The following is a 56,582-nucleotide window of genomic DNA, read 5'->3' on the forward strand; positions in this document are numbered from 1 at the left end:
GGGCATCACGGAGTTGTGGGCGCCGGCTGAGTGACCTGGGCGGGGACGGAGTCCTGCGGCTCCTCGTCCCCGTCCTGCGGTCCGTCGGCACCGCCGTGCGACCGCGCCGCGCCGGCCGGGTCCGCGGCCGGCTCGGCGTCCGCCCGCGGCTCTCCGCCCTGGTCCCCGGCGCCGCCGCCGGGGGCCTGCGGCTCGCGGCCGCCGTCGCGGTCGTACGTCATCAGGAGCAGCACGACGAGGCCGAGCACGACCACCATGAACACGAAGGCGGTCCAGCCCACCAGGCCCCAGGCGAAGGCGCCCAGCAGGCCGTGCACGACCGCGACGCTGATCAGCAGGATGCGGCCGAAGCCGGCGGGCGGCCGGTTGCGTATCGCGACGAGCACGGCCACGAGGGCACACAGCGCGAAGTACAGGCCGAAGACGAGACCGCCGATCTTCGACGACGTCGACATGACGTCCGGGTCGAGTCCGGCCAGGGACATCTTCTGGCGGTCCACGACCACTCCGAGGAACCAGTTCAGTGCGGCGATCACGAACGCCTCCGTCAGGAGCACGACCGCCACGACCCACGCCACCGGTCTGCGCACCACCGGTCCCCACCCACCTTCGACCGCAGCTCGAGCGAGCTGCTGTTACCTGAAGTACGTTCGAGTCATCGCGAACGCTACTAACGGGTAAACCTGGGGACAAGGGTTCGGTCGGCGGCAAAGAATCATTGGGCCATTCGTAGGGACTCGACAAAGAAACGGAGTGGCCCGCGGCACGCTCTCACAGAGACCTTGACCACACGACGGGGCTAGGGTTTTCCGCAGGAGTCCTGCGTACCGAGCCGGCACAAGGGATTTCGCGGGTCGGGCGAGCCCCGCATCACGCTCCGTGTGGGGAAGCTCACCATTGGGGACGGGTCGTAGTGCCGTGTCGGCAGTCCCTAAACTCGGCTTGTTTCAAGGAGGGAGCCTCAATCGTGCGCAAGGTGCTCATCGCCAACCGTGGCGAAATCGCTGTCCGCGTGGCCCGGGCCTGCCGGGACGCCGGGATCGCGAGCGTGGCCGTCTACGCCGACCCGGACCGGGACGCTCTGCATGTCCGCGCCGCGGATGAGGCGTTCGCCCTGGGCGGTGACACCCCGGCGACCAGCTATCTGGACATCGAGAAGGTGCTCAACGCCGCCCGCGAGTCGGGCGCGGACGCCATCCACCCGGGCTACGGCTTCCTCTCGGAGAACGCCGACTTCGCCCAGGCGGTCCTGGACGCGGGCCTGAACTGGATCGGCCCGCCGCCGCAGGCCATCCGCGACCTGGGTGACAAGGTCGCCGCCCGGCACATCGCGCAGCGGGCCGGCGCCCCGCTGGTGGCGGGTACGCCCGACCCGGTGAGCGGTGCCGAGGAGGTCGTCGCCTTCGCCGAGGAGCACGGCCTGCCGATCGCCATCAAGGCCGCCTTCGGTGGCGGTGGCCGCGGCCTGAAGGTCGCCCGGACCCTCGAAGAGGTCCCGGAGCTGTACGACTCCGCGGTGCGCGAGGCGGTCGCCGCCTTCGGCCGCGGCGAGTGCTTCGTCGAGCGCTACCTGGACCGTCCGCGTCACGTGGAGACCCAGTGCCTCGCCGACAAGCACGGCAACGTGGTCGTGGTCTCCACCCGTGACTGCTCGCTGCAGCGCCGCCATCAGAAGCTGGTCGAGGAGGCCCCCGCGCCGTTCCTCTCGGACGAGCAGGTGGCCGAGCTGTACCGCGCCTCCAAGGCCATCCTCAAGGAGGCCCGCTACGAGGGCGCCGGGACCTGTGAGTTCCTGGTCGGCCAGGACGGCACGATCTCCTTCCTGGAGGTGAACACCCGCCTCCAGGTGGAGCACCCGGTGACCGAGGAGGTCGCCGGCATCGACCTGGTCCGCGAGATGTTCCGCATCGCCGACGGCGAGGAACTGGGTTACGACGACCCGGAGCTGCGCGGACACTCGTTCGAGTTCCGGATCAACGGCGAGGACCCGGGTCGTAACTTCCTCCCGGCTCCCGGCACGGTCACGACCTTCGCCCCGCCGTCGGGTCCGGGGGTCCGGCTGGACGCGGGTGTGGAGTCCGGCAGCGTCATCGGCCCCGCCTGGGACTCGCTGCTCGCCAAGCTCGTCGTCACCGGCCGCACCCGCAAGGAGGCCCTGGAGCGGGCCTCCCGCGCCCTGGAGGAGTTCCAGGTCGAGGGCATGGCCACCGCGATCCCGTTCCACCGCGTGGTGGTCAGGGACCCGGCGTTCGCCCCGGAGCTGACCGGCTCCACCGAGCCGTTCAAGGTCCACACCCGGTGGATCGAGACCGAGTTCGTCAACGAGATCAAGCCCTTCGCCGCCCCGGCCGACGCCGAGGCGGAGGAGGAGACGGGCCGCGAGACGGTCGTCGTCGAGGTCGGCGGCAAACGCCTGGAGGTCTCCCTCCCGTCCTCGCTCGGCATGTCCCTGGCCCGTACCGGCCTCGCCGCGGGCGCCAAGCCGAAGCGGCGCGCGGCCAAGAAGTCCGGTCCGGTGGCCTCCGGTGACACCCTGGCGTCCCCGATGCAGGGCACCATCGTGAAGGTCGCCGTGGAGGAGGGCCAGGAGGTCAAGGAGGGCGACCTGGTCGTCGTCCTGGAGGCCATGAAGATGGAGCAGCCCCTCAACGCCCACAAGGCGGGCACCATCAAGGGCCTCAACTTCGAGGTCGGCGCGTCGGTCACGTCGGGCGCGGCGATCTGCGAGATCAAGGACTGACCGCGAGACACTCCCGCGACGCCCGGTGGACGCATCGTCTGCCGGGCGTTCGCCTTGTCCGGCCCGGCGCGGCAGCCGTCCCGGCTAACGCCGCCGCAGATCGGCGACGCGCCCCCGCTCTACCCCGGCCGGCTGCTCGCCCAGCATCCCGCGCAGTCCGCCCTGACCCCGTCGCGGCCCCGGCAGCGGACGCCGTGCCGGGACCTGCTCACCCCCCGGAGGGCTGCTCGCCCCGGCCACGGCGATCTGCACCCCCTGGTCCGCGAGCGCCTGGAGCTCGGTGCCGGCGCGGTCGTCGTGCGGGGGCGGCTCGTCGGTGACCAGCCGGGTGATGACGTCGGTCGGCACGGTCTGGAACATCGTGTCCGTGCCCAGCTTGGTGTGGTCGGCGAGGACCACCACCTCGGCGGCGGCCTGCACCAGGGCGCGGTCGACGGACGCCGAGAGCATGTTGGACGTGGACAGGCCCCGCTCCGCGGTCAGACCGCTGCCCGAGAGGAAGGCCTTGGACACTCTCAGCCCCTGCAGGGACTGCTCGGCGCCGGAGCCGACCAGCGCGTAGTTGGAGCCGCGCAGGGTGCCGCCGGTCATCACGACCTCCACCCGGTTGGCATGGGCCAGCGCCTGGGCCACCAGCAGGGAGTTGGTGACGACGGTCAGCCCGGGCACCCGCGCGAGCCGGCGTGCCAGCTCCTGCGTGGTGGTACCCGCCCCGACCACGATGGCCTCGCCTTCTTCGACGAGGCCCGCGGCGAGGTCGGCGATGGCCGTCTTCTCGGCGGTCGCGAGATGGGATTTCTGCGGAAAGCCGGACTCCCGCGTGAACCCGCCCGGCAGTACCGCACCGCCGTGCCGGCGGTCGAGGAGTCCTTCTGCCTCCAGTGCGCGCACGTCCCGCCGTACGGTCACTTCGGAGGTCTGGACGACGCGGGCGAGTTCACGGAGCGACACGGCCCCGTTCGCTCGCACCATTTCGAGGATCAATTGGCGACGTTCTGCAGCGAACACGAAACTGACAGTAACCCCAACGACCGTCTGGTTTCAGCAGTTTGCGCCGAATAACAGAAGTTGTTCGCAGGGCAGGGCGGGGAGTGGTATAAGGCCTAGTCTCCCCGCCTATGCCGCACGCATGCTCGACAACTCCCTGTGACCAGCGGGAAGTCGGGCTCCCGGGGTCAGGCCTCGACGCCGGCCTTACGCGTGTGCAACTGCCGTGCCACCTCGGCGATCGACCCCGACAGGGACGGGTACACCGTGAAGGCGTTCGCGATCTGCTCGACCGTCAGATTGTTGTCGACGGCGATCGAGATCGGGTGGATGAGTTCCGAGGCGCGCGGCGCGACCACCACACCGCCCACGACGATGCCCGTGCCCGGCCGGCAGAAGATCTTCACGAAGCCGTCCCGGATGCCCTGCATCTTGGCGCGCGGGTTGCGGAGCAGGGGCAGCTTCACCACCCGGGCGTCGATCTTGCCCGCGTCGACGTCCGCCTGGCTGTAGCCGACGGTGGCGATCTCGGGGTCGGTGAAGACGTTGGAGGAGACGGTCTTCAGGTTCAGCGGGGCCACCGCGTCGCCGAGGAAGTGGTACATGGCGATACGTCCCTGCATCGCCGCCACCGAGGCGAGGGCGAAGACGCCGGTGACGTCGCCGGCCGCGTACACGCCCGGGGCGGTCGTCCGGGACACCTTGTCGGTCCAGATGTGCCCGGACTCGCGCACCTTGACGCCGGCCTCCTCCAGGCCGAGCCCGGCGCTGTTCGGGATGGCGCCGACGGCCATGAGGCAGTGCGAGCCGGTGATGACGCGCCCGTCGGCCAGCGTCACCTCGACCCGGTCGCCGACGCGCTTGGCGGACTGCGCCCGGGAGCGGGCCATGACGTTCATGCCGCGGCGCCGGAAGACGTCCTCCAGCACGGCGGCGGCGTCCGGGTCCTCGCCCGGCAGCACCCGGTCGCGGGAGGAGACGAGGGTGACCTTGGAGCCCAGCGCCTGGTAGGCGCCGGCGAACTCGGCGCCGGTGACGCCGGAGCCGACCACGATCAGCTCTTCCGGCAGCTCGGTGAGGTCGTAGACCTGGGTCCAGTTGAGGATGCGCTCGCCGTCGGGCTGGGCGTCGGGCAGCTCGCGCGGGTGGCCGCCGGTGGCGAGGAGGACGGCGTCGGCGGTGAGGGTCTCCTCGCTGCCGTCGGCCGAGGTGACGACGACCTTGCGGGAGCCGTCGAGGGCCTGCATGCCGTCCAGCCGGCCGCGGCCGCGCATGACCCGGGCGCCCGCGCGGGTGACCGAGGCGGTGATGTCGTGCGACTGCGCGAGCGCGAGCCGCTTCACCCGTCGGTTGACCTTGCCCAGGTCCACGCCGACCACCCGGGCCGCCTGCTCCAGCGGCGGGGTGTCGTCCGCGACGATGATCCCCAGCTCCTCGTAGGAGGAGTCGAAGGTGGTCATCACCTCGGCCGTAGCGATAAGGGTCTTCGACGGCACGCAGTCGGTCAGCACCGACGCTCCGCCCAGACCGTCGCAGTCGACGACGGTCACCTCCGCGCCGAGCTGGGCGGCCACCAGGGCCGCCTCGTATCCGCCGGGTCCGCCACCGATGATCACGATCCGAGTCACGTACCCCATTGTCCCGCACGCTTCAAGGTGCTACTGCCCGGGGGGCGGCGGGCGGGCGGGCGCCGGGACCCGGAGGGCGCCCGCCGCCGCTGCCGTACCCTCTCCCCATGTCGCTCTATGCCGCCTACGCCGGCAACCTCGACGCGCGCCTGATGTCCCGCCGCGCCCCGCACTCGCCGCTGCGCGCCATCGGCTGGCTGAACGGCTGGCGGCTGACCTTCGGCGGCGAGCAGCTCGGCTGGGAGGGCGCGCTGGCGACGATCGTCGAGGCGCCCGGGGAGCAGGTCTTCGTCGGCCTGTACGACATCGCGCCCATGGACGAGGAGTCCCTGGACCGGTGGGAGGGCGTCGGCCTCGGCATCTACCGGCGCGCGCGGGTGCGGGTGCACACCCTGGAGGGCGAGGAGCCGGCCTGGACGTACGTCCTCAACGCCTACGAGGGCGGCCTGCCCTCGGCCCGCTACCTGGGCGAGGTCGCGGACGCCGCCGAGTCCGCCGGGGCACCCCACGACTACGTGATGGAGCTGCGCAAGCGGCCCTGCTGAGGGGCGCCGGGCGGGGCGGTCGTCGGAAACGACAAGACAACGATCGCCAACCCGTGCACTCTGGGGTCTACGCGCGTAGGCGAAGACCGGCTACCCTCGTCGGCGTGAACGCATCTCTTCTTCCGGACGACATCCAGGGCGACCCCTACGCCGCCGCCGACGCCGCCGCCGCGCGCCTGCGCGAACTGACCGGCGCCGAGACCCACGACGTCGCCCTCGTGATGGGCTCCGGCTGGGCTCCGGCCGTCGACGCCCTGGGCGCACCCGACGCCGAGTTCCAGGTCACCGAGCTGCCCGGCTTCCCGCCGCCGGTGGTCGAGGGACACGGCGGCAAGGTCCGCTCGTACTCCTTCGGTGACAAGCGCGCCCTGGTCTTCCTGGGCCGCACGCACTACTACGAGGGCCGCGGCGTCGCCGCCGTCGCGCACGGCGTCCGGACCGCCGTGGCGGCCGGCTGCAAGACGGTCGTGCTGACCAACGGCTGCGGCGGCCTGCGCCAGGGCATGCGCCCCGGCCAGCCGGTGCTGATCAGCGACCACATCAACCTGACGGCGACCTCCCCGATCGTCGGCGCCAACTTCGTCGACCTGACGGACCTGTACTCGCCGCGCCTGCGCGCCCTGTGCAAGGAGATCGACCCCTCCCTGGAGGAGGGCGTCTACGCGCAGTTCCCCGGCCCGCACTACGAGACCCCGGCCGAGATCCGCATGGCCCGTGTCATCGGCGCCGACCTGGTCGGCATGTCCACGGTGCTGGAGGCGATCGCCGCCCGCGAGGCCGGCGCCGAGGTGCTGGGCATCTCCCTGGTGACCAACCTCGCGGCGGGCATGACCGGCGAGCCCCTCAACCACGAGGAGGTCCTCCAGGCGGGCCGCGACTCGGCGGCGCGCATGGGCGAGCTGCTGGGCCAGGTGCTGGGCAAGCTGTAGGCGGCCCGGTGCGCCCGCCCGTCTCGTGGACCGGCGGGCCGAACGGGGGTCTGGGGGCGTGGCCCTCAGCGGAGACTAGGAGAGGTTGATCCCAAGGTGCACGACGATCTCATCAGCAGGGCCGAGACCTGGCTCGCCGAGGACCCTGACCCGGAGACCCGCGAGGAACTGGCCAAGCTGATCTCCGCCGGTGACACGGCGGAGCTGTCCGCCCGGTTCGGCGGCACGCTCCAGTTCGGCACCGCCGGCCTGCGGGGCGAGCTCGGCGCGGGCCCGATGCGCATGAACCGGGGCGTCGTCATCCGCGCCGCCGCCGGTCTGGCCGCGTACCTGAAGAAGAACGGCACCCCGCACGGGGGCGCGGACGCCGGGCTCGTCGTCATCGGCTACGACGCCCGTCACAAGTCCGCCGACTTCGCCCGGGACACCGCCGCCGTCATGACCGGCGCCGGCCTGCGTGCCGCCGTGCTCCCCCGCCCGCTCCCGACCCCCGTCCTGGCCTTCGCCGTCCGGCACCTGGGCGCGGTGGCCGGCGTCGAGGTCACCGCCAGCCACAACCCGCCCCGGGACAACGGCTACAAGGTGTACCTCGGCGACGGCTCCCAGATCGTCCCGCCGGCGGACGCGGGGATCGCGGCCGAGATCGACGCGATCGCCTCGCTGCACGACGTGCCCCGGCCCGAGTCCGGCTGGGAGACCCTGGACGACGCGGTCCTCGACGCCTATCTGGCCCGTACCGACGCCGTCCTGGCCGCCGGTTCCCCGCGCACCGCCCGCACGGTCTACACGGCCATGCACGGCGTCGGCCGGGACGTCCTGGTGGCGGCCTTCGCCCGGGCCGGTTTCCCCGAGCCGGTGCTGGTCGCCGAGCAGGCCGAGCCGGACCCGGACTTCCCCACGGTCGCCTTCCCGAACCCGGAGGAGCCGGGCGCGATGGACCTGGCGTTCGCGCGGGCCCGCGCCGCCGACCCGGACCTCGTCATCGCCAACGACCCCGACGCCGACCGCTGCGCGGTGGCCGTCAGGGACGGCGGCGACTGGCGCATGCTGCGCGGCGACGAGGTCGGCGCGCTCCTCGCCGCCCACCTGGTCCGGCGCGGCGCCACCGGCACCTTCGCCGAGTCGATCGTCTCCTCCTCGCTGCTCGGCCGGATCGCCGACAAGGCGGGGCTGCCGTACGAGGAGACCCTGACCGGCTTCAAGTGGATCGCCCGCGTGGACGGCCTGCGCTACGGCTACGAGGAGGCCCTCGGCTACTGCGTGGACCCCGAGGGCGTCCGGGACAAGGACGGCATCACCGCGGCGCTGCTGATCACCGAGCTGGCCTCGGTGCTCAAGGAGCAGGGCCGCACCCTGCTCGACCTCCTCGACGACCTGGCGGTGGAGCACGGCCTGCACGCCACCGACCAGCTCTCGGTGCGCGTCGAGGACCTCTCCGTCATCTCGGACGCGATGCGCCGTCTGCGCGAGCAGCCGCCGACCGAGCTGGCGGGCATGGCGATCACCCGGGCCGAGGACCTCACCCGGGGCACGGACAGCCTGCCGCCCACCGACGGCCTGCGCTACACCCTGGACGGCGCCCGGGTCATCGTCCGCCCGAGCGGCACCGAGCCCAAGCTGAAGTGCTACCTGGAGGTCGTCGTCCCGGTCGCCACCCACGCCGACCTCCCGGCCGCGCACACCCGCGCGACCGACCTCCTCACGGCGGTCAAGCGCGACCTGTCGTCAGCGGCCGGCATCTGAGCCACCCGCGCGAAGGGGGCGCCCCGGCTTCCCGGGACGCCCCCTTCGCGCGTTCCTGCGACAGGCGCACGGTTCACGGGGCCGGCGCCGGGCCGGACCAGTTGCGCGCCACCGGGACGGAGGCTCAGCCCGTCGCCAGGAGGACCAGCAGCAGGACCGCTCCGGCGATCGTGGGGGCGATCACCTCGTACGCCCAGCGGACGCTGACCTCGCCCTGGGCCGTGCGGGCCTTGCCGCGTCGTTCCAGGGTGGCGCGGAGGTCCTCGACGATCCGGTCGGACTCGGCGCGGGTCGGGCCGTCGTGGTCGTCGGCGCCGAGGCCGCCGAACAGCCCGAAACCGCCGGACCGGCCCGGCCGGTCCGCCTTGCTCTGCCGGCGTGCCGCCTTCTTGCGGTCGCGCAGCGAGACGGGGATGGCCCAGAGCTGGTACTTGGTGCCGGAGTTGGCGATGACCTCGTTGGTGTAGCCGGAGCGCACGGAGGCGACCTCGCCCCAGGGCAGGCTGACCGACCGGAACGGGTTGCGCACCCGCAGGCGGTCCTCGCCGGCGAAGACGGCGGGGCGCAGCGTGAAGGCGGTCACGAGCGGCACGAGGAGGATCAGCCCGGCGAGCGCGAACCAGGGGGTGCGCCCGTGCCCGCCGATCAGCGCGTCGATGCCCAGCCAGCCGATGAGCACGAGCAGCAGCACACCGGCCACCAGCGCCAGGGGTGAGCGGTAGATCAGGTCCCTCGCGGTGGACGCCGGGGGCTGCGGCGCGGGTGACTGGTGGTCCGGGGTCGTCATGCTCCCGATTCTGCCCCACCCCCCGGACCACGGCCGACCCGCCCGGGCGTGTGGGCCGGAGCGCCCCGCGCGCCGCCCGGAACCTTCTTTCCGGTTCCCCGGGGTATACATCCGCTACGCGCGTAGATATGCTCGTCTGGTGACCATGCCCACCTCTGCACCCACAGCTCATGCTCTCGCTGACGTCACCGCGTCCGACAGCACGCTGCGCCGCTTCCTCCACGGGCTGCCCGGCGTCGACGCGGTCGGCCTGGAGGCGCGCGCCGCGTCTCTCGGCACCCGTTCCATCAAGACCACCGCGAAGGCGTACGCCATCGACCTCGCCATCTCGATGGTCGACCTGACGACGCTGGAAGGCGCGGACACCCCGGGCAAGGTCCGGGCGCTCGGCGCCAAGGCGGTCCACCCCGACCCGACGGACCGGACGACCCCGGCCACGGCGGCCGTCTGTGTGTACCCCGACATGGTGGCCACCGCCAAGGAGGCCGTCGCCGGCTCGGGCGTGAAGGTCGCCTCGGTCGCCACCGCCTTCCCGGCCGGCCGTGCCGCCCTCGACGTGAAGCTGGCCGACGTGCGCGACGCCGTCGCCGCGGGCGCCGACGAGATCGACATGGTCATCGACCGCGGCGCGTTCCTCGCGGGCAAGTACCTGAAGGTGTACGACGAGATCGTCGCCGTGAAGGAGGCCTGCGGGACGGACGCCCGGCTGAAGGTCATCTTCGAGACCGGCGAGCTGTCGACGTACGACAACATCCGCCGGGCGAGCTGGCTGGGCATGCTGGCGGGCGCGGACTTCATCAAGACCTCCACCGGCAAGGTCGCGGTCAACGCCACCCCCGCCAACACCCTGCTGATGCTGGAGGCGGTGCGCGACTACCGCGCGCAGACCGGCGTCCAGGTCGGCGTCAAGCCCGCCGGCGGCATCCGCACCACCAAGGACGCGGTCAAGTTCCTGGTCCTGGTCAACGAGACCGCGGGCGAGGACTGGCTGGACAACCACTGGTTCCGCTTCGGCGCCTCCTCGCTGCTGAACGACCTGCTCATGCAGCGTCAGAAGCTGGCCACCGGCCGCTACTCCGGCCCCGACTACGTGACGGTGGACTGAGACCCCATGAACATGGACATGCATACATCCGCATTCGAGTACGCACCGGCACCCGAGTCCCGCTCGGTCGTCGACATCGCCCCCTCCTACGGCCTGTTCATCGACGGCGAGTTCACGGAGGCGGCCGACGGCAAGGTCTTCAAGACCGTCTCGCCGAGCACCGAGGAGGTGCTGTCGGAGGTCGCGCAGGCCGGCGCCGAGGACGTGGACCGCGCCGTCCGGGCCGCCCGCAAGGCGTTCGAGAAGTGGTCGGCGCTGCCGGGCTCCGAGCGCGCGAAGTACCTGTTCCGCATCGCCCGCATCGTCCAGGAGCGCAGCCGTGAGCTGGCGGTCCTGGAGACGCTGGACAACGGCAAGCCGATCAAGGAGACCCGCGACGCGGACCTCCCGCTGGTCGCCGCGCACTTCTTCTACTACGCGGGCTGGGCCGACAAGCTGGACCACGCCGGCTTCGGCGCGAACCCGCGGCCGCTCGGCGTGGCCGGCCAGGTCATCCCGTGGAACTTCCCGCTGCTGATGCTGGCGTGGAAGATCGCCCCGGCCCTCGCGACCGGTAACACGGTCGTGCTCAAGCCCGCCGAGACCACCCCGCTGTCCGCGCTGTTCTTCGCGGACATCTGCCGCCAGGCCGGCCTGCCCAAGGGTGTCGTCAACATCCTCCCGGGCTACGGCGACGCGGGTGCCGCGCTCGTCGCGCACCCGGACGTGAACAAGGTCGCCTTCACCGGCTCCACGGCCGTCGGCAAGGAGATCGCCCGCACGGTCGCGGGCACGAGCAAGAAGCTCACCCTGGAGCTGGGCGGCAAGGGCGCCAACATCGTCTTCGACGACGCGCCGATCGACCAGGCCGTCGAGGGCATCGTGACCGGCATCTTCTTCAACCAGGGCCAGGTCTGCTGCGCGGGCAGCCGCCTGCTGGTCCAGGAGTCGATCCAGGACGAGCTGCTGGACGCCCTCAAGCGCCGGCTGTCCACGCTGCGCCTCGGCGACCCGCTGGACAAGAACACCGACATCGGCGCGATCAACTCCGCCGAGCAGCTGGCCCGGATCACCACGCTCGCCGAGCGCGGCGAGGCCGAGGGCGCCGAGCGCTGGTCGCCCGCGTGCGAACTCCCGACGTCCGGCTACTGGTTCGCCCCGACGCTGTTCACCAACGTCACCCAGGCGCACACCATCGCCCGCGACGAGATCTTCGGCCCGGTGCTCTCGGTCCTCACCTTCCGCACCCCGGACGAGGCCGTCGCCAAGGCGAACAACACGCAGTACGGCCTGTCGGCGGGCATCTGGACCGAGAAGGGCTCCCGGATCCTGGCCGTCGCGAACAAGCTGCGCGCCGGTGTCGTCTGGTCCAACACGTTCAACAAGTTCGACCCGACCTCGCCGTTCGGCGGTTACAAGGAATCGGGCTTCGGCCGCGAGGGCGGCCGCCACGGCCTGGAGGCGTACCTCGATGTCTGAGCGACTTTCTGTCTTCAAGACCTACAAGCTGTACGTCGGCGGGAAGTTCCCGCGTTCCGAGAGCGGCCGGGTGTACGAGGTGACCGACTCGAAGGGCAAGTGGCTGGCCAACGCCCCCCAGTCGTCCCGCAAGGACGCCCGTGACGCGGTCGTGGCCGCGCGCAAGGCGTTCGGCGGCTGGTCCGGCGCGACCGCCTACAACCGGGGCCAGGTCCTGTACCGCGTCGCGGAGATGCTGGAGGGCCGCCGGGACCAGTTCGTCCGCGAGGTCGCGGACGCCGAGGGCCTGTCGAAGTCGAAGGCGGCCGCGGTCGTGGACGCCACGGTCGACCGCTGGATCTGGTACGCGGGCTGGACGGACAAGATCGCCCAGGTGGTCGGCGGCGCCAACCCGGTCGCGGGCCCGTACTTCAACCTGTCCTCCCCGGAGCCGACCGGCGTGGTCGCCGTGCTCGCCCCGCAGGAGTCGTCCTTCCTCGGCCTGGTCTCGGTGCTCGCCCCGGTGATCGCCACCGGCAACACGGCGGTCGTCGTCGCCTCCGAGAAGGCCCCGCTGCCCGCCCTGTCGCTGGCCGAGGTGCTGGCCACCTCGGACGTCCCCGGCGGTGTCGTCAACGTCCTGTCCGGCCGCACGGCGGAGATCGCGGCCCCGCTCGCCGCGCACCAGGACGTCAACGCGATCGACCTCGCGGGCGCCGACGAGGTGCTGGCGAAGGAGCTGGAGATCGCGGCGGCCGACAACCTCAAGCGCGTCCTTCGTCCACAGCCTGTGGACTACTTCGAGACGCCCGGCACCGACCGCCTCACGGCGTTCCTGGAGACCAAGACGGTCTGGCACCCCACGGGGTCCCTGGGCGCCTCCGGTTCCTCCTACTGAGCCGCGGTCTCCACGGACGAGAGCCGCGCCACCCCTCCGTCCGGGGGCGGCGCGGCTCTCTCGTACGTCTGTCCCGTACCTCTCTCCCGTCCGGCTCTTGCGTACGGGAGTCGCCGGTCAGCCGAGCGGCGCGCCCGCGCCGCCGCCGAGCAGCCCGGTCAGCTGTCCCGCCACCGGCAGCGTGCCGAGCGACTCGGCCTCGGCCACCGGCCGGGTCAGGGCCTGCGAGGAGAGCGGCTTGAAGTCGGCGATCCGGGTGCCGACCCCGTTGTCCAGCGGGTCGACTCCGGTGCCGGCGAGCGGGTTGGGCTTGAGTCCCGTGACCGGCCCGGTGACGTAGCCGACCGTGCCGGTGAGCGCCGACAGTCCCGCCTGCGGGTCGATGTGACCGAGCGAGGTGGGCCGCCAGGGCACCTCCAGGGGCTGACCGGCCGCGTCCGCGTGCGCCGTGGCCGCGCCCGCCCCCAGGGCCGCCGTGGCGGTGGCCAGGGCGATCAGGGCGCGCTGCGCCACGGGGTGCGGGGAGGAAGAGTGTCGGGCCATCTCTGGTGCCACCTTCTGGTGCGCAGGGTAAGGATGTCGACACGAAGGGTAGTTGAGGTGAGACTCACGCTCAAAAGCCGACCCGCGGGGTCGGCAGGGCGCTCACCATGCCTCAAACTGGTGTTCCGTGAGCATCCATCTCCCGGCCCCCGCCCGTGTCGTGCTGCTGTGCGGCCCCTCGGGCTCGGGCAAGTCCCTCGTCGCCGCCCGTTCCGGGCTCCCCGTGCTGCGCCTGGACGATTTCTACAAGGAAGCCGACGACCCGACTCTGCCCCTGGTGCAGGGGAGTTCGGACATCGACTGGGACCACCCGGAGTCGTGGGACGCCGAGGTCGCGGTCGAGGCCATCGCCCGGCTGTGCGCCACGGGTTCGACACCGGTCCCGGTGTACGACATCTCGCGCAGCGCCCGTACCGGCGAGGACACGCTGCACATCGGGCGCACCCCGCTGTTCATCGCGGAGGGCATCTTCGCCGCGGAGATCGTGGAGCGCTGCCGTGAACGGGGCCTGCTGGCCGACGCGCTGTGCCTGAGCCGCGGCCCGTTCACCACGTTCCGCCGGCGTTTCCTGCGCGATCTGCGGGAGGGCCGCAAGTCGGTGCCGTTCCTGCTGCGGCGCGGCTGGCGGCTGATGCGCACCGAGCGGTCGATCGTGGCCCGCCAGGTCTCCCTGGGCGCCCACCCCTGCGACCGCGACGAGGCCCTGGGCCGGCTGGCGGCGGCAGCGGCGGGCCGGCAGACCCCGCAGCGGACCGTGGCCTGACCCGACGTGAGGGAGCCGGCCGGGGCGGACCGGCCGGGGAACGCGAAACGGGACTGGACGGACCCCCCGGTCCACCAGTCCCGCTCCCTGTGCTCCCCCTTGCTTCCCCCGTGTTCCCCTTGCTCCCCCGTGCTCGCCCCGCGGGCCCACCCCCCAGTGGTCCCGCGGGACCCACCCCCCGGTGGTCCCCCGTGTCTCCCCCGTCGTCCCCCCGAACCTTCAGGCGACCAACTCGCCGAAGGCGTCCTCCTCGTCACGGCCGAAGCTGAGGACCTCGTCGTCGCGCAGCCGGCGGAGCGACCGCCAGATGCTGGACTTGACCGTGCCGACACTGATGTCGAGGATCTCCGCGATCTCCGGGTCCGTGCGGCCCTCGTAGTAGCGCAGGACCAGCATGGTGCGCTGGAGTTCGGGCAGCCGGGCCAGCGCCTGCCACAGGACCGCGCGCAGCTCGGTGCCGCGCATCGCGTCCGTGTCGCCGGGCGTCTCCGGCAGTTCCTCGGTCGGGTACTCGTTGAGCTTGCGGCGCCGCCAGGCGCTGATGTGCAGGTTGGTCATGGTGCGGCGCAGATAGCCGCCGACCGCCGCCTTGTCGCTGATCCGCTCCCACGCCCGGTAGGTCGAGAACAGCGCGCTCTGCAGCAGGTCCTCGGCCTCGAAGCGGTCGCCGGTCAGGTGGTAGGCGGTGGCGTACAGGGAGGCGCGGCGCTCCTGGACGTAGGCGGTGAACTCCGCCTCCGTCAGCGAACGGCGCTCCCCCGAGTCCTCCCTGTACGCGGATCCCCCGTGCGTCTCCCCCGTGTGGGCGTCGACCACCGTCATGTAACCGGTGTGCTGACGCCCGGTGCCGCGAGCGCACCCCCGCCCGCTCACGGCACCGGACTTCTCGGAACCCCGGTGCACGTCGTGCAGACGCGTGACCACTGCGCTGGTGCTCATCCCGTGCAGCGTGTTCATCTCGCGCTCCCCCGTCGTGGACTTCCGGTGTCCGGCTTGCTGGTGTTGCTTCCTTGCCTGTGCCGAAAAGCTTGCCGAGCGACCTTCATGGACGTGTCAGCCGACTGTCACAGACCTGTCACAGGGGCCCCTCACAGAACCGTCACAGAGCGCGCACAGCCGGTGGCGCTGGGGACGCCATGATGCCGGCAGGTCGTACGAGAGCCCGTCCATGGGCCAGAATGAGCCCGTGCCTTCCCTGTTGCTGATCGAGGACGACGACGCCATCCGTACGGCCCTGGAGCTCTCCCTGACGCGCCAGGGACACCGGGTGGCCACCGCTGCCAGCGGTGAGGACGGTCTGAAACTGCTGCGTGAGCAGCGGCCGGACCTGATCGTGCTGGACGTGATGCTGCCCGGCATCGACGGGTTCGAGGTGTGCCGGCGCATCCGGCGCACCGACCAGTTGCCGATCATCCTGCTGACCGCGCGGAGTGACGACATCGACGTGGTCGTCGGGCTGGAGTCCGGCGCCGACGACTACGTGGTGAAGCCCGTGCAGGGCCGGGTGTTGGACGCCCGTATCCGGGCGGTGCTGCGGCGCGGGGAGCGCGAGTCCAGTGACTCGGCCACGTTCGGCAGCGTCGTGATCGACCGGTCGGCGATGACCGTGACCAAGAACGGCGAGGACCTCCAGCTCACGCCGACCGAGCTGCGGCTGCTGCTGGAGCTGAGCCGGCGGCCCGGCCAGGCCCTGTCCCGGCAGCAGTTGCTGCGTCTGGTGTGGGAACACGACTACCTGGGTGACTCGCGCCTGGTGGACGCGTGCGTGCAGCGGCTGCGCGCCAAGGTGGAGGACGTGCCCTCGTCCCCGACGCTGATCCGTACCGTCCGTGGTGTCGGCTACCGCCTGGACGTCCCTCAGTGACCGACACGCAAGGGGGGCTGCGCGGCTGGGCCGCGCGGCGTGGGGGAAGTCTGTCGCACCTGCGGTTCACGAGCCTGCGGCTGCGGCTGGTCGTGGTGTTCGGCCTGGTCGCGCTCACCGCCGCGGTGTCGGCGTCGGGTATCGCCTACTGGCTGAACCGGGAGGCCGTGCTCACCCGGGCGCAGGACGCGGTGCTGCGCGACTTCCAGCAGGAGATGCAGAACCGCACCGGCGCGCTGCCGGTGCGCCCGACCCAGGACGAACTGCAGCGGGCGGCGGGCCAGATGGCCGGCAGCAGCCAGCGGTTCAGTGTGCTGCTGGTCGCCCAGGACACCGACGGCAAGACGGTGTACGGCAACTCGGGCGGCATCAACGGGTTCTCGCTGGAGGACGTGCCCCGGTCGCTGCGGGCCGCGGTGAACAAGCGGCAGAAGGTGGCGGACGGCAACAAGTCGCCGTACCACCTGTACTGGCAGCGGGTGGACCAGCACGGCACGCCGTACCTGGTGGCCGGCACGAAGCTGGTCGGTGGCGGGCCGACGGGCTACATGGCGAAGTCGCTGGAGCCGGAGGCCAAGGACCTCAACTCGCTGGCCTGGTCGCTGGGGATCGCCACCGGGCTGGCGCTGATCGGCTCGGCCCTGCTCGCGCAGGCCGCCGCCACGACGGTGCTCAAGCCGGTGCACCGGCTCGGGGTGGCCGCCCGGCGACTCGGCGAGGGCCGGCTCGACACCCGCCTGAGGGTGTCGGGCACGGACGAACTCGCCGACCTGTCACGGACGTTCAACAACGCGGCGGAGGCGCTGGAGAAACGGGTGGCGGACATGGCCGCCCGGGACGAGGCCTCGCGCCGGTTCGTGGCCGACATGTCGCACGAGCTGCGCACCCCGCTGACCGCCATCACCGCCGTCACGGAGGTGCTGGAGGAGGAGCTGGAGTCCGAGGCCGGCGGCATCGACCCGATGGTCGAGCCCGCCGTGCGGCTGGTGGTCAGTGAGACGCGGCGGCTGAACGACCTGGTGGAGAACCTGATGGAGGTGACCCGCTTCGACGCGGGCACCGCCCGGCTGGTCCTGGACGACGTCGACATCGCCGACCAGATCACCGCCTGCATCGACGCGCGTGCCTGGCTGGACGCCGTCGAACTGGACGCCGAGCGCGGCGCCCACGCCCGGCTCGACCCGCGCCGCCTGGACGTCATACTGGCGAACCTGATCGGCAACGCGCTCAAGCACGGCGGTTCGCCGGTGCGGGTGTCGGTGCGGATCGACGGGGAGGACCTGGTCATCGCGGTGCGCGACCACGGGCCCGGCATCCCCGAGGACGTCCTGCCGCACGTCTTCGACCGCTTCTACAAGGCCAGCGCCTCCCGGCCGCGTTCGGAGGGCAGCGGTCTCGGCCTGTCCATCGCCCTGGAGAACGCCCACATCCACGGCGGTGAGATCACCGCCGCGAACTCCCCCGACGGCGGCGCGGTGTTCACCCTGCGGCTGCCGCGGGACGCGTCGCGGCTGACGGAGGAGAACGGCGAGAACGGCGACGCGGTCGTGAACGGCGGTGCCCACGGGCCGGCGGACCACGGGAAGGAGGGGGCATGAGAACGGGGACCGCACGACTCCTGCTGGCCGCTTCCTTGCTGGCCGCGCTGCTCGCCGGGTGCGGGATCCGTCCCACCGAGGTGCCGACGGACTTCGGCGCCGCGCCCTCCCGGGTGCCGTGCTCGCTGGCCGGGCCCGATGCCGCCACCCAGTCCGCGCACGGGGTGCCCGTCCAGGTGTTCCTGCTCTGCGGCTCGTCCCTGGTCGCCGTCGACCGGTCGGTGCGGGTCCCGGACGGCACGCCGGACGCGCGGCGCCGGGTGATCGTGGCGCAGGGCCTGCTGGACCAGCTCGCCTCGTCCCCGTCGGCCGCGGAGAAGTCGGCGGGCTACACGACGTACGTGCCGGGCGGCGTGAGCGTCGCCGGGCTTGCCCCGAAGGACCCGGAGGACGCGCTGCGGCTGAGCACCGCGCCGGACCGGCTCACCTCCTACGCCCTGGGCCAGCTCGTGTGCACGCTGTCCGACTCGGCGGCGACCGAGGGCGACGGCTCGGTGATCCTGGGCGGCCCGCGCCCCGGCCCGCTGCGCCGCTACGAGTGCACCGACGACGTCCGCAGCCGCCCGGGCTCGGTCCAGCCGCCGACAGGCGCGGTCGACGCGGGCTGAGCGCCCGGCGCGGCCCCTGCGGCCCGTGCCGCACGGGCATCGGCGTGCGGGACGCGGAACCGATCGTGCACGGGGGCGCGTCTAGGGGGTCGTGCAGCGTCAAGGCTCCATCGGCGGCAGCGCCGCGATCCGCATCCGGGTGACGGGAGGTGTCCTCCTCGTCGCCCATCTCGGGCTCGTCGCCTGGCTGATGCTGCGGCCCCTGGACGTCCCGTGGGTGATGCCCGCCAATCTGCGTCCGCTGGCCGGCATCCGTGCCGACCTGGCGCTGGGCTGGCCGGAGGCCGCCAGACGCCTCGGTGAGGGGCTCGCGCTGCTCGCGCCGCTGGGCGTGCTGCTGCCGATGGTCCACGGCAGGCTCATCGTCTCCCCGCTCTCCTCCCTGGTACGTACGGCGGCCGCGGGTGCCCTGCTCTCGCTGGGGATCGCCCTGCTCCAGACCGGTGTGCCCGGCCGGGTCGTCGACGTCGACTCGCTGCTGCTGAACACCGTGGGGGTGGCCCTGGCGCACCTGGCCGTGGTGCCGGCGGCCCGGGCCCGGCTGCGGCGCCGGGACGAGCACGGCCACCGCGCGGCCGGGACGGTCACCGTCCAGGAGGAGCTGTCTCAGGGGCGGACCCCGACGATTCCCAGGGTCGGGATCGCCCCGTAGAGCGACGCTTCGTCCCCATCGGTTCCGTACCGTGGAGGGTAGTTGAGGCAACCGACCGGGATGCCTCGTCCACGCTCACGAAGGAGCCGCGGATGTCCAGCCTCGCCCGCCCCACCCACGGCCGCATGATCGGCGGAGTGTGCGCCGCGCTGGCACGGCGCTTCGGCACCTCCGCGACGACGATGCGGATCGTCTTCGTGCTGTCCTGTCTGCTGCCGGGACCGCAGTTCCTGCTCTACATAGCACTCTGGATCCTGCTGCCCTCCGAGGACCGCGCCCGGACCACCGCCTGGTGAGTCCTGCGCGGGCGAACGCCGCCGGTGCGCCCCGGACGGTTCCGGGGCGCACCGGCGGCGTCGTGCGTACGGGCGCGGTCAGCCGACCGGCAGGCCGTTCACCGGGGCGCCGTGCGTGGGCAGGCCCTTCAGCGGCAGGCCGCCGAGCAGTCCGGCGGCCGGCGCGGTCGGTCCGCCGGTGAGGACCTTCTGGACGGCCGGCTGCGCGGCGGCGACACCGGTGCCGACGGCACCCCGCCCGTGGGTGAGCGCCTGGCCGGCACCCGGCAGCGCCTTGCCGACGTTCCCGGCCGGCAGCGCCCCGGTCACGGAGTCCAGGGCGTGGGTGGCCTGTGTCGCGTCCGGGACGGCCGGGGCCGCGGAGGCCGCGCCCGCGCCTACGGCGGCGAAAGCGGCGCCGAGGGCGGCGACACCGAGGGTCTTGGCGGCAGACTGCTTCATGGTGAATGCGTCCTTGAATGCGGAGACGGGTGATCACAAACGTTCTGAGCGGTCCACGACCGTAAACATGCCGAGCCACCCGCCGCAAACACCGGAATGCGGACGGCCTGTGAAAGACCGTCCGCATTCCGCGCCGCCCACTGAACCCCCGTCAACCGACCGGGCCGGAAGAACCGCTGGTGGAGGCGGTCTGCTGGAACAGCCATTCGGACTTCAGTTCCGCATATCCGGGCTTGATCACGTCATTGATCATCGCGAGTCGTTCATCGAAAGGAATGAACGCTGATTTCATCGCATTGACGGAGAACCATTGAAGGTCGTCGAGCGTGTAGGCGAAGGCGTCGACGAGATGCTCGAATTCCCGGCTCATGCTGGTGTTCGACATCAGCCTGTTGTCGGTGTTGACCGTCGCCCGGAAGTGCAGGCGCCGCAGCAGCCCGATCGGGTGCTCGGCGTAGGAGGCAGCGGCGCCCGTCTGGAGGTTGGAGCTGGGGCACAGCTCCAACGGGACGCGCTTGTCCCGGACGTAGGACGCCAGCCGCCCGAGCCGCACCGAGCCGTCGTCGCGGACCTCGATGTCGTCGATGATCCGCACCCCGTGCCCGAGCCGGTCGGCACCGCACCACTGCAGCGCCTGCCAGATGGAGGGCAGCCCGAACGCCTCGCCGGCGTGGATGGTGAAGTGGTTGTTCTCGCGCTTGAGGTACTCGAACGCGTCCAGGTGCCGGGTGGGCGGGAAGCCGGCCTCGGCGCCGGCGATGTCGAAGCCGACCACGCCGAGGTCCCGGTGGCGGTTGGCGAGTTCGGCGATCTCCAGGGCGCGGGCCGCGTGCCGCATCGCCGTCAGCAGGGCGCCGATCCGGATGCGCCGGCCGCTCTCCCGGGCGAGCCGCTCTCCCTCCCGGAACCCCTCGTTGACGGCCGCGACGACCTCTTCGAGGCTCAGCCCGCCCGCCAGGTGCTGCTCGGGCGCGTACCGCACCTCCGCGTAGACGACCCCGTCCTCGGCGAGGTCCTCGGCGCACTCCCTGGCCACCCGGACCAGCGCCTCGCGGGTCTGCATCACGCCGACGGTGTGGGAGAAGGTCTCCAGATAGCGCTCGAGCGAGCCGGAGTCGGCGGCCTCGCGGAACCAGATCCCGAGCTTGTCGGAATCGGTCTCCGGGAGCTGGGAGTACCCGGTCGCCCGGGCCAGTTCGACGACGGTCCCGGGCCGGAGCCCGCCGTCGAGGTGATCGTGCAGCAGAACCTTGGGCGCCCGGCGGATCTGGTCCGGTGTCGGCACGTGCGTCGGGACGGTCCCAGTCGGTGGAGTCTGGCTCGTCATTTCCGCACTCTAACGCCTACGCGCGTAGAGGACCCCCAGGACGCCTTTACTATTCCGTCGATATGTAACGGTGACCCCACGGACGGGTTTCGTACACCGCGGCTTCTGACACTGTTCTGTCATGGGACAGCAAGCGTCGCCGGTCCGAACGGCCGGGCTGGGCAGGGCAGTCGGTCCGGAGCCGAAATCGGTGAGCGGGGCGGTGCTGCTGCTCCCCGGCGGCGAGGAGGTGTCCGCCCGCCGGCCGTCCCTGGTCCGGTCGCCGGGCCTGGTCCGCTCCCTGGGCCGCAGGTTCGCCCGCGCGGGCCGCGCGGAGGGGCTGGCCGTCCACACCGTCCACTACCGCTACCGGGGCTGGAACGGCGGCCAGGCGCATCTGGCCGCCGACGCCGAGTGGGCCGCCGACGAGGTCGTCCGGCGCTACGGGGACGTGCCGGTGTGCCTGGCGGGGCTCGACATGGGCGGCCGGGCCGCGCTGCGGGCCGGCGGCCACGAGGCCGTGAACTCCGTGGTGGCGCTCGCCCCCTGGCTGCCCGACGAGGACGTGGCCGCGCCCGCCGAGCCGGTGAAGCAGCTGGTGGGGCGGCGGGTGCTGATCGTGCACGGCACGAACGACGAGCGCACCGATCCGGAGCTGTCGTTCCGGCTGGCGGAGCGGGCGAAGAAGGCGAACCGGGACGTGTGCCGGTTCGAAGTGCACTCCGACGGCCACGCGTTGCACCAGCACCGGGACGAGGTGCTCAGCCTGGCCGTGGACTTCGCGATGGGGGCGCTGTTCGGCTCACAGGTGTCCCGGCCGGTGGAGGACGCGCTGGCGGCCCCGCCGCCCATAGGGCTGCGGATGCCCCTGGCCGCCGGGTTCGGCAGGTCGCTGCGGCGCTAGGGCGTTCTCCTCGGATCACCGGACCGCTGGTCCGGTGTGTCGTCGGGTGATGCCTTCCCGGGACCTGAGTACCGGGTGAGTACGCGCGCTCATGCCCTGTGCCGCGGCGCGGCCGACACTCCGTGTCATGACACCTGTTCCGCCACCGGCCGAGGAGCTGCGGCTCATCGACGCCGAGCTGTGGCACCTGCACGCCCGCAGCTCCCAGTTGCTCGCGCGCCGCGCCTGGTTGGTCGCCCATCTGTCCGCGACCCCACAGCACCGGCCGCTGCCGACCGCGACGCCCCGTCCCGAGGCCACCGCGCCGCGCGTGCAGAACCTGCTGCTGCTCCTGGGCGGCCTGCTCCTGACGATCGCCGCGATCGCGTTCACGCTGGTCAGCTGGGGGCACCTGGGGATCGCCGGACGCGCGCTGGTACTGGGCGCGATCACGGTGGCCGCCCTGGCCGCTCCCGTGCCCCTGGCGGGACGCGGCCTGCGGTCGACGGCCGAAGCGGTGGCGGGACTCGCGTTCGCGCTCACGGCGCTCGACGCCTACGCGCTGCACGCGGTCGCCCTCACCGGCGTGGACGGCACGGCGTACACGGCCGGGGCGTCGGCGGTGCTGGTCGCCGTGTGGACGGGGTACGGGCTGCTGCCGGGCCCGGCGGAGCTGCGGCTGCCGCTTCCGGCCGCGCTGGCCACGGCGCAACTGCCGCTGCTGCTCTGGGCGGTGGCGTCCGGCGCGGGGCGGTACGGGATCACGGCCGCGCTGCTCGTGACGGCCGCGTGCGACACGGTGGTGGCGTTGCGTGCGCCGGGCGGACCGGTCCGGATCATCGCCGTGGTGGGCGCGTACGGCATGGGGGCGTGGGGCGTCCTGGCCGCGGCCTGGCTGTCGTGGACGGCCGGCGGTCCGGGCTCCGCGGCTCAGGCGGCCACGCTGCTGCTGTTCGCTGCCGGTGTGGCGCTGACAGCGGCGCTGCGGGACCGTGCCGAGGGGCATGCCGTCGGCCTGTGCGTCGCGGTCGGTCTGCTCGTGGTCACCGCGCTCGGCGGCATCGTCCGCCCCGTGCTGCCCACCACCTGGACGGTGCCCGCTCACCTCGCCGTGGGAATCGCGCTGTCGGGGGCGGTGCGGGCGGATCGGCTGCCAGAGCCGGTGCGGCGGGGTCTCGCCCTCGCCTCCGCCGCCGTGCAGGGTCTGGCGGTGCTGTGGGCGCTTCCCCTGCTCCTGCTGACGGTGCTGGGGCCGGCCGGCGCGGCGGCGCGGGTCTGGTCCGGCGCACCGGCCGGTGCCCGGGAGGCCGTGTCGGTGGGCGCGCCGTGGTTGCCGCAGCTGCAGACGGCGCCCCTGGTCCTGGCCGCCGTGGCCGGCGTCCTCGTGCTCGTGGTCCGCGACACGACATGGCGGCCCAGGGCGCTGCTGGGCGCACTGCTGCTCGGCTGGGCGGCGCTGATGGTCGTACCGGTAGTGCTGGACCTGCCCTACCCGGCGGCCCTCGTGGTCGAGGGACTGGCGGCGGCAGCACTGCTCACGGTGGCGACGCGGTCCCGTGCGGCGGAGGGCGCCCGCACGGTCCCGGCGTCGCTGCTCGCCCTCGTCACGTCCGTCTCGCTCGCGTTCCTCGCGCTGCCGACGCGCTCCGCGACCCTGGGGGTGCTCGCCGCCCTGACCGCGCTCTTCGCGGCGGGGTCGTTCGGACAGCGCCTCACCCCGCTCACGGCACCGGCCGCGCTGGGGTTCGGCACCGCGCTGGCCTGCGCGGTGAGCGCCGCGGCGGGCTGGGAGCCGCGGCATGCCGCGCTGCTCGTGCTCGTGGTCCCGGCCGTGGCGGCGCTGCTCGCCGCCCGAGCCGCCGGCGCGCGCACGGCCGTGGCGGTGGAGGTGACGGGTGCGGCCGCCGGATTCCTTGCCGTCGGGCTGGCGGTCGAGGACCCTGCGACGCTCTCCCTCGTGCTGTCCCTGTCCGCGGTGATCGTCGCCGCGACGGCCGTGCGCGCCGACCGCCGCCCCGCCGCCTACCCGGCCACCGCGCTGTTCGCCCTGGCCGCCTGGGTGCGCCTCGCCGCCTGGGACGTCACGGCACCGGAGGCGTACACGGTGCCGGTGTCCGTCCCGGCGCTCGTGATCGGCTTCCTGCGCCGACGCCGGGATCCGCAGGTGTCCTCCTGGGTGGCGTACGGCCCGGGTCTCGCCGCCACGCTCGTGCCGAGCCTCGCGGCCGCCTGGACGGACGCGCACGCCACCCGCCCCTGGCTGGTGGGCGCGGCGGCGCTGCTGGTCACCCTGCTGGGCGCCCGGCACCGGCTGCGGGCGCCGCTGCTGCTGGGTGGCGGGGTGCTCGTGCTGGACGCGCTGCACGAGTCGGCGCCCTACCTGGTCCAGGTCGCCGACGCCCTCCCCCGCTGGGTGCCCTTCGCCTTCGCGGGACTGCTGCTGCTCGCCGTCGGCGCGACGTACGAGCGGCGGCTGCGGGACGTGCGGCGGCTGCGGGAGATGCTGGGCCGGACGCACTAGGGCCCTTCGCCGCCCCCTCGGTCCCGGGCGCCCCTCAGGGAAGCAGGCTCCCCCTCCTGGAGAGCAGGAACTTCTTGAAGGCGGCCACCGGCGGGGTGTCCGGACGGTCGGCCAGCCAGGCGACGCCGATCTCCCGGGCCGCCCGGGGCGCCGTGACCGTCAGCTCCACGACCCCCGGCCTCGGCACGGTGGGCGGCGGCAGCAGGGCGACCCCGAGACCCGCCGCCACCAGGCCCCGCAGGGTCTCCGCCTCCTCGCCCTCGAAGGCGATGCGGGGTTTGAAGCCGGCCTCGCGGCACAGGTCGTCGGTGATCCGCCGGAGGCCGTAGCCGGGCTCCAGGGTCACGAACGTCTCGTCGGACGCCTCGGCCAGGCGGATCCGGCGGCGCCCGGCGAGACGGTGGTCGGCGGGGACGACGAGCCGCAGCTTCTGCTCGTCCAGGCGGCGCGCCACCAGGTCGGGGGCGTCGGGCACCGGCGAGGTCAGGCACAGGTCGAGCTCGCCCGCCCGCAGCCGCTCCAGCATGGCCTCGCCGTAGTTCTGGACCAGGCTGAACCGGACGCGCGGGTGGTCGGCGCGGAAGGCGTGCAGCAGGCCGGGGACGGTCTCGGCGCCCATGGTGTGCAGGAAGCCGAAGGCGACCTTGCCGGTGGCCGGGTCGGCGTCGGCGCGGACCTCCTCGGCGGCGCGCTCCACCTCGGCCAGGGCACGCTCGACGGAGGCGAGGAAGGTGCGGCCGGCCGGGGTGAGGGAGACCGTGCGGCCGTGCCGGGCGAACAGGTCGACGCCGAGGTCCTGTTCCAGCCGGGCCATCGCGCGGGAGAGGGTCGACTGCGGGACGTTCATCTCACGGGCGGCCCTGGTGACGTGCTCCGTACGGGCGACACCGGCGAAGTACGCGAGCCGGGGCGCGAGCAGCAGCGCCGTCACCGAGATGTCTTCTGTGTCACTGGACGGTGACAGCCGAGCCTGTGAGCTGTGCTGATGCGCCATGGGAACGATTATGGCGAATCCATGCATTGGACGGATGAGTGAGGCCGTCCGTAGGTTCGAGGCATGTCTCCCGCCAGTACCGGGGCGTCCACCGCCGTGGGCGCCGCTGTGTCCGTCCGTTCCACCGATTCCCGCCTGGCCCCGGGTGGCCCCGGCTACCGCCGGATGAGCTTCGCCCTCTTCCTCGCCGGGGTCGCGACCTTCGCCCTCCTCTACTCGACGCAAGCCCTGCTGCCGCTGATCTCCGGTGAGTTCGGGGTCGCCGCGAGCGAGGCGAGCTGGACGGTCGCGGCCGCCACCGGCGGGCTGGCGCTCTTCGTGCTGCCGATGAGCGCGCTGTCGGAACGCTTCGGCCGCCGTACGGTGATGACGGCCTCGCTGGCGGTCGCGGTCGGCGTCGGTCTGCTGGTGCCCTTCGCCCCCTCCATCGGTGCCCTCGTGGTGCTGCGGGCGGTGCAGGGCGCGGCGCTGGCCGGCCTCCCCGCCTCGGCGACGGCCTATCTGGCGGAGGAGGTCAGGCCCAAGGCCCTGGTCACGGCGATCGGCCTGTTCGTCGCGGGCAACAGCGTCGGCGGGATGAGCGGCCGGGTGATCACCGGCTGGGTGGCGCAGGAGTGGGGCTGGCGCGTGGCCGTCGGCGTGATCGGCCTGATCGCGGTGGTCTGCGCGGTGGCGTTCCGGCTGCTGTTGCCGGCCCCGCGCCACTTCACGTCCGGCTCGCTGCGGCCCCGGGTGCTGCTCGGCACGGTCCGCGACCACCTCTCCGACCCGCTGCTGCGTCGCCTGTACGCGATCGGCGCGCTGTTCATGACGGTGTTCGGCGGTGTCTACACGGTGATCGGCTACCGCCTGACACAGGCGCCCTTCTCGCTGCCCCAGGGCATCGTCGGCTCGATCTTCCTGGTCTACCTGGTGGGCACGGTCTCGGCGTCGACGGCAGGCCGGCTGGTGGGCCGCCTCGGCCGCCGGGGCGCGCTCTACCTGGCGGGCGGTACGACGGCGGCGGGCCTGCTGGTGTCGCTGGCCGCCTCGCTGCCCCTGGTGCTGCTGGGGCTGGTCCTCGTCACGGCGGGCTTCTTCGCCGGGCACGCGGTCGCCTCTTCGGCGGTCAGCCGGACGGCCACCCGCGGGCGCGCCCAGGCCTCGGCCCTCTACCAGTCGGCGTACTACATCGGCTCCAGTGCCGGCAGCACGGTGGGCGCCATGGCCTTCCACGCGAGCGGCTGGGGCGGCACGGTCACGGTGGGCCTGTGCGCCGTCCTGGGCATGGTGACGATCACCGTGCTCGGGTCCCGGGCGGCCCGGGTCGCGGCCCGCCGGGAGCCGGTGGCGGCGCACTGACCCACGCCGGTCAGCCCCGGAAGCAACCGGTCCGAGCTGGGCATTTCCGTACTCGGGGGGCCGTTGTCAGTGGGCTGCGGTAGCTTCCGGAGTGCTGGGGCGCGAAGGCGCGCCGACAGGACGGCCACAGGGGTGGGTGGACGATGGGCGACGGCACGGCGACGGCGGACCTCGAGGTCGCGCTGGAGAAGCACCGGACCGAACTGACCGGGTACTGCTACCGCATGCTCGGCTCCTCCTTCGAGGCCGAGGACGCGGTGCAGGACACCCTGGTGCGCGCCTGGCGGAGTCACGACAAGTTCGAGGGGCGTTCCAGCCTGCGCTCGTGGCTCTACCGGATCGCGACCAACGTGTGCCTGGACATGCTGACGGCCGGGAACAAGCGGGCCCGCCCGATGGACCTGACCGAGGCGACCCCGCTCGCCCGGGCCGCCCTCGCCCCGCGCCCCGACCACACCTGGCTGGAGCCGATGCCCGACGCGCGCGTGCTGCCCACGGGGGACGACCCGGCGGAGGCGGCCGTCGCCAAGGAGTCCATCCGGCTGGCGTTCATGGCGGCGCTGCAGCAGCTGCCGCCCAAGCAGCGGGCGGTGCTGATCCTGCGCGAGGTGCTGGCCTGGCGGGCGAGCGAGGTCGCCGAGCTGCTGGACACCTCGGTGGCCTCCGTCAACAGCGCGCTGCAGCGGGCCCGGGCCACGCTCGCCGAGCGCGCGGAGACGGGAGCCGAGGGCTCGGTCTCCGACCCGCTGGACGAGGAGCAGCAGAAGCTCCTCGAGCGCTACGTGAAGGCCTTCGAGGGCTACGACATGACGGCGCTCACGGCGCTGCTCCACGAGGACGCCGTCATGACGATGCCGCCGTTCGACCTGTGGCTGCGCGGCCCGGCCGACATCACCGGCTTCATGACCACCCTGGGCGCCTCCTGCGCCGGATCCCGGCTGCGGCCGGTCGAGGTCAACGGGCTGCCCGGCTTCGCGCACTACAAGCCGGACCAGGAGAAGGGCGGCTTCACCCCCTGGGCGGTGCAGGTCCTGGAGATCTCAGACGGCCGGATCACAGGGTTCCACTTCTTCCTCGACACCCAGCGCTGGTTCCCCCTGTTCGGCCTGCCCCTCCACCTGGAAGCGGAGCCCGACCAGGTCCAGCAGGGCGAGTAACGCCGGGTCGGGATCGCGCAGCCGTATCCGCCCGCCGGCCCGGCGGGCGGCCAGCTCCAGCCGGGCCAGCAACTCGACGGCGCCGAGGCCCGGCGGCCCGAGCCCGCCGACGTCGCACACGACGACCCGCGCGCCGGTCGTGCGCAGCAGCGACCGCACGTCGTCGCACCAGCCCGGTACCTCCCTGCGGGTGACCGGGCCGGCGAGCGTGAGCACGGGGGGTGTCTTGGCATCCACGTGCGGTAGACCGGCGGGGCCGCCGTAACTCATCGCGGAGACCGGCGTCCTGGGCGGCCGACGAAGATCACATTGACCCGGTCGCCCGCTCCGTCGCAGGGTTGTGCCCTGTGCAGGGGGTGCTGAGCGGGTTCGCGGTGATCGCGGTCGTCATCGGGGTGGGCTATGTGCTCGGGTGGCGCGGGACGCTCGGCGACCAGGGCGCCGCGGTGCTGACCGGGCTGGCGTTCACGGTGGCGGGTCCGGCGCTGCTGTTCACCACGCTGGCGAAGGCCGATCTGTCGGTCCTCTTCTCGGCGCGGCTGCTCGTCACGGCCCTGAGCACGGCCGTGGTCTCGGGACTGTTCGTGGCGGTCGGCGCGCTCAGGCGCTGGGGCGTGGGCCGCACCACCATCGGCGCCCTGTGCTCGGGCTACGTGAACTCCGGCAACCTGGGCATCCCGATCGCGGCGTACGTCCTGGGCGACGCGTCGCTGGTGGCCCCGGTCCTGCTCTTCCAGGTCGTCCTGGTCACCCCCGTCGCGCTCACCGTCCTCGACCTGTCCGGCATGGGCGAGAAGGGCACGGTGTGGCGGCGCCTGCTGACCCCGCTGCGCAACCCGATCGCGGTGGGTTCGCTGTCCGGGGTTCTGGTGTCGGCGGCGGGGTGGCGGCTGCCGGGCCCCCTGATGAGCCCGCTCACGCTGATCGGCAACATGTCCGTGCCGGCCGCCCTGCTGGCCTTCGGCATGTCCCTGCACGGCAACGCGCTCCCCGGCCGGGGCCGGGACCGCCGCCCGGTCCTGCTGTCGGTGACGCTGAAGTCGGTGGGCCAGCCGCTGGTGGCGTGGCTGCTGGCGGAGGGCGTCTTCGCCCTGCACGGCGCCACCCTGCTGGACGTGGTGGTCACCTCGGCCCTCCCGGCCGCCCAGAACCTGTTCACCTACGCCAGCCGCTACCGGGTGGCCGAGTCCCTGGCCCGGGAGTCGATCCTGCTGTCGACGGTGGTGTCGGTACCGGTGCTGGTGGGGGTGGCGGCGGTGCTGGGGTGATCTCGTCAGCCGGCAGGGAGGTCGCCTGGGTGGGCCCACTGTCACGCTGTAGGGCGAACCACAGGCCGATGTCCACCGTGTCCTGCGTGCGGGGAAATTCGGCGAGGAGATCTTTTTGCGCCTCGGCGATCGGAGCGCCACCGGTCCCAGCATGCCGAACGGGACCGGCGGTGGTCCACCGGTCCCGTTCGCCCGAAAGGGGAAACCGCAGGTCAGGCGATACGTTCCAGCACGACCGGCGACGCCGTGAAGTCGGTGCCCGGGGCCGCGATGTCGTAGGAGCCCTCGACCGCCTGGAGGGCGTAGTCGAAGCGCTCCGGGGTGTCGGTGTGCAGGGTCAGCAGGGGCTGGCCCGCGGTCACCGTGTCGCCCGGCTTGGCGTGCATCTCGACGCCCGCGCCGGCCTGCACCGGGTCCTCCTTGCGGGCGCGGCCCGCGCCGAGGCGCCAGGCGGCGACGCCGATGTCGTAGGCGTCCAGGCGGGTCAGCACACCGGTGGACGGCGCCTTGACGACGTGCTGCTCCTTCGACGTGGGCAGCTCGGCGTCCGGGTCGCCGCCCTGGGCCGCGATCATCCGCCGCCAGACGTCCATCGCGGAGCCGTCGGCCAGCGCCTTCGCCGGGTCGGCGTCCCTGACCCCGGCCGCTTCCAGCATCTCGCGGGCCAGCGCGACCGTCAGCTCCACGACGTCCGCGGGGCCGCCGCCGGCCAGCACCTCGACCGACTCGCGGACCTCCAGGGCGTTGCCCGCGGTCAGGCCGAGGGGGGTGGCCATGTCCGTGAGGAGGGCGACCGTCTTCACGCCGTGGTCGGTGCCGAGGCCGACCATCGTCGACGCCAGCTCCCGCGCGTCCTCGATCGTCTTCATGAAGGCGCCCGAGCCCACCTTCACGTCCAGGACCAGCGAGCCGGTGCCCTCGGCGATCTTCTTCGACATGATCGAGGAGGCGATCAGCGGGATCGCCTCGACCGTGCCGGTGACGTCGCGCAGGGCGTACAGCTTCTTGTCGGCCGGGGCGAGACCGTCGCCCGCGGCGCAGATCACCGCGCCCGTGGTGTCCAGGACGTGCAGCATCTCCTCGTTGGAGAGCAGCGCCCGCCAGCCGGGGATGGACTCCAGCTTGTCCAGGGTGCCGCCGGTGTGGCCGAGGCCGCGGCCCGAGAGCTGCGGGACGGCCGCGCCGCAGGCCGCGACGAGCGGGGCCAGCGGGAGGGTGATCTTGTCGCCCACGCCGCCGGTGGAGTGCTTGTCCGCCGTCGGGCGGGACAGCGAGGAGAAGTCCATGCGCTCGCCGGAGGCGATCATGGCCGCGGTCCAGCGGGAGATCTCGCGGCGGTTCATGCCGTTGAGCAGGATCGCCATGTTGAGCGCGGCCATCTGGTAGTCGGCGACCTCGCCGCGGGTGTACGCGTCGATGACCCAGTCGATCTGCTCGTCGGTCAGCTCACCGCGGTCCCGCTTGCTGCGGATGACGGAGATGGCGTCCATGGCCATGACTTTCCTTCCGGGAGGTGCGAAGTGCACGGCCCCCCTGAACAGGTCAGGGGGGCCGCACGGGAGTTACTTGGTGAGATGGTCCGGGCCGAAGGCCTGGGGCAGCATCTCGGAGAGCGCGAGGACGCCCGCCGGGGTGTCGAGCAGCAGCTCGGGCCCGCCGAACTCGTACAGGAGCTGGCGGCAGCGGCCGCAGGGGACGAGCAGCGCGCCCTCGCCGTCCACACAGGTGAAGTGCGTGAGGCGGCCGCCGCCCGTGCGCTGGAGCTGCGAGACGAGCCCGCACTCGGCGCACAGGCCGAGCCCGTAGGAGGCGTTCTCCACGTTGCAGCCGGTGACCGTGCGCCCGTCGTCGACCAGGGCGGCCACGCCGACCGGGTAGCCCGAGTAGGGGGCGTAGGCGTGGGACATGGCCTCCCGCGCCTCGGCCCGCAGCGCCTCCCAGTCGACGCCGGCCGGCGCGGCGGTCACTTGCCCTGTCCCTTCCGGTACGGCAGGCCGTCCGCCTTCGGCATGCGCAGCTTCTGCGCGGACAGCGACAGGACGAGCAGCGTGACGATGTACGGGGTGGCCGTCACGAGCTGCCGCGGGACCTCGTTGGTGGAGGTGTACCAGACGAACATCAGGGCCGCGACGACGACCGTGACGACGGCCGGGACGTACTTCTTGCGCCAGGCCAGGTAGCCGGCGCCGAACACCAGCAGGATCGCCACCAGCAGGATCAGCGCGTGCACGTTGGTGGTGCCGCCGCGCAGGTTGAGGCTGTCGGTGTAGCCGAACAGGCCGGCGCCGAGGGCGAGGCCGCCCGGCATCCAGTTGCCGAAGATCATCGCGGCGAGACCGATGTAGCCGCGGCCGGCCGTCTGGCCGTCGAGGTACACGTTGGACGCCACGATCGACAGGAAGGCGCCGCCGAGGCCGGCGAAGCCGCCGGAGATGATCACCGCGATGTACTTGTACTTGTACACGTTGACGCCGAGGGACTCGGCCGCCACCGGGTTCTCGCCGCAGGAGCGCAGGCGCAGGCCGAACGCGGTGCGCCACAGCACCCACCAGGTCAGCGGGACGAGCGCGACGGCGATGACGGTGAGCGGCGACAGGTCGGTGACCAGGCCGCCGAGCAGGCCGGCGATGTCGGAGACCAGGAACCAGTGCTTGCCGTTCAGCGTGTTCAGCCAGTCCGACAGGCCCGGGATGCTGAACTCGCCGAGCGAGTCGATCGGCGGGGACTGCTTGGTGGAGCCCTGCGGGGCGTCGGCGAAGGTGAACTTCGACAAGTAGCGGGTGACGCCGAGCGCCAGGATGTTCAGCGCCACACCGGAGACGATGTGGTTGACGTTGAACGTCACGGTGGCGACGGCGTGCAGGACGGCGCCGAGCGCGCCGCCGATGATGCCGAAGGCGATGCCGACCCACGGGCCCCACTGGTAGCCGGCCCAGGCACCGAACCAGGTGCCGAGGATCATCATGCCCTCGAGGCCGATGTTGACGACGCCCGCGCGCTCGGCCCACAGGCCGCCGAGGCCCGCGAGGCCGATCGGCACGGCGAGCTGCAGCGCGGTGGACATCTGCCCGACCGAGGTGATGCCGTCCGCGCCGGTGATCAGGCGGACGATCGAGGTCAGCACCAGCACGCCCGCGATGACCAGCAGGAGTACCGGGAGCGACATTCGGCGGCCGCCCTTGCCGGGCTGCTTCGCCTGCGGCTTGGCGATGGTCGCGGTGGACATCAGGCCGCCACCTCCTTCTTGGTGTTCTGAGCGGCGGCCGCGGCCAGCTCCGCGCCGACCCGCTTCTGCTGGCGGCGCAGGCCCCACTGCCGTACGGCCTCGTACGAGATGACGACCGCGAAGACGATCAGGCCCTGCATGATCGTGGCGATCTCCTTGTCGTACGCCACGGGGGTCGCGTAGTCCAGGGCGGGCGAGGCCTTGTCGAGGAAGGCCCACAGCAGGGCGGCGAGCGCGATGCCGCCGGGGTTGTTGCGGCCGAGCAGGGCGATGCCGATGGCGGTGAAGCCGAGGCCGGCGGGGAAGCTCAGGCTGTAGGTGTGGGTGTCGCCGAGCAGCAGCGGCAGACCGGCCAGGCCCGCGATGGCGCCGGAGATCAGCATGGAGACCAGCACCATGCGCTTGGCGTCGACACCGGAGGCGGCGGCGGCGGTCTCCGAGGCGCCGGTGGCGCGCAGGTCGAAGCCGAAGCGGGTGCGGTTGAGCACCACCCAGTAGCCGATGCCGAGCACGACGGCGAGGAAGACCAGGCCGTAGATCTCGCCGACGTCCGAGCCGAGGTTGATGCCGGGGAACCAGCCGGACTTCTTCATCACGCCGGTCGTCACGTTGTCGCCGACCTGCACGCCCCACACGTCGGTGAGGGTGACGTAGCCGATGACGGCGGTGGCGATCGAGTTCAACATGATCGTCGCGACGACCTCGCTGACGCCCCGGGTGACCTTCAGGACACCGGCGATGCCGGCCCAGAAGGCGCCGGTGGCCATGGCGACGATCAGCAGCAGCGGGATCTGCAGGACGCCGGGCAGGGCCACGTGCGCGCCGACGACGGCGGTCATCACCGCGGCGAGGCGGTACTGGCCGTCGACACCGATGTTGAACAGGTTCATGCGGAAGCCGAGGGCGACCGCGATGGCGGCGATGTAGTACAGCGACGCCTGGTTGATGATCAGCACCTGGATGTCCGAGTACGGCAGCTGCTGCAGCATCAGGACATAGGGCTCGATCGGGTTCTTGCCCGAGGCGAGCAGGACCACCGAGGTCAGCACGATCGCCAGGACGATCGCGATGACCGGTCCGGCCACCGCGACGAGCACCCGCTCCTTGTCGAACTTCTTCATCGGGCCTCGTCCTCCGGACCGGCGTTGTCGGCGCCCTCGGGGGCGGTCTCTTCGTGCTCCAGGTGACCGGACGCGGCACCCGTCATGGCCGTGCCGAGCTCCTCCGGCGTGATGGTGGCCGGGTCGGCGTCGGCGACCAGCCTGCCGTCGTAGATGACGCGCAGGGTGTCCGACAGGCCGATCAGCTCGTCGAGGTCGGCGGAGATCAGCAGCACGGCCAGCCCCTCGCGGCGCGCCTCACGGATGCGGTCCCAGATCTGCGCCTGGGCGCCGACGTCCACACCGCGGGTGGGGTGGGCGGCGATCAGGAACTTGGGGTCGTGGCTCATCTCGCGGCCGACGATCAGCTTCTGCTGGTTGCCGCCGGACAGGGAGGCGGCGGTGACGTCGATGCCGGGGGTGCGGACGTCGTACTCCTCGACGATCCGCCGGGTGTCGGCCTGGGCGCCCTTGGGGTTCAGCCAGAAACCCTTGGCGTTGGGCTTCTCGGTGACGTGGCCGAGGATGCGGTTCTCCCACAGCGGGGACTCCAGCAGCAGGCCCTGGCGGTGACGGTCCTCGGGGATGTAGCCGACGCCGGACTCGCGGCGCTTGCGGGTGGCCCAGGGGGTGATGTCCTCGCCGAGGAAGACGATCTGCCCCGAGTCGGCGTGCTTGGTGCCGATCAGCGCGTCGATCAGCTCGGTCTGGCCGTTGCCCTCGACACCGGCGATGCCCATGACCTCACCGGCGTGAATGGTGAAGGTGACGTCGTCGAGGACCTTCTTGACCGCGCCGGCGGGCGCGAACTCGGTGAGGCCCCCGGCGGCGGGTTCCTCCTCCGTGCCCATGGAGACGGCGCCGCGGGCGTGCACGGTGAGGTTCCTGACCTCCAGCACCGCGCTGTCGGTGACCGTGGACTCGGCGGTCTCCGGGGTGGGCAGCTCGCTGCCGACCATCAGCTCGGCGAGCTGGCGCGGGGTGGTCTCGGCCGGGACGGCGGTCCCGACGGTCGTGCCGCGCCGGATGACGGTGATGTCGTCGGCGACGGACAGCACCTCGCCCAGCTTGTGGGAGATGAAGATGACCGACAGGCCCTCGGCCTTCAGCTCGCGCAGGTTGTCGAAGAGCGCGTCGACCTCCTGCGGGACGAGCACGGCGGTCGGCTCGTCGAGGATCAGGGTGCGCGCGCCGCGGAAGAGGACCTTGAGGATCTCCACGCGCTGGCGGTCGGCCACGCCGAGGTCCTCGACCAGGGCGTCCGGACGGATGCCGAGACCGTAGCGGTCGGAGATCTCCTTGATCTTCTTGCGGGCGCCGCCGCCGATGCCGAACAGCTTCTCGCTGCCGAGCACCACGTTCTCCAGCACGGTCAGGTTGTCGGCCAGCATGAAGTGCTGGTGGACCATGCCGATGCCGCGGGCGATCGCGTCGGCCGGGCTGGAGAAGCTCACCTGCTCGCCGTCGACGGCGATGGTGCCCTCGTCCGGCTTCTGCATGCCGTAGAGGATCTTCATCAGGGTCGACTTGCCGGCGCCGTTCTCGCCGACGAGGGCGTGCACGGTGCCCTTGCGGACCGTCAGGTGGATGTCGTGGTTGGCCACCACACCGGGGAATCGCTTGGTGATGCCCGCGAGCTCTACCGCGACTGTCGACTGAGCGGTGAGCGGAGGGCTGCTGGACGCGTCGATGGCGCACTCTCCTCGGGAAAGGGGCCGCTCTACGCGCGTAGCGCCCCTGCTTTAAATAGTGCCCGGACCTGACCGGCCTTGATCAGGGACAGCCGCCCCGTGCAAGTAACCGATCCGTTCCGAGCATTCTGCCGCGCGAACGGGGTGCGGGCAGGTCATCCTCTCCGCACCCCGTTCCGTGGCCGTAACGCTGCCATTGCAGCGCTCTGTTGGCCAAGGCCCCTGACCTAGATCGTCAGGAGGTCTTCACCTTGATGCTGCCGTCCTTGATGCCGGCCTCGGCCTTCTTGATCGCGGCCTGCATGTCGGCGTTGCCCTTGAAGGTCGGGTTGGAGTCGGCCAGGCCGACACCGCCGTTGTCCAGGGAGCCGCGGATCTCGCCGGCGAGCGGCTTCTTGTCCTTGATGACGGACTTGGACAGGTCGTAGACCGCGCCCTCGACGTTCTTCAGCGCCGAGGTCAGGATGTAGTCCTTGTACTTGCCCAGCGCCTGCTGGTTGTACTGGTCGGAGTCGACGCCGATCGCCCACACCTTGTGCTCGGCGGCGGACTTGATGACGCCCTGGCCGGAGAGGCCGGCGGCGGCGTACAGCACGTCGGCGCCCGCGTCGATCTGGCCGTTGGCGGCGTTCTCGCCCTTGTCCGGGCTGGAGAAGCCACCCTCCTGGGCGGTCTGGGTCAGGTACTGCGACTCGACCTTGATCTTCGGGTTGACCGACTTGGCACCCTGGATGTAGCCGGCCTCGAACTTGTGGATCAGCGGGACGTCCACGCCGCCGATGAAGCCGATGTGGTTCTTCTTGGTCGCCTTGGCGGCCGCGACACCGGCGAGGTACGAGGACTGCTCCTCGTGGAAGACCATGTCGGCGACGTTCTTCGCCTGGGTCTGGTTGTCGTCGATGATGCCGAAGGTGACCTTCGGGAACTTCGCCGCGGCCTCCTTCACGGCGCCCGCGTAGGCGAAGCCGACACCGATGACCGGGTTGTACCCGGCCTTGGCCAGGGTCTCCAGACGCTGGGTCTTGTCCGCGTCCGTCTCGTTGTCCTGGGGCTCGACGTCCCGGGCGCCGACGCCGAAGTCCTTCTCGGCCTTCTGCAGGCCCGCGTAGGCGGCGTCGTTGAAGGACTGGTCACCCTTGCCGCCGACGTCGTACGCCAGGCCGATGCCCTTGGACTTGCCCTCGGTGGAGGACGACGAGGAAGAGCTGCCACAGGCAGAGACGGTGACGGCCAGCGCTGCGGTCGCAACGCCTGCAATCGTGATACGGGACACCCGGCGCATGGAACGAGACTCCTTTGTGCAAGCGCCCAAACCAGGCGCTGGTTCCGCCGCAGCGTAACGCGCGTAGACCTGTCGGAAAACCCCCAATGTCCGGTCCGTTATCGAGCTGTGGCCACAGTCACTGCCCAAGGTTACGGACAGCAGTACGCCCCTTGCGGGAGGCAAGGGGCGTACCGGGAGGACGGCGCCGGGCGGGCGCCCGAGCGGGGTCAGATCACTTGGTGTTCACGGTGATCTTGCCGCTGACGATGTCCTGCTTGGCCTTGTCCACGGCAGCGGCCACACCGGGCAGCGCCTTGTACTTCGGGTTGGAGTCGGCGAAGCCCACCCCGCCGGACTTCAGGTCGCCGCGGACCTCGCCGCTGAGCGGCTTGCCGTCGTAGACCGACTTGGCCAGGTCGTAGACCGCGCCGCCGACGTTCTTCAGGGCCGAGCCGAGGATGTAGTCCTTGTACTTGGCCAGCGCGCTCTGCTGGTACTGGTCGGAGTCGACGCCGACGGCCCACACCTTGTGCTCGGCGGCGGACTTGATCACGCCCTGGCCGGAGAGGCCGGCCGCGTGGTAGATCACGTCGGCGCCCGCGTCGATCTGGCCGTTGGCCGCGTTCTCGCCCTTGTCCGGGCTGGAGAAGCCGCCCTCGGCCGGGGTCTGGGTCAGGTACTGCGACTCGATCTTGATCTTCGGGTCGACCGCCTTGGCGCCCTGGTCGAAGCCGGCCTCGAACTTGTGGATCAGCGGGATGTCCACGCCGCCGATGAAGCCGATGTGGTGCTTCTTGGTGGCCTTGGCCGCGGCCACGCCCGCCAGGTACGAGGCCTGCTCCTCGTGGAAGACCATGTCGGCGACGTTCTTCGCCTGGATGGTGTTGTCGTCGATGATGCCGAAGGTGACCTTCGGGTACTTCGTGGCGACCTGCTTGACGGCCGGCGCGTAGGCGAAGCCGACACCGATGACCGGGTTGTAACCGGCCTTGGCCAGGGTCTCCAGGCGCTGGATCTTGTCCGCGTCGGACTCGTTGGCCTGCGGCTCGATGTCCCGGCCGCCGATCTTGAACTCGTCCTGGGCCTTCTTGAAGCCGGCGTAGGCGGCGTCGTTGAAGGACTGGTCGCCCTTGCCGCCGATGTCGTAGGCGAGGCCGATGCCCTTGCCGGAGTACTTGCCGTCCTTGGAGGACGAGGTGGCGGAGTCGGTGCTGGACTTGCCGCACCCGGCGGCCGCGAGGGCGACGACCGTGACGGCCACCGCAGCTTGGGAGAACCTCGTTCTCCGGGACATCTTCCGAGAGAGCAGACGCACAGCAAGCACTCCTTCATCCCCACGGCGCCGTCACGGGCCGCTGTCCCCAATGTGCCGCCAGTGGTGGCGATTCGGCGCACAGTAACGCGCGTAGAAGGGGAGGGGAACGGTGTTCCTCCCGGCCGTTATCGATTCGTGCCGACTCCGGGCCGGAGTCGGCCGCCGCGGGTTACAGCGGGGTGACACGCAGGGACGAAGGGCACCTGACGGCACCCCGTCGCCCCGCGCTCCGCCGTGGCGGAGGCCGTCCCGCTACGGGGCCTCCAGCATCGCGGCGGCCGTGAACAGCTCCACACCGACCGTGATCGCGTTCTCGTCGGCGTCGAAGTCGCCCTGGTGCAGATCGCGCCCCACGCGGTCGCCGGGAACGCGGACGCCGAGGCGGGCCATGGCGCCGGGCACGTTCTCCAGGTACCAGGAGAAGTCCTCGCCACCCAGGCTCTGCGCGGTGCTCTCCACCGAGCGCATCCCGCGCCGGGCGACCATGGCCCGGCGCAGCAGTTCGGTGGACTCCCGGTCGTTGACGACCGGGGGCACGCCCCGGACGTAGTTGATCTCCGACTTGGCCCGGTGCAGGGTGGCGACCTCGTCGATGGCCGCGTGCACGATGTCGGGAGCCTCGCGCCACGCGTCGAGGTCCAGGCAGCGGATGGTGCCGGACAGCTCGGCGTGCTGCGGGACGACGTTCGGGGCATGGCCCGACTCGATCCGCCCCCAGGTCAGGGCGAGGCCGGCCCGGGTGTCGACGCGCCGGGCGACGATCGCGGGCACGTCGACGGCGACCCGGGCGACCGCGGTGACCAGGTCGGTGGTGAGGTGCGGGCGGGCGGTGTGGCCGCCGGGGCCGTCGAGGGCGACCTCGAGGCGGTCGCAGGCGCTGGTGATCGGCCCGTGCCGCAGCCCGATCCGGCCGGCGTCGACCTTGGGGTCGCAGTGCACGGCGAGGATCCGGCCGACGTCGTCGAGCGCGCCGTCGCCGATGGCGCCGAGCGCGCCGCCGGGCAGCACCTCCTCGGCGGGCTGGAAGACCAGCCGCACCGGGCGCGACAGCAGCCCCTTGGCGTGCAGGTCGGCGAGGACGAGCCCGGCACCGAGCACCACCGTGGTGTGCACGTCGTGGCCGCAGGCGTGGGCGCGGTCGGGCACGGTGGACCGGTACGGGCAGTCCGCCTTGGTGTCCGGGATGGGCAGGGCGTCGATGTCGGCCCGCAGGGCGAGCATCGGCACGGAGGGGCGGGTGCCCTCCGGGAGCCCGATGTCACAGAGGAGGCCGGTTCCGGTGGCCAGGACGCGGGGGCGCAGCCCGGCCTGCTCCAGCCGCTCCTTGATCGCGGCGGTGGTGCGGAACTCCTGGTTTCCCAGTTCGGGGTGCATGTGCAAGTCGCGTCGGAACGCGACCAGTTCGGCGTGCAGGGACTCGCTGAGCACGCCGGGGAGCACGTCCCCGGGGATTTCGGCCTCGGACTCTCGGGACATCACTTGGTTCACCCTCTGAAGGGTAGGACGCCCGGGCGGTCAACTGACCCTCGATCAACAAAAGTTCAACCTGTTAGGGGAAGAAAATCTGACCGTCGGACGCATGGCGGCATACTTCGATGGGTAAAACCACTGTTTCCTCTTCCACGCATACCATGCCTACCCCGGTTCCCGCTCGACGTGTCCACCGTCCGGACCCGACTTCCTGAGGTCCGGCCGGGCGGTCTCATGCCAGGGCCACCGCCGCCAGCCGGTGGACGTCCCGCGCCGTGTCCGTGACGCCCGACAGGAAGCCCTGGGCCCGCGGGGAGGCGTTCTCGGTGAGCCAGCCCGGGTCGATGTCGCAGACCGCGACGCGGACGCCGGTGCCGGCCAGGGCGAGGGGCAGCGTGTGCACGACGGTGGAGGGAAAGCTGAGGATCGTGCGGCCGATGGGGCCGCGGCGGGCGATCAGCTCCAGGGGGAGGTCCGGGCGGACGATCTCCAGGCCCGTCTCGGCGGCCAGCCGGTGCAGCTTGGCGGTGTTCTCGCGGCGGTGCGCGAAGTAGCGGGTGGCGCCGTGCGCCTTGGCCAGGTCGCGGACGGCCTCCAGATAGCGGTCGCCGTCCACCACCCCGGTCTCCACCAGGGAGGTGCCGACCATGTCGGCACCCTTGGTGATGCGGGGCGGGCCGAAGCGGGCCCGGGTCCAGGCGAAGTCGTTGGCGGTGACCGTGACCCCTTCGGGGGTCTCCGTCACCGGCATGGAGGAGAACACCTCGACCCGGCGGCGGCCGCTCGGGGTGAGGCGGCGGCGGGCCGAGGAGGAGACGGGGGCGAAGAGCAGGTCGCGGGGGCCGGGGCGGCCGCCCTTGCGGTGCCAGCGCACCAGCCGCTCGCCGCGGGCGAGCTGGGCGACGAACTCCATGGTCGCGGTGCCGTCGTCCACGACCACCAGGTCGCGGGCGCGGGTGATGGTGAGCAGGAGCTGCACGTAGCGGGAGAAGGGGTCGCCCATGACGATCCGGTCGGCCCGGCGCAGCGGGCCGGCCAGGCCGCCGATGGTGTGGAAGGGCGCGGTCGTGCCGCCCCGCGCCTCCTCCCAGCGCACCCGGTACCCCTCGTCCCGGGCCAGGTCGGCCATCCGGCGCAGCTGACCCCGGGTCATGGGGTCGGTCGGCGCCAGCACGACGACGGTCAGCTCCGCGTCCTCCCCCGGCAGCCCGCCCCCACCGGCCGTGCGCCGGACCTGCGGGGGCACGACGGGCGCGGGCGGGGCGGTGCCCGCGAGGCCGGACGGGACGACCGAGTCCGCACCCCCGGCACCGGACGGGACGACCGAGGCCGCCGCTCCCGGACCGGACGGGTCCGCCGGATCCGCGCCCGCCCCGCCGGACGGGGCGGCCGGAGCCGCACCCCGGGGCCCGGACGGGGCCGCGTCGTGCAGGTCGTGCAGGCCCTGCAGGTGTGCCCACTCCAGTACGTTCAGCAGCTGTACCGGGCTCTCCACGAAGGCGAGCGTGCGGGCGGGGTGGCCGGCGTGACCGGCGCGGGGGCTCATCGGCGTGCGACCGTCCCGTCGTAAGGGCATCCGTCAGGCGATCAGGGCGCTCAGACCGCGACCGGCTCGCCCGCGGCCGCAGCGATCTCCGCCTCGGCGACGACACCGCTGACGCGGCGCAGCTTCTTCATCGGGCCGAGCTCGGAGTCGTAGACCTTCTTGACGCCGTCACCGAGGGAGGCCTCGATCGTGCGGATGTCGCGCACCAGGCGCGTGAGGCCCTGCGGCTCCACGGAGGCGGCCTGGTCGGAGCCCCACATGGCGCGGTCGAGGGTGATGTGGCGCTCGACGAAGGTGGCGCCGAGGGCGACCGCGGCGAGCGTGGTCTGCAGGCCGGTCTCGTGGCCGGAGTAGCCGATCGGGACGTTCGGGAACTCCTTCTCCAGCGTGTTGATCACGCGGAGGTTCAGCTCCTCGGCCTTGGCCGGGTAGGTCGAGGTGGCGTGGCACATGAGGATGTTGTCCGAGCCGAGCACCTCGACCGCGTGGCGGATCTGCTTCGGGGTGGACATGCCGGTGGAGAGGATGACCGAGCGGCCGGTGCCGCGCAGGGCGCGCAGCAGCTCGTCGTCGGTCAGGGAGGCGGAGGCCACCTTGTGGGCGGGGACGTCGAACTTCTCCAGGAAGGCGACGGCCTCGGTGTCCCACGGGGAGGCGAACCAGTCGATCCCCTTCTCCTTGCAGTACGCGTCGATCTGGCGGTACTCGTCCTCGCCGAACTCCACCCGGTGGCGGTAGTCGATGTAGGTCATCCGGCCCCAGGGGGTGTCGCGCTCGATGTCCCACTGGTCGCGCGGGGTGCAGATCTCCGGGGTGCGCTTCTGGAACTTCACGGCGTCGCAGCCGGCCTCGGCGGCCACGTCGATCAGCTTGAACGCGTTCTCCAGCTCACCGTTGTGGTTGATGCCGATCTCGCCGCAGATGTAGACGGGACGGCCGGGGCCGACCTCGCGCGAACCGAACGTGCGCAGACGGGAGTTGGTGCTCATCAGGGGATGTCCTTACTTGGGGAGGGAATCGAGAGAGGGGCCGAGGATCCAGCTGGCGATCTCTCGGATCGCGCCGTCACCGCCGGGGAGGGTGGTGACCGCGCGTGCGGCGCCGCGTACGACGTCGTGGGCGCTTCCGACCGCCACGGGCCAGCCGACGAGGGCGAAGCACGGGAGGTCGTTGACGTCGTTGCCGACGTAGAGCACGCGCTCCGGCGCGATGCCCTGCTCCTCGCACCACTGCTTGAGGGCGAGGTCCTTGCGGTCGATGCCGTGCAGCACCGGGAGCTTCAGCTTCCGGGCGCGGGCGGCGACCACCGGGTTCTGTTCCGTGGACAGGATCAGCATCTTCAGGCCGCTCCGGCGGAGGGCCGCGATACCGAGTCCGTCGCCGCGGTGCACGGAGACGAACTCCCGTCCGTCGGAGTCGATCAGCACCCGGTCGTCGGTCTGGGTGCCGTCGAAGTCGAGGACTACGGCGTCGATGTCGTCGTAGGTGGGGAGCGAACCGGGGCGGTCCGCGTCGAAGAGGGGCGCGAGGGCGCGCGCCCGTGCCAGGTCGTGCGGGTCGTCGATCTCCAGCACCCGGGCCGGGTCGGTGCGGACCGGCTCGGTGCGGCCGAAGAAGCGGTGCCGGTGCTCTCGGAAGCCGGCCGCGTCCATCGCGTAGGCGGCGCCGGTCTCCAGCAGGTCCTGCGGGCGGTCCTGGCGGCGGGGGCGGAAGGACTTGTCGTGGTTGACGCCGTAGCCGCCGGCCGGCGCGGCTGCGGTGCCGGACGCGCTCACCGGGCGGCCCGCGTCCGCCGCGGGGCGCGCCGGGAGCTCGTCGGCCGCGTCGCGCCAGACGAAGCCGTGGAACGGCGCGACCGTGAGCGCGGTGTCCGCGCCGTGCTCGATCACCGCGGAGGCGACCCCGTCTATGTCCTCGCGCAGGAGGAACGGACTGGTGCACTGCACCAGCAGCACCGCGTGGACGGCGGTGCCGTGCAGGGCCTCGTGGACGTCCATGGCGTGCAGGACGGCGGCCTCGGAGGTGGCGGTGTCGCCGGCGATGGCGGCGGGGCGCAGCACTACCTCGGCGCCGGCCTGCCGGGCGGCGGCGGCGATGGCCGGGTCGTCGGTGGAGACGACCACGTCGGTCACCAGCCGGGCGGCGCGGCACTCGCGGATCGCGCGGGCCACCAGCGGGACACCGCCGACGGGGGCGAGATTCTTGGCGGGGACGCCCTTGGAGCCGCCGCGTGCCGGGATCACCGCGAGCACGCGGCGCACCGAGGGCGCGTCGTGGTCGGCGTCGGTCATGTGGTCCAGTCCTTGCCGTGGGATCCGGTCGCTCACAGCTCTCCCATTCGTCGGATCACGGGGGCCACGCGCTGCACGCCGTGGCGGTAGGCGCCGCGCGCGGCCCGGCGCACGATCTGGCGGACGGGTCCTGGCTGCTTGTCGGCGGCGGGTGCGCCGGGCAGCGGGGCGCCGTCGGGGCCGAGGTGGTGGCGGGCGAGGATGCCGGGCAGGTAGCCGGGCGCGGTCTCGGGTGTGTAGTAGGGGTTCAGCGGCGGCAGGCCGCCCGGCCGGTCCAGCAGCCGGGCGATGCGGGCGCGGGCCGCGTCGAAGGCGGTGGCGTACGAGCCCTCCCCGCCGGGCGCGACGCCCTGCCGGGCCACCCAGGTTCCGTCCGGCGCGGGGCGGTGCCCGGCGTCGAGCTGGTCCCAGGAGGCGAGGCACCCGGAGCCGGTGAAGTGGTGGTTGCCGAGCACCTCGCGCACCCCCAGGTCGGTCAGGACGACCGTCGGGATGCGGCGGTGCAGGGCTTCGAGAGCGGCCGTGGAGCTGACCGTGACCAGCAGGTCGGTGTGGTCCAGCACCTCGCCCATGTGGCCGTACACCAGGCGGAGGTTGGCGGGCAGCTCCCTGCCCTGGACCAGCTTCTGGTAGGGAAGTTCCTCGATGTGGGTGGTGTGCTCGCCGGGCCGGGAGCGCAGCTTCAGCAGCACCTCGCGCTCGGGGTGCCTGCGGGCGTGCTGGATCAGCCGGTCCAGCAGGTAGGTGCGGTCCTTGCGGCTGTCCGGAACGGAGGGCTGGGCGGCGAACACGACGGTGTAGGGGTCGTGTTCGCCGGTGTACGGCTCCCCGCCGAGGAACGGCAGCGCGACCTCGGTGACGGCCGTGGCGTCGGCGCCCACACCCTCGTACACGGCGCGGAAACGCTCCGCGTCGGCGCGGGAGTTGGCGAGGACGAGGTCGGCGCCGTGCCGCAGCAGCAGTCCGTCGGCGAGCTTCTCGTAGACGACGCCGACGTAGCCGGTGACGACGACGGGACGCCGGCCCGAGCCGCCCCACACGTTCCGCAGCCCGTGCAGCATCGCCTGCACCCCGCCGCCGACCAGCGCGAGGACGAGCACGTCGTAGGACTCCTCGGCCATGACGCGCAGGAACTCGGCGCCGGTGACCTCGCGGAGCGAGTCCGGCTGGACGCCGACTTCCGTCAACTGGCGGGCGGTGGGGGTGGCTCGGCCCCGCAGGAGGTAGCCGTCGAGCCGGAGACCGTCGCCCGTGGGAGTGACGCGCTGCGCGGTGAGCGCGCCCCACTTCCACCGGGTGTCGGAATCCGCGAGGACGGCGATCCGCAGGGACTTCGTTGCACTGGCTGGCACGCCGAAGACGCTAGGAAGGCATTCCGAGGTTCCGCCCAACCTGAATGCAACAAACGGTTAACAGCACATCGCCGAATGGCGAATCGGCTCGTGATCGCGCCGGAAAAAGACCCGGTTCACAGCTTCGCCACGCGTCGTTCACCTGGCATCAAGGAAGGCGTCAAGACACATGACGGGCTTCCGCCTAACGTCCCTGACGTGGTCAAGCTCTCCGTCATCGTGCCGTTCTACAACGTGCAGCAATACGCGCCCGACACCCTGAGGAGTCTCCGTGCGAACGCGCGTGAGGATTTCGAATTCATTCTCGTCGACGACTGTTCGCGCGACGGGACACCGGAGATCCTCGCGCGCGCGGAGCGCGAGCTGCCGGGCGCCGTCCTCGTCCGCCACGAGCGGAACGGGGGGCTGGCGACCGCCCGCAACACCGGGATCGACCGGGCGCGCGGCCAGTACCTGACGTTCCTGGACGGCGACGACTGGCTCGCCGCCGGCTACTACCCGCGGCTGGTCGCGGCCATGGACGAGCTGGGCTGCGACTTCCTGCGCACCGACCACGTGCAGTGCACGGCACGGGCCAGGACCGTGCACCGGGTGCCGGTCGGCCGGCGGAACACGGTGCTCGACCCCCGCGCGGCGATCCTGCCCGCCGACCGGTCCACCTCCGTGGACTACGCCTACGCCTGGGCGGGGATCTACCACCGCCGCCTGGTGGACCGGGGCCTGCTGCACTTCACGGACGGGCTGCGCACGGCCGAGGACCGGCCGTGGATCTGGAAACTGCACCGGGAGGCGGAATCCTTCGCCGCGGTGAGCCTGCTCGGTGTGTTCTACCGGCGCGGAGTCGCCTCCTCACTCACCCAGATCGGCGATGTCCGGCAACTCGATTTCATTCGCGCGTTCGACCAGGTCATCGCGGAAACCGCCGAGGACCCGGAAGCCGGGGCGCTTCTGCCGAAGGCCGTGCGCACGTATTGCGCCATCATTTCCCATCACCTGGGATCCATCGAAAGGTTCGAGCCGGCGGTGGCGAAGAAACTGAAATCCCTGAGCGCCGCGGCCCTGCGACGCATGCCGCAGGACGTGCTGGACGAGGCGCTGGACTCCATGGACCTCCAGCGCGCCACCCGGTTGCGCCGGCTGCGCCGCCGGCCCGCCCCCGCGGGGGTCGCCGCGTGACCACCCAGATCTTCCAGGCGTCGACGCTGTACGGCACGGCCACGCTCGCCGCCGCCCTGGACTCCGGCTGCTTCCGCCCCGCCGACCGCCGGATCCTGCTGGTCTGCAACAACGCGGCCACCCCCGAGACCACGCCCGGTCTGGAGGTGATGCCCGGCTTCGAGCGGCTGCGCGACCGGTTCGACGACGTGCTGTCGTACAACGAGGCGATCTTCCCCTTCCACCCCGGCGGCTGGGCGCCCCGCCCCGAGGACCTGCCGCTGTGGGAGCGGTACTTGCGGCACGAGTGGCGACTGGGCGACGACGACGTCGAACTGGCCGTCGAGTCGATCCAGGTCAACCCCTCGCTCGCGCTCGCCCAGATCTTCACGGGCGCCCCGGTCACCGTCTACGCCGACGGCCTGATGAGCTACGGGCCCACCCGGAACAAGATCGACCCGCTGGTCGGCACCCGGGTGGACCGGGTGCTCCACCTCGACCTGGTGCCGGGACTCGAACCGCTGCTGCTCACCGAGTTCGGCGTCCCGGGGGAGATCGTGCCCACCCCGGCCTTCACCAAGGTGCTGGCCGCACTCGCCCCCCTCGGCGACGGCCTGCCCGCGGCGGAGGAGCCCGCGCTGCTGCTCGGCCAGTACCTGTCCGCGCTGGACATCCTCACCGCCGAACAGGAGGAGGACCTGCACGTACGGATGCTCAAGGGGGCCGTGCGGCTCGGGCACCGCCAGGTGGTGTTCAAACCGCACCCCACCGCGCCGGCCCGCTTCACCCGCACCCTGGAGCAGGAGGCCGAGAAGCTCGGGGTGGACCTGACCGTCCTCGACACCCCGGTCCTCGCCGAGGTGCTGTACCAGCGGATGCGTCCGGCGCTGGTCGTCGGCTGCTTCTCCACCGCCCTGCTCACCGCCTCCGCGCTGTACGGCCTGCCCGTCGCCCGGGTCGGCACCGATCTGCTGCTGGAGCGGCTGACACCGTTCGAGAACAGCAACCGGATCCCGGTCACCGTGGTGGACGCGCTGCTGCCGGAGCTGGGCGACGAGGCCGCGGTCACCGCCCAGCGCCGGGGCACGGACGTCGAGGCGCTCGGCGCGCTGGTGCGTGCCGTCGGCTTCGCGATGCAGCCCAAGATCCTGCCCGGGCTGCGCGCGGAGACCGAGCGGTACCTCGCGGCCAACCTCGACCAGCGGACCCTGCGCTACTTCAAGCGCAAGCGCCTGACCTCGCTCGCGCTGCCGGGCGGGGTGCCCGCGCAGCTCTCCTTCATCCCGCGCAACGCCACGGTCCGCCGGATGGCCCGCAAGGCGCGCGGTCTGCGCCGGGTCGTGCGCCGCTGACCTCACCCCTTCCCCCACCCCTTCGGAGGGCGGGTCCGGCACGGGCCGCCCTCCGCCGCGTTCACCAGCCCAGCACCGTCCGGATCCGGGCGGCGTTCTCCCGCGTGACCTTCCACGGCGCTCGGCGCCCAGGAGGAAGTACGCCGTCTTCGGGAAACGGACTGGTCGACGGTCCGACCCTTCGCCGCGCCGTTCGATTTCGTTCACCCATACGTCTTTTTCCCGGGTAGTGGCCGGGCACCATGTCTGCTTCCTCTCCCGCCCTCGCCACCGGTCCGGCGTCCGCCGCGCCGGATCCGGCCGCCGCCCCCGCCGCCCGCGCCACCGAGCCCGGCCCCACCGAGCCCGGCCCCGCCGGCCCGGCCGCTCCCAGCCCGCGCCGGGGCCGGCTGCTCGCCCTGGACGGCCTGCGGCTGGTGGCCGCCCTGATGGTCTGCCTCTACCACTACGCCGGGCGCGGCGGCACGGTGTCGGCCTCCTGGCACCAGTCGCCCGCGCGCCTCTTCCCGTCCCTGTCCCAGGTGGCCGCGTACGGCTGTCTGGGCGTCCAGTTCTTCTTCGTCATCAGCGGTTTCGTCATCTGCATGAGCGGCTGGGGCCGCACGCTCGGCGACTTCGCCCGCTCCCGCATCGCCCGTCTCTACCCCGCCTACTGGGTCGCCCTGGTCCTGGTCACCGGCGCCGCGCTCGCCCTGCCCGCCGTCGTGCACGCGGTCCGCCCGGACGAGTTCCTGGTCAACCTGACGATGCTTCAGCAGCCCATGGGCGCGCCGCGCGTGCTGGGCGTGTGCTGGACGCTGTGGGTGGAGGTCCGCTTCTACGCGCTGTTCGCCCTGTTCGTCGTCGCGCGCGGGGTCACCTACCGCCGGGTGGTGCTCTTCGCTTGCGTATGGACGCTGGCCGCGGCGATGTGCCGCACCTCGGGCAGCGAGTTGGTCAACCAGCTCGTCATGCCGGAGTACGCCCCGTTCTTCGTCGGCGGGCTCGCCCTCTACCTGATCCACCGCTTCGGCGGCGACCTGCTGCTGTGGGGCATCGTGGCCGCTTCCTGGCTGCTCGGGCAGAGCACCGCCACCCGCGGGCTGTGGCACCCGGGCGCGCACGGGGACCTCGTGCGCGACCCGCTGGTCATCCTGCTGGTCGTCACCCTGGCCTTCGCCGCCGTGGCGGCCGTTGCGCTCGGCTGGACCGGCCGGGCGGACTGGCCCTGGCTGGCCACGGCCGGCGCGCTGACCTACCCGTTCTACCTGGTCCACGAGCACCTGGGCTGGTTCGTCATCCGGGTGCTGCACCGGGGCCTGGGTCTGCCCGCGTGGCCCACGCTGGGGGCGACGGTGCTGGGCATGCTGCTGCTCGCGTATCTGATGCACCGGTTCGTGGAGAAACCATTCGGCCCGCGCCTGAGGAAGGCGCTGAAGAATTCCCGTACACCGGGAATTCAGGCCAGGTTCACCCTGGCGAAAGACGGAAAGCGGAACGGGTGAATCAGGTGATTCCGTAGCGCGCCTGGATACCGGCGACCACCAGCGCGAGACCCTCCTCGAACTGCTGGTCCCAGTCGTCGAAAAGCACCTTTCCGGCCTCGGCCGCGAGCGGGAACTCGGCCAGCCGCCGGGCGCGCTCCTCGATGCCGTACCCCTCCCGGCGCTCCCCCGGGAGGGGCCGCACGCCCTGCTCCTCGGTGACGAACCCGATGGTGAACAGGGTGGCGGTGCGGGCCGCGTTGACCGCCTGGGGCAGGGTGAGCCCGGCCGCCGTCAGGACGCGCAGGTGCGCCTCCAGCTCGCGCCCGTGGTCCGTGCCCGTGAAGCGTGAGCCACTGAAGACCTTGGCGCCGTCGCGGTAGCCGAGCAGGGCGGCGCGCAGCCCGCGGTTGACCGCGAGCAGCCGCTCCCGCCAGGTGTCCGCGGGATCGAGCGCCGCCCCCGCGACCATCCGCCGGTACATCTGCGTAGCCATCTCGTCGAGCAGCGCCTGCTTGTCCTTGAAGTGCCAGTACAGCGCGGGCGCCTTGACGTCCAGCTCCTTGGCGATGGCGCGCAGGGTCAGGCCGTCCAGGCCGACCTCGTTCAGCAGCCGCAGGGCCGTGTCCGCGACCCGCGCGCGGTCCAGCGGGGTGCGTCGTTCCGTACTCACGCTTGACAGCTTAACAGCGTTAAGGGCAGCCTTGCGGTCGGCGGCACTTAACATCGTTAAGGAGAAATCATGCGTGATGTCCTGATCGTGGGAGCCGGTCCCACCGGCCTGGCCCTCGGCGTCGACCTGGCCAGGCGCGGGGTGGACGCACTGGTCGTGGAGCGGGCGGCGGAGCTGTTCCCCGGCTCGCGCGGCAAGGGGATCCAGCCGCGCACCCAGGAGGTCTTCGACGACCTCGGTGTGCTGGACGCGCTCCGCGCCGCGGGCGGCCCCTACCCGGTGCGAATGGTCTGGAAGAACGGCGAACGGGTCGGCGAGCAGCCGATGTTCGACCCCGCGCCCGCCGCCGAGGGCGCGCCGTACACCGAGCCGTTGCTGGTCCCGCAGTGGCGCACCCAGGAGATCCTGCACGCGCGGCTGCGGGAACTGGGCGGACGGGTCGCCTTCGGGCGCGAGGTGACCGGTCTCGCACAGGACCCCGACGGCGTCGAGGTGCGGTTCGCCGACGGCACGGCGGCCCGGGCCCGGTACGTGGTCGCGGCGGACGGCGGACGCTCCGCGGTGCGGCGGGCGGTGGGCGTCGGCATGACCGGGGAGAGCGTCGACCCCAGCCCGTTCGTGGTGGCGGACGTCCGGGTGCGGGGTCTCGACCGGGAGCACTGGCACGCCTTCCCGGGGGCCGACGGCACCGGCGTCATGCTGTGCCCGCTCGCCGGCACGGAGGACTTCCAGCTGTCCGGGAAGCTGCCGGAGGGCACCGAGCCCGAACTGACCCTCGACGGCGTCCGCACGCTGGTCGCGGCGTACACGCACCTCGACGCGGACGACGTCACCGAGCTGCGCTGGGCCTCGGACTTCCGGCCGCGCGCGGCGCTCGCGGACCGCTTCCGGGCGGGCCGGGTCTTCCTCGCGGGCGACGCGGCGCACGTGCACTCGCCGGCGGGCGGGCAGGGGCTCAACACCAGCGTTCAGGACGCCTACAACCTGGGCTGGAAGCTGGCCGCGGTGCTGCGCGACGGGGCGCCCGGTGCGCTGCTGGACACCTACGAGGAGGAGCGCCGTCCGAACGCGGCGGCCATGCTGGGGCTGTCGACGGGCGTGCACCGCGGGCAGGTGCGCCGGGGCGCGGCGACGGTGCAGCTCGGGCTCGGGTATCCGGAGTCGTCGCTGAGCGAGGAGCGGCGTGCCGCTCCGGCCGGGGTACGGGCCGGCGACCGGGCGCCGGACGGCGTGGTGGACGGCGTCCGGTTGTTCGACGCCTTCAGGGGCCCGCACTGGACGCTGCTGGGCGCGACGACGACCGCAGCGGGGGTGCACTCACTCCCGGCCGCCCCCGCCTCGTACGGCCCCGGGGTCTTCCTGATCCGCCCCGACGGCTACGTCGCCTGGGCGGGCGACACGGAGTCCGGCCTGGACGAGTACCTCACCCGGGCCGGGCTCCGCTGAAGCCCCGAACGACGGGCGCCGCCGTCAGGACAACCGCCCCCCAGGGTCACGTGCCGGCCAGCGAGAGCTTCACCGCGAAGCCCAGGAACAGGGCGCCCGCCGCCGAGGTGGCCGTCGCCGACAGGCGCTTGCGGCGGCGGAAGGCGGCGGCGAGGCGGGTGCCGCCGAAGATCAGGGCGCTCAGGTACAGGACGCTGGCGAGCTGCGCGAAGGCACCGAGGACGACGAAGGACAGGGCCGGATGGGCGTACCCCGGGTCCACGAACTGAACAAAGAAAGCGACGAAGAACAGGATCGCCTTGGGGTTGAAGAGGCTGACCACGAAGGCCCGGCGCAGCGGCCGCTCGGCGGCGGGCGCCATGTCCTGCGCGCTCGCCTCGCTCTCCAGCACCCGCTCCCGCCGCGTCCGCCACATCTCCCGGGCGGCCCGCAGCATCCCGATCGCCAGCCAGGTCAGATAGCCGGCACCGGCGTACTTCACGATGCCGAACAGCACCGCGTTGGCCTGGAGCAGGGAGGCGACCCCGGCGGCGGACAGCGTCATCAGCACGGTGTCGCCGCACCAGACGCCGGCGGCGGCCGTGTAGCCGGCCCGGACCCCGCGCCGGGCGGCCACGGACAGCACGTAGAGGGAGTTGGGACCGGGCAGCAGGACGATCAGGACGAGACCGGCCAGATAGGTGGGGAGATCGATGACGCCGAACATGGCAAGGAGTGTCGCACGGGAGTCCGACGGCGCCCACGGCACATTGCTCAGAAGACGTCGGACGGCACGTACGCCCCCCACACCTCGCGGAGCGCCCCGCACACCTCCCCCACGGTCGCGCGCGCCCGCAGCGCCTCCTTCATCGGATAGAGGACGTTGTCCTCCCCCTCGGCCGCCTTCTTCAGGGCGTCCAGCGCGGTGTCCACCGCCCCCTGGTCCCGTTCGGCCCGCAGCCGGGCCAGCCGCTCCGCCTGCCGGGCCTCGATCGCGGGGTCGACCCGCAGCGGCTCGTAGGGCTCCTCCTCCGCCAGCCCGAAGCGGTTGACGCCGACGACCACCCGCTCGGCCGCGTCCGTCTCCAGCGCGATGCGGTACGCGTTCCGCTCGATCTCCGCCTTCTGGAAACCGCGCTCGATCGCCGCCTCCGCGCCGCCGAGGTCCTCGACCTTGCCCATCAGCTCCAGGGCGGCCGCCTCGACATCGTCCGTCATCCGCTCCACCGCGTAGGAACCCGCGAACGGGTCCACCGTCGCCGGCACGTCCGTCTCGTACGCCAGCACCTGCTGGGTGCGCAGCGCCAGCCGCGCGCTCTTGTCCGTCGGCAGCGCGATGGCCTCGTCGAAGGAGTTGGTGTGCAGGGACTGGGTGCCGCCGAGCACGGCGGCGAGCGCCTGGACGGCGACCCGGACGAGGTTCACCTCCGGCTGCTGGGCCGTCAGCTGCACGCCCGCCGTCTGGGTGTGGAAGCGCAGCATCCAGGACTTGGGGTTCTTCGCGCCGAAGTCCTCGCGCATCACGCGCGCCCAGATCCTGCGCGCCGCGCGGAACTTGGCGACCTCCTCCAGCAGCGTCGTGCGCGCCACGAAGAAGAAGGACAGGCGGGGGGCGAAGGCGTCCACGTCCATGCCGGCCGCCACCGCCGTGCGGACGTACTCGATGCCGTCGGCGAGCGTGAAGGCGATCTCCTGCGCGGGGGACGCGCCCGCCTCCGCCATGTGGTAACCGGAGATCGAGATGGTGTTCCACTTCGGGATCTCGGCGGTGCAGTACTTGAAGATGTCGGCGGTGAGCCGCAGGGAGGGCTTGGGCGGGAAGATGTACGTGCCCCGCGCGATGTACTCCTTGAGGACGTCGTTCTGCACGGTGCCGGTCAGCCGGTCCGCCGGTACGCCCTGCTCCTCCGCGACGAGCTGGTAGAGCAGGAGCAGCAGCGCGGCCGGGGCGTTGATCGTCATCGAGGTGGACACCCGGTCCAGCGGGATGCCGTCGAACAGCACCCGCATGTCCTCGATCGAGTCGATCGCCACGCCCACCTTGCCGACCTCGCCGTGCGCGAGGGGGGCGTCGGAGTCGTGGCCCATCTGGGTGGGCAGGTCGAAGGCCACGGACAGCCCGGTGGTGCCGTGCGCGATGAGCTGCCGGTAGCGGGCGTTGGACTCCGCGGCGGTGCCGAAGCCGGCGTACTGGCGCATGGTCCAGGGGCGGCTGGTGTACATCGTCGGGTACACCCCGCGGGTGTAGGGGTACGCGCCCGGCTCGCCCAGCTTCTCCTCCGGGTCCCAGCCGGTCAGGTCGCCCGGTCCGTAGACCGGCCCGATCGGCAGCCCCGACTCCGACTCACGCGCCATGGATGCCTCCGGAAGTACGGTTTGTCACCTCCTCACCATGCCCCGTAGTTCGGCGGCGGTCACGCGGGGAAGCATCCCCGGCATGAGGATCCCGGGCAGACCCGCCGTCGTACTCGTCTCGGTCGCCGCCCTCGCCGCGCTCAGCGGCTGCACCGTGCGGCCCCCGGACGGGGACGGCAAGCAGCGCTCGCCGGTGCACGTCCTGCTGCCCTCCGGCACGGCCCCCGCTCCCGCCGGGACGCGCGCGCACCGGCCGACGGCACGGCCCGCCCGGCCCGCGGGCCGGGTGCTGTGGTCGCGCGGGGACAGCGGCACGGGGGTGCGCGAGCTGCAGGCCCGGCTCCGCCAGGTCGACTGGCTGTTCGACGGGCCGACCGGCAGCTACGACGACCTGACCGAGCGGGCCGTCGCCGGCTTCCAGGGCAAGCGCGGGCTGCCCCGTACGGGCGAGCTGGACACGGCCACCTGGCGGCGGCTGCTGGCCATGACGCACCGGCCGGGCCGGTGGGAGCTGTACCTGATGGGTGGTCAGCCGGCCGACCCGCCCGACCCGCGCTGCCTGACCGGCCGGGTGCTGTGCATCAGCAAGACCAGCCGGACGCTGCGCTGGATGGTCGACGGGCGCACGGTCGAGACGATGGCGGTCCGCTTCGGCGCCTTGTACAGCCCGACGCGCGAGGGTGTGTTCCGCGTCTACTGGAAGTCACGGCACCACGTGTCGACGCTCTACCACTCCCCCATGCCGTACGCGATGTTCTTCAGCGGGGGCCAGGCGGTGCACTACTCCTACGACTTCGCGGCACGCGGGTACGCGGGCGGTTCGCACGGATGCGTCAACGTGCGCGACGAGGCGGCGATCTCGGAGCTGTTCGCCCAGGTGAGGGTCGGCGACAAGGTCGTCGTCCACTGGTGAGGAACGCGAAGGACGCGAAGGACGCGAGAAAGGTGAGGGATGCGGGGCGCGGGCGGGACCGGGGGAACGTGTCCCGCCCGCGCCAGGTGCACGAGCCGTGGGTACGGGGGGAACCCCGGCTCAGTGCGACGGCCGATGACCAGTCGGCTCACTCTTTACTGCGTCGCGGTCGCCGGAAACGTCACACCCCTCGGGAAAAAAGTTTTCGGGACGGTTAGAAGTGCAGGTCAGGGTCGTGATTTGAGGTCCGGGCGGTCGCCACGGACGGAGGGTCAGAGAGCGCTGTAGGACGCGCTGGGCGAGGGGGCGGGCGGGTGCGAACGCCGCCCCGGGGTCACGGGCACGAAGGCGGAGGGAGCGGGAGAGACGACGCTCCCCCGGTGACGGCCGCCGTGACCGCCCCGGTCACGGCCGTGACCCCGGCCCGGGTGACCGTCGTCGTCACCCTGCCCGTTGCCGTCGCCGTTTCCGTCTCCTTTGCCGCTCCCGTCCCCTTTGCCGTTCCCGTCCCCTTTGCCGTTCCCGTCGCCCTTGCCGCCGCCGGTGTCGCCGCCCTGGCCCTTGTCGTCACCGGCGGAGCCGTTCTGCTCGGCGAGGACGGCCCGGCAGTACCGGGTGACCCGCACGGGCCCGCCCGCCAGGTTCTCCAGGGCCCGCCTGCGGTCGCTGCCCAGCTCCTTGCCGTCACGCAGGTCGCGGCAGGCCGCTGCGGCCTCCCGCCACCAGCTGCCGGAGGTGCCGGACGGGTCGCCGGAACGGGGCGTCGCCTGCCCACCGGCGCCCCGGCCGGGCCCGGCGGCCGTGCCCGAGGGGCTGCCGCCGGGGGGCGCGGCGGAGCTGCCGTCGGGCGTGCCCGGCACGAGGCCCAGCGGCGGCCGCGTCGAGGACGTCGCGGTCGGGCGGTCCGAGGACTGCGCGGTGGAGACGGAGGTGACTGGTCCCGGGTGCTCGTCGCGGAACGGATTGGGCAGCACACCGCCGCCGGCGGCCATGGCGACCCCGCCGAGGGTGCCCGCGGCCACCACGGCGGCGAGCGCGAAGCGCACCGGACGGGCCCAGGCCGGGCGCCGGGAGCGGGTTCCGCTACGGGCCGGGCGGCCGATCCGGACGAGGCCGGCGTCCGCGTCGCGCGCGCCCGTGCCGGAGCCCGCGCCGGTGCCCGCGGCGCCGAACGCGGCGGCGGCCCGCTCGGCCTCGGCCTCCTCGCGGACCTTGCGGAACGCGGCCAGCGCACCCTGCTCACCGGGGAGTTCACCGGTCGCGGGGGCCGCGCCGGCGGAGAGCGCGCCCAGTGCCTCGGCGAGCCTGCGGGCCTGGTCAGGGGTGGAGCTGTCGACGGCTTCCAGCGACTCACCGCGCAGCAGACGTTCCGCCATGTCACCGGTAAGCCACTTGTACTGCTCGTCGGCCATCACATGTCCTTCTGCGTCCGCGCACGTGTATGCGTCACAGTGGCGGACGTCACCGCGCGACGGCGCGGTTCTCGCTGGGGCGGGAGGGCGTCGAGGCCGCTTCCCGATTCCGGATCGTCGCCGAGCAGCTCTGCCAGCCGCTTCAGGCCACGGTGCGCCGCGGTGCGCACGGCCCCCGCGCGCTTGCCGAGCGTCTCGGCCGCGGACTTGGCGTCGAGGCCCACCACCACGCGGAGCACGACCGCCTCGGCCTGGTCCTGCGGGAGCCGCGCGATGAGCGACAGGGTGCTGTCGGTGGTCAGGGCCTCGATGGCCTCGCCGGCCGTGTCGGACTCGGCGGCCCAGCCGGTCAGTTCCGTCTCGTCGCCGCCTATCGCCGGGCGGCGGCCGCGCATGCGTATGTGGTCCAGGGCGCGGTTGCGGGCGATCCGGGCGGCCCAGCCGCGGAACCGGTCCGCGTCGCCGCTGAACCGTTCGAGGTCCCGGGCTATCTGGAGCCACGCCTCGGAGGCCACGTCCTCGGCGTCCGGGTCGCCGACCAGCGTGCGTACATATCCGAGCAGCCTCGGGTGCACCGCGCGGTACACCGTACGGAACGCGGTCTCGTCCCCGTTCTGTGCCGCACGCACCGCGGCGGTCAGCTCCGCGTCGTCCCCCAGCACCGCACTCCCTTTACGCCTGTGTTCGGTCCGGCGCGAAAGGCACGTTACGGCGTGAAACCGCTCCTCGTCCATGTCTGTAGAAGATGCAACTAACTCGTGACTCAGTGTGGGACGACAGGGTGTGACAGAAAACGCACTCATGGCGCTGAAGGAAGTACGGGCCGCCGAGCGGTCCGCGAGCGCGACGGCCGGGGCCTCTCCTGTGGGGGGTGGCGGCCCCGGCCGTTGCCCCGGCCCCAGAACCGCGGCCCGCTTCGCGCTCCGTCACCCCCGGCGGGGGGTGCCCGGACTCACTTCCTCGCGTCGGCCTTGCCGTTCCCACCGCTGTTGGCGTTGTCGCCGCCGATGCTCCCGCCGTTGCCGCTCCCGCCGGTGCTGCCGTTGCCGGTGCTGCCGTTGCTGCTGCCGCTGTTTGCGGCGTTGCCGCTGTTGTCGCCGCTGTGCGGGGCGTTGCCCTTGCCCGCTCCGGGCGTGCCCGCCTGCGCGAGTCGTCCGGCGCAGTAGGCGGAGACGTTCGCCTCGCCGCCGGCGGCCGTGACCAGCCGCTGCCAGGCCGTCGACGCGAGCGTCTTGCCGTGGCCCTTGACGTGCTCGTAGGCGCGGCAGTGCGCCAGGGTGTCCTTGGCGGTGGCCGGGTGGTCCCGGTGTGCCGACGGCGTTGCCGACGCGGGGGCGTGCGGCGCCGCGCCGGGCCGCTGCGAGGCGCCGGCCGAGGGACGGGCCGGGTGCCGGTCACCGCCGTGCTCGCCGGACCCGGCGGAGCCGATCGCCGCGAAGGCGACGCCGCCCATCGTCAGGCTCGCGACGAGCACGGAGAGCGCCGCCTTCGGCGAGAGCCGTCGGAACCGCCGCGTCCGGGGCCGCCAGTCGTCCCGGCGCCGGG

At 72.4% G+C, this 56,582-nt stretch carries 52 protein-coding genes (2 of these 52 running past the window's edge); 24 read left to right on the forward strand and 28 right to left on the reverse strand.

Annotated elements, in window-relative coordinates; all coding sequences use genetic code 11:
* Positions 1–34, forward strand: the 3' portion of a protein-coding gene (locus tag PV343_RS17550; protein ID WP_319147861.1) for a Maf family protein. It extends 584 nt beyond the left edge of the window; only the last 34 of its 618 coding nucleotides appear in the window; its start codon lies off the left edge, out of view; the stop codon is at positions 32–34.
* Here PV343_RS17550 and PV343_RS17555 read toward each other — a convergent pair.
* On the reverse strand, positions 6–593 hold the full coding sequence (locus tag PV343_RS17555; RefSeq protein WP_387952657.1) for a hypothetical protein: 588 nt from the start codon (positions 591–593) through the stop codon (positions 6–8). The two genes, PV343_RS17550 and PV343_RS17555, sit on opposite strands and share 29 nt — an antisense overlap.
* A 374-nt stretch (positions 594–967) precedes the next feature.
* Here PV343_RS17555 and PV343_RS17560 point away from each other — a divergent pair, with 374 nt between their 5' ends.
* Positions 968–2,740, forward strand: coding sequence for an acetyl/propionyl/methylcrotonyl-CoA carboxylase subunit alpha (locus PV343_RS17560; protein ID WP_319147862.1), 1,773 nt, complete (start codon positions 968–970; stop codon positions 2,738–2,740).
* A gap of 84 nt (positions 2,741–2,824) precedes the next feature.
* On the opposite strand, the gene PV343_RS17565 is transcribed toward PV343_RS17560, so the two are convergent.
* Positions 2,825–3,748, reverse strand: a complete 924-nt coding sequence (locus PV343_RS17565) for a DeoR/GlpR family DNA-binding transcription regulator (protein WP_319147863.1) — start codon at positions 3,746–3,748, stop codon at positions 2,825–2,827.
* Between the two features lie 167 nt (positions 3,749–3,915).
* Complete coding sequence (locus PV343_RS17570; protein WP_319147864.1) at positions 3,916–5,364, reverse strand: NAD(P)H-quinone dehydrogenase; 1,449 nt, start codon at positions 5,362–5,364, stop codon at positions 3,916–3,918.
* A gap of 98 nt (positions 5,365–5,462) precedes the next feature.
* On the opposite strand from PV343_RS17570, the gene PV343_RS17575 reads away from it, so the two are divergent.
* From PV343_RS17575 to PV343_RS17585, 3 genes are all read left to right on the forward strand, one after another.
* Complete coding sequence (locus PV343_RS17575) at positions 5,463–5,900, forward strand: gamma-glutamylcyclotransferase (RefSeq protein WP_319147865.1); 438 nt, start codon at positions 5,463–5,465, stop codon at positions 5,898–5,900.
* 104 nt (positions 5,901–6,004) lie between these two features.
* A complete protein-coding gene (locus PV343_RS17580) occupies positions 6,005–6,829 on the forward strand; it encodes a purine-nucleoside phosphorylase (protein ID WP_319147866.1) in 825 nt (274 codons plus the stop codon).
* A gap of 96 nt (positions 6,830–6,925) precedes the next feature.
* The gene (locus PV343_RS17585) at positions 6,926–8,572 is read left to right on the forward strand and encodes a phospho-sugar mutase (protein WP_319147867.1); all 1,647 of its coding nucleotides are present in this window, start codon (positions 6,926–6,928) and stop codon (positions 8,570–8,572) included.
* Between the two features lie 124 nt (positions 8,573–8,696).
* On the opposite strand, the gene PV343_RS17590 is transcribed toward PV343_RS17585, so the two are convergent.
* The gene (locus tag PV343_RS17590) at positions 8,697–9,359 is read right to left on the reverse strand and encodes a PH domain-containing protein (RefSeq protein WP_319147868.1); all 663 of its coding nucleotides are present in this window, start codon (positions 9,357–9,359) and stop codon (positions 8,697–8,699) included.
* A 145-nt stretch (positions 9,360–9,504) separates the two neighbouring features.
* On the opposite strand from PV343_RS17590, the gene deoC reads away from it, so the two are divergent.
* The 3 genes from deoC to PV343_RS17605 are packed head-to-tail and all read left to right on the forward strand — an operon-like array spanning position 9,505 to position 12,799.
* Positions 9,505–10,464 (forward strand): deoxyribose-phosphate aldolase, encoded by a 960-nt coding sequence (gene deoC, locus PV343_RS17595; protein ID WP_319147869.1) that lies wholly within the window; start codon positions 9,505–9,507, stop codon positions 10,462–10,464.
* A gap of 12 nt (positions 10,465–10,476) precedes the next feature.
* Entirely contained in the window at positions 10,477–11,922 is a 1,446-nt protein-coding gene (locus PV343_RS17600) for an aldehyde dehydrogenase family protein (protein ID WP_319147945.1), read from the forward strand.
* A complete protein-coding gene (locus PV343_RS17605; protein ID WP_319147870.1) occupies positions 11,915–12,799 on the forward strand; it encodes an aldehyde dehydrogenase family protein in 885 nt (294 codons plus the stop codon). Before PV343_RS17600 ends, PV343_RS17605 begins: the two co-directional genes overlap by 8 nt.
* A gap of 117 nt (positions 12,800–12,916) precedes the next feature.
* On the opposite strand, the gene PV343_RS17610 is transcribed toward PV343_RS17605, so the two are convergent.
* On the reverse strand, positions 12,917–13,342 hold the full coding sequence (locus PV343_RS17610) for a hypothetical protein (RefSeq protein WP_319147871.1): 426 nt from the start codon (positions 13,340–13,342) through the stop codon (positions 12,917–12,919).
* A 160-nt stretch (positions 13,343–13,502) separates the two neighbouring features.
* Here PV343_RS17610 and PV343_RS17615 point away from each other — a divergent pair, with 160 nt between their 5' ends.
* Positions 13,503–14,105: a uridine kinase gene (locus PV343_RS17615; protein WP_319147946.1), complete on the forward strand. Its 603-nt coding sequence runs from the start codon at positions 13,503–13,505 to the stop codon at positions 14,103–14,105.
* Between the two features lie 219 nt (positions 14,106–14,324).
* Here PV343_RS17615 and PV343_RS17620 read toward each other — a convergent pair whose 3' ends face one another.
* Positions 14,325–15,062, reverse strand: a complete 738-nt coding sequence (locus tag PV343_RS17620) for a SigE family RNA polymerase sigma factor (protein ID WP_319147872.1) — start codon at positions 15,060–15,062, stop codon at positions 14,325–14,327.
* A gap of 229 nt (positions 15,063–15,291) precedes the next feature.
* Here PV343_RS17620 and afsQ1 point away from each other — a divergent pair, with 229 nt between their 5' ends.
* The 5 genes from afsQ1 (at position 15,292) to PV343_RS17645 (ending at position 19,123) form a co-directional block, all read left to right on the forward strand.
* Positions 15,292–15,969, forward strand: coding sequence for a two-component system response regulator AfsQ1 (afsQ1, locus tag PV343_RS17625; RefSeq protein WP_020941848.1), 678 nt, complete (start codon positions 15,292–15,294; stop codon positions 15,967–15,969).
* On the forward strand, positions 15,966–17,567 hold the full coding sequence (locus tag PV343_RS17630) for a HAMP domain-containing sensor histidine kinase (RefSeq protein WP_319147873.1): 1,602 nt from the start codon (positions 15,966–15,968) through the stop codon (positions 17,565–17,567). Before afsQ1 ends, PV343_RS17630 begins: the two co-directional genes overlap by 4 nt.
* Positions 17,564–18,175, forward strand: a complete 612-nt coding sequence (locus PV343_RS17635; protein WP_319147874.1) for a hypothetical protein — start codon at positions 17,564–17,566, stop codon at positions 18,173–18,175. Before PV343_RS17630 ends, PV343_RS17635 begins: the two co-directional genes overlap by 4 nt.
* 91 nt (positions 18,176–18,266) lie before the next feature.
* Complete coding sequence (locus PV343_RS17640; protein WP_319147875.1) at positions 18,267–18,827, forward strand: VanZ family protein; 561 nt, start codon at positions 18,267–18,269, stop codon at positions 18,825–18,827.
* 92 nt (positions 18,828–18,919) lie between these two features.
* On the forward strand, positions 18,920–19,123 hold the full coding sequence (locus PV343_RS17645) for a PspC domain-containing protein (protein ID WP_319147876.1): 204 nt from the start codon (positions 18,920–18,922) through the stop codon (positions 19,121–19,123).
* Between the two features lie 78 nt (positions 19,124–19,201).
* On the opposite strand, the gene PV343_RS17650 is transcribed toward PV343_RS17645, so the two are convergent.
* Both PV343_RS17650 and PV343_RS17655 read right to left on the reverse strand, forming a co-directional pair.
* Positions 19,202–19,564: an ATP-binding protein gene (locus PV343_RS17650; RefSeq protein WP_319147877.1), complete on the reverse strand. Its 363-nt coding sequence runs from the start codon at positions 19,562–19,564 to the stop codon at positions 19,202–19,204.
* Positions 19,565–19,715: 151 nt separating this feature from the next.
* On the reverse strand, positions 19,716–20,891 hold the full coding sequence (locus PV343_RS17655) for an adenosine deaminase (RefSeq protein ID WP_319147878.1): 1,176 nt from the start codon (positions 20,889–20,891) through the stop codon (positions 19,716–19,718).
* A 121-nt stretch (positions 20,892–21,012) separates the two neighbouring features.
* Between PV343_RS17655 and PV343_RS17660 the strand changes: the two genes are divergently transcribed.
* Positions 21,013–21,774 carry an alpha/beta hydrolase gene (locus tag PV343_RS17660; RefSeq protein WP_319147879.1) on the forward strand — a complete coding sequence of 254 codons (762 nt, stop codon included), beginning with the start codon at positions 21,013–21,015 and terminating at the stop codon, positions 21,772–21,774.
* Positions 21,775–21,901: 127 nt separating this feature from the next.
* On the forward strand, positions 21,902–24,274 hold the full coding sequence (locus PV343_RS17665; RefSeq protein ID WP_319147880.1) for an SCO7613 C-terminal domain-containing membrane protein: 2,373 nt from the start codon (positions 21,902–21,904) through the stop codon (positions 24,272–24,274).
* A gap of 34 nt (positions 24,275–24,308) precedes the next feature.
* Here PV343_RS17665 and PV343_RS17670 read toward each other — a convergent pair whose 3' ends face one another.
* Positions 24,309–25,268 (reverse strand): LysR family transcriptional regulator, encoded by a 960-nt coding sequence (locus PV343_RS17670; RefSeq protein ID WP_319147881.1) that lies wholly within the window; start codon positions 25,266–25,268, stop codon positions 24,309–24,311.
* A 63-nt stretch (positions 25,269–25,331) separates the two neighbouring features.
* Here PV343_RS17670 and PV343_RS17675 point away from each other — a divergent pair, with 63 nt between their 5' ends.
* Entirely contained in the window at positions 25,332–26,609 is a 1,278-nt protein-coding gene (locus tag PV343_RS17675; protein ID WP_319147882.1) for an MFS transporter, read from the forward strand.
* Between the two features lie 143 nt (positions 26,610–26,752).
* Complete coding sequence (locus PV343_RS17680) at positions 26,753–27,766, forward strand: sigma-70 family RNA polymerase sigma factor (protein ID WP_319147883.1); 1,014 nt, start codon at positions 26,753–26,755, stop codon at positions 27,764–27,766.
* On the opposite strand, the gene PV343_RS17685 is transcribed toward PV343_RS17680, so the two are convergent.
* A complete protein-coding gene (locus PV343_RS17685; RefSeq protein WP_319147884.1) occupies positions 27,650–28,036 on the reverse strand; it encodes an STAS domain-containing protein in 387 nt (128 codons plus the stop codon). The two genes, PV343_RS17680 and PV343_RS17685, sit on opposite strands and share 117 nt — an antisense overlap.
* Positions 28,037–28,113: 77 nt before the next feature.
* Here PV343_RS17685 and PV343_RS17690 point away from each other — a divergent pair, with 77 nt between their 5' ends.
* Positions 28,114–29,034 carry an AEC family transporter gene (locus PV343_RS17690; RefSeq protein WP_319147885.1) on the forward strand — a complete coding sequence of 307 codons (921 nt, stop codon included), beginning with the start codon at positions 28,114–28,116 and terminating at the stop codon, positions 29,032–29,034.
* A 212-nt stretch (positions 29,035–29,246) separates the two neighbouring features.
* On the opposite strand, the gene PV343_RS17695 is transcribed toward PV343_RS17690, so the two are convergent.
* The 12 genes from PV343_RS17695 to PV343_RS17750 form a co-directional block, all read right to left on the reverse strand.
* Positions 29,247–30,530 (reverse strand): thymidine phosphorylase, encoded by a 1,284-nt coding sequence (locus PV343_RS17695; protein ID WP_319147886.1) that lies wholly within the window; start codon positions 30,528–30,530, stop codon positions 29,247–29,249.
* Between the two features lie 66 nt (positions 30,531–30,596).
* Positions 30,597–31,001, reverse strand: coding sequence for a cytidine deaminase (locus tag PV343_RS17700; protein ID WP_319147887.1), 405 nt, complete (start codon positions 30,999–31,001; stop codon positions 30,597–30,599).
* Positions 30,998–32,260 carry an ABC transporter permease gene (locus PV343_RS17705; RefSeq protein ID WP_319147888.1) on the reverse strand — a complete coding sequence of 421 codons (1,263 nt, stop codon included), beginning with the start codon at positions 32,258–32,260 and terminating at the stop codon, positions 30,998–31,000. The genes PV343_RS17700 and PV343_RS17705 overlap by 4 nt, the downstream gene beginning before the upstream one ends.
* The gene (locus PV343_RS17710) at positions 32,260–33,381 is read right to left on the reverse strand and encodes an ABC transporter permease (RefSeq protein WP_319147889.1); all 1,122 of its coding nucleotides are present in this window, start codon (positions 33,379–33,381) and stop codon (positions 32,260–32,262) included. The genes PV343_RS17705 and PV343_RS17710 overlap by 1 nt, the downstream gene beginning before the upstream one ends.
* A complete protein-coding gene (locus PV343_RS17715; RefSeq protein WP_319147947.1) occupies positions 33,378–35,051 on the reverse strand; it encodes an ABC transporter ATP-binding protein in 1,674 nt (557 codons plus the stop codon). Before PV343_RS17715 ends, PV343_RS17710 begins: the two co-directional genes overlap by 4 nt.
* A 235-nt stretch (positions 35,052–35,286) precedes the next feature.
* Positions 35,287–36,333, reverse strand: a complete 1,047-nt coding sequence (locus PV343_RS17720) for a BMP family lipoprotein (protein WP_319147890.1) — start codon at positions 36,331–36,333, stop codon at positions 35,287–35,289.
* A 214-nt stretch (positions 36,334–36,547) separates the two neighbouring features.
* Entirely contained in the window at positions 36,548–37,609 is a 1,062-nt protein-coding gene (locus PV343_RS17725) for a BMP family lipoprotein (protein ID WP_319147891.1), read from the reverse strand.
* Positions 37,610–37,882: 273 nt separating this feature from the next.
* Positions 37,883–39,106, reverse strand: coding sequence for an amidohydrolase (locus PV343_RS17730; protein WP_319147892.1), 1,224 nt, complete (start codon positions 39,104–39,106; stop codon positions 37,883–37,885).
* A gap of 226 nt (positions 39,107–39,332) precedes the next feature.
* Complete coding sequence (locus PV343_RS17735; protein WP_319147893.1) at positions 39,333–40,646, reverse strand: hypothetical protein; 1,314 nt, start codon at positions 40,644–40,646, stop codon at positions 39,333–39,335.
* A gap of 50 nt (positions 40,647–40,696) precedes the next feature.
* The gene (locus tag PV343_RS17740; RefSeq protein ID WP_319147894.1) at positions 40,697–41,635 is read right to left on the reverse strand and encodes an N-acetylneuraminate synthase family protein; all 939 of its coding nucleotides are present in this window, start codon (positions 41,633–41,635) and stop codon (positions 40,697–40,699) included.
* 12 nt (positions 41,636–41,647) lie between these two features.
* Positions 41,648–42,937 carry an N-acylneuraminate cytidylyltransferase gene (locus PV343_RS17745; protein ID WP_319147895.1) on the reverse strand — a complete coding sequence of 430 codons (1,290 nt, stop codon included), beginning with the start codon at positions 42,935–42,937 and terminating at the stop codon, positions 41,648–41,650.
* Positions 42,938–42,969: 32 nt separating this feature from the next.
* Entirely contained in the window at positions 42,970–44,289 is a 1,320-nt protein-coding gene (locus PV343_RS17750) for a DUF6716 putative glycosyltransferase (RefSeq protein ID WP_319147896.1), read from the reverse strand.
* Between the two features lie 198 nt (positions 44,290–44,487).
* Here PV343_RS17750 and PV343_RS17755 point away from each other — a divergent pair, with 198 nt between their 5' ends.
* The 3 genes from PV343_RS17755 (at position 44,488) to PV343_RS17765 (ending at position 48,280) form a co-directional block, all read left to right on the forward strand.
* A complete protein-coding gene (locus tag PV343_RS17755; RefSeq protein ID WP_319147948.1) occupies positions 44,488–45,465 on the forward strand; it encodes a glycosyltransferase family 2 protein in 978 nt (325 codons plus the stop codon).
* A complete protein-coding gene (locus tag PV343_RS17760) occupies positions 45,462–46,796 on the forward strand; it encodes a polysialyltransferase family glycosyltransferase (RefSeq protein WP_319147897.1) in 1,335 nt (444 codons plus the stop codon). The genes PV343_RS17755 and PV343_RS17760 overlap by 4 nt, the downstream gene beginning before the upstream one ends.
* Positions 46,797–47,038: 242 nt before the next feature.
* Positions 47,039–48,280 (forward strand): acyltransferase, encoded by a 1,242-nt coding sequence (locus tag PV343_RS17765; RefSeq protein WP_319147898.1) that lies wholly within the window; start codon positions 47,039–47,041, stop codon positions 48,278–48,280.
* Between the two features lies 1 nt (position 48,281).
* On the opposite strand, the gene PV343_RS17770 is transcribed toward PV343_RS17765, so the two are convergent.
* Positions 48,282–48,932, reverse strand: coding sequence for a TetR/AcrR family transcriptional regulator C-terminal domain-containing protein (locus PV343_RS17770; protein ID WP_319147899.1), 651 nt, complete (start codon positions 48,930–48,932; stop codon positions 48,282–48,284).
* 66 nt (positions 48,933–48,998) lie between these two features.
* On the opposite strand from PV343_RS17770, the gene PV343_RS17775 reads away from it, so the two are divergent.
* Entirely contained in the window at positions 48,999–50,378 is a 1,380-nt protein-coding gene (locus tag PV343_RS17775; RefSeq protein WP_319147949.1) for an FAD-dependent monooxygenase, read from the forward strand.
* Positions 50,379–50,424: 46 nt separating this feature from the next.
* Here the strand turns inward: PV343_RS17775 and leuE are convergent, their stop codons facing one another.
* Positions 50,425–51,084, reverse strand: a complete 660-nt coding sequence (gene leuE / locus PV343_RS17780) for a leucine efflux protein LeuE (protein ID WP_319147900.1) — start codon at positions 51,082–51,084, stop codon at positions 50,425–50,427.
* Between the two features lie 47 nt (positions 51,085–51,131).
* Complete coding sequence (locus tag PV343_RS17785; RefSeq protein ID WP_319147901.1) at positions 51,132–52,712, reverse strand: methylmalonyl-CoA mutase; 1,581 nt, start codon at positions 52,710–52,712, stop codon at positions 51,132–51,134.
* An 82-nt stretch (positions 52,713–52,794) separates the two neighbouring features.
* Here PV343_RS17785 and PV343_RS17790 point away from each other — a divergent pair, with 82 nt between their 5' ends.
* Positions 52,795–53,625, forward strand: a complete 831-nt coding sequence (locus PV343_RS17790; protein ID WP_319147902.1) for a L,D-transpeptidase family protein — start codon at positions 52,795–52,797, stop codon at positions 53,623–53,625.
* A gap of 272 nt (positions 53,626–53,897) precedes the next feature.
* Here PV343_RS17790 and PV343_RS17795 read toward each other — a convergent pair whose 3' ends face one another.
* From PV343_RS17795 to PV343_RS17805, 3 genes are all read right to left on the reverse strand, one after another.
* Positions 53,898–55,037 (reverse strand): hypothetical protein, encoded by a 1,140-nt coding sequence (locus PV343_RS17795; protein ID WP_319147903.1) that lies wholly within the window; start codon positions 55,035–55,037, stop codon positions 53,898–53,900.
* Entirely contained in the window at positions 55,037–55,699 is a 663-nt protein-coding gene (locus tag PV343_RS17800; RefSeq protein ID WP_319147904.1) for an RNA polymerase sigma factor, read from the reverse strand. The genes PV343_RS17795 and PV343_RS17800 overlap by 1 nt, the downstream gene beginning before the upstream one ends.
* Positions 55,700–55,989: 290 nt before the next feature.
* Positions 55,990–56,582, reverse strand: the 3' portion of a protein-coding gene (locus PV343_RS17805; RefSeq protein ID WP_319147905.1) for a hypothetical protein. Its footprint extends 229 nt past the window's final position; 593 of the gene's 822 nt are visible here — the last part of the coding sequence; the start codon falls outside the window, past its right edge; its stop codon occupies positions 55,990–55,992.

The organism is Streptomyces sp. WI03-4A (assembly GCF_033792105.1).
GTDB classification, from domain to species: domain Bacteria; phylum Actinomycetota; class Actinomycetes; order Streptomycetales; family Streptomycetaceae; genus Streptomyces; species Streptomyces collinus_A.

Excerpts from the sequence above, each read along its gene's own strand:
- PV343_RS17570 (WP_319147864.1), bottom strand. The coding sequence starts at position 5,364 with ATGGGGTACGTGACTCGGATCGTGATCATCGGTGGCGGACCCGGCGGA.
- PV343_RS17730 (WP_319147892.1), bottom strand. The coding sequence starts at position 39,106 with ATGTCCCGAGAGTCCGAGGCCGAAATCCCCGGGGACGTGCTCCCCGGC.
- PV343_RS17705 (WP_319147888.1), bottom strand. The coding sequence starts at position 32,260 with ATGTCCACCGCGACCATCGCCAAGCCGCAGGCGAAGCAGCCCGGCAAG.
- PV343_RS17670 (WP_319147881.1), bottom strand. The coding sequence starts at position 25,268 with ATGGCGCATCAGCACAGCTCACAGGCTCGGCTGTCACCGTCCAGTGAC.
- PV343_RS17635 (WP_319147874.1), top strand. The coding sequence starts at position 17,564 with ATGAGAACGGGGACCGCACGACTCCTGCTGGCCGCTTCCTTGCTGGCC.
- PV343_RS17725 (WP_319147891.1), bottom strand. The coding sequence starts at position 37,609 with ATGTCCCGGAGAACGAGGTTCTCCCAAGCTGCGGTGGCCGTCACGGTC.
- PV343_RS17600 (WP_319147945.1), top strand. The coding sequence starts at position 10,477 with ATGGACATGCATACATCCGCATTCGAGTACGCACCGGCACCCGAGTCC.
- PV343_RS17605 (WP_319147870.1), top strand. The coding sequence starts at position 11,915 with ATGTCTGAGCGACTTTCTGTCTTCAAGACCTACAAGCTGTACGTCGGC.
- deoC (WP_319147869.1), top strand. The coding sequence starts at position 9,505 with ATGCCCACCTCTGCACCCACAGCTCATGCTCTCGCTGACGTCACCGCG.
- PV343_RS17665 (WP_319147880.1), top strand. The coding sequence starts at position 21,902 with ATGACACCTGTTCCGCCACCGGCCGAGGAGCTGCGGCTCATCGACGCC.
- PV343_RS17795 (WP_319147903.1), bottom strand. The coding sequence starts at position 55,037 with ATGGCCGACGAGCAGTACAAGTGGCTTACCGGTGACATGGCGGAACGT.
- PV343_RS17610 (WP_319147871.1), bottom strand. The coding sequence starts at position 13,342 with ATGGCCCGACACTCTTCCTCCCCGCACCCCGTGGCGCAGCGCGCCCTG.
- PV343_RS17790 (WP_319147902.1), top strand. The coding sequence starts at position 52,795 with ATGAGGATCCCGGGCAGACCCGCCGTCGTACTCGTCTCGGTCGCCGCC.
- PV343_RS17590 (WP_319147868.1), bottom strand. The coding sequence starts at position 9,359 with ATGACGACCCCGGACCACCAGTCACCCGCGCCGCAGCCCCCGGCGTCC.
- PV343_RS17675 (WP_319147882.1), top strand. The coding sequence starts at position 25,332 with ATGTCTCCCGCCAGTACCGGGGCGTCCACCGCCGTGGGCGCCGCTGTG.
- PV343_RS17660 (WP_319147879.1), top strand. The coding sequence starts at position 21,013 with ATGGGACAGCAAGCGTCGCCGGTCCGAACGGCCGGGCTGGGCAGGGCA.
- PV343_RS17785 (WP_319147901.1), bottom strand. The coding sequence starts at position 52,712 with ATGGCGCGTGAGTCGGAGTCGGGGCTGCCGATCGGGCCGGTCTACGGA.
- PV343_RS17735 (WP_319147893.1), bottom strand. The coding sequence starts at position 40,646 with ATGAGCCCCCGCGCCGGTCACGCCGGCCACCCCGCCCGCACGCTCGCC.
- PV343_RS17695 (WP_319147886.1), bottom strand. The coding sequence starts at position 30,530 with ATGGCCATGGACGCCATCTCCGTCATCCGCAGCAAGCGGGACCGCGGT.
- PV343_RS17765 (WP_319147898.1), top strand. The coding sequence starts at position 47,039 with ATGTCTGCTTCCTCTCCCGCCCTCGCCACCGGTCCGGCGTCCGCCGCG.
- PV343_RS17680 (WP_319147883.1), top strand. The coding sequence starts at position 26,753 with ATGGGCGACGGCACGGCGACGGCGGACCTCGAGGTCGCGCTGGAGAAG.
- PV343_RS17740 (WP_319147894.1), bottom strand. The coding sequence starts at position 41,635 with ATGAGCACCAACTCCCGTCTGCGCACGTTCGGTTCGCGCGAGGTCGGC.
- PV343_RS17645 (WP_319147876.1), top strand. The coding sequence starts at position 18,920 with ATGTCCAGCCTCGCCCGCCCCACCCACGGCCGCATGATCGGCGGAGTG.
- PV343_RS17745 (WP_319147895.1), bottom strand. The coding sequence starts at position 42,937 with ATGACCGACGCCGACCACGACGCGCCCTCGGTGCGCCGCGTGCTCGCG.
- PV343_RS17655 (WP_319147878.1), bottom strand. The coding sequence starts at position 20,891 with ATGACGAGCCAGACTCCACCGACTGGGACCGTCCCGACGCACGTGCCG.
- PV343_RS17620 (WP_319147872.1), bottom strand. The coding sequence starts at position 15,062 with ATGAACACGCTGCACGGGATGAGCACCAGCGCAGTGGTCACGCGTCTG.
- PV343_RS17650 (WP_319147877.1), bottom strand. The coding sequence starts at position 19,564 with ATGAAGCAGTCTGCCGCCAAGACCCTCGGTGTCGCCGCCCTCGGCGCC.
- PV343_RS17710 (WP_319147889.1), bottom strand. The coding sequence starts at position 33,381 with ATGAAGAAGTTCGACAAGGAGCGGGTGCTCGTCGCGGTGGCCGGACCG.
- PV343_RS17575 (WP_319147865.1), top strand. The coding sequence starts at position 5,463 with ATGTCGCTCTATGCCGCCTACGCCGGCAACCTCGACGCGCGCCTGATG.
- PV343_RS17685 (WP_319147884.1), bottom strand. The coding sequence starts at position 28,036 with ATGAGTTACGGCGGCCCCGCCGGTCTACCGCACGTGGATGCCAAGACA.
- PV343_RS17720 (WP_319147890.1), bottom strand. The coding sequence starts at position 36,333 with ATGCGCCGGGTGTCCCGTATCACGATTGCAGGCGTTGCGACCGCAGCG.
- leuE (WP_319147900.1), bottom strand. The coding sequence starts at position 51,084 with ATGTTCGGCGTCATCGATCTCCCCACCTATCTGGCCGGTCTCGTCCTG.